We start from the raw sequence: 56,974 nt of genomic DNA on the forward strand, positions 1-56,974 counted from the left end.
AACCGGCGGGCGGACTCCACGTCGATGTCGATGTCGGGCAGGACGCGCCGGCGCTTGGACAGGAAGCGCTCCATCAGCAGGCCGTGCGCGACGGGGTCGGCGTGTGCGATGCCGAGCAGGTGGTTGACGAGGGAGCCGGCGCCGGAGCCGCGGGCGGCCACACGGATGCCCATCGCCCGTACGTCGTCCACCACTTGAGCGACCGTCAGGAAGTACGAGGCGTAGCCGTGGTGGGCGATGATGTCGAGCTCGTGGTGCATCCGCTCCCAGTACGCGGGGTCGTCGGCGTAACCGCGCAGCACCATGCCCGCCGAGGCGCGGGAGGCGAGGACCCGCTGGGCGCTGCGGTGGGCCGCGCCGACGAGGCGGGCCTCGGGGAAGTGCACGGATCCCATGCCGAGGTCGTCCTCGGGGTCCACCGCGCAGGCCTCGGCGGTACGCCGGGTCTCCGCGAGGAGGCGCCGCGCGTCGGCGGGGCGCAGGCCGGCGGCCCGGGCGATCCGGTCGGCGGCCTCGGCCATGGCGGCGGGGCCCTTGAGCCAGCGTTCGCCGCTGTCGAGGGAGGCGCGGGGGTCGATGGGGACCAGGCGGCGGGCCGCGTCGAGGATATCGGCGACCGGGCCCTGGCCGGGGTCGGCGTAGCGGACGGCGTTGGTCAGCACGGCCGGGACGCCCTGCTCGGCGGCGAAGCCGACGGTACGGGCGGCCAGCCGGAGCGAACCGGGCCCGGTGCCGGTGCGGCCGTGGTGGACGGCCTCCAGACGCAGGGAGTCGCCGAAGACCTCCCGCCAGGGCGCGAGCAGCCGGGCGGCCCGGTCGGGGCGGCCCGCGGCGAGCGCCCGCCCCGTCTCGGAGCCGGGCCCGAGCAGCACGAGGACGCCCTCGCCGCGCAGGGCGCTCCAGGGCAGCACCGGCTGCCGTCCCGCGTCCCCGTCCCCCGCATGGGCGGCGGTGACCATCCGGCACAGCTCGGCCCATCCGGCGGCCCCGTCGCGGGCGAGGAACACCGCGCGCGGAGCGGACTCGTCGATGAAGGCCCCGCCCTTGACGGGGTTGCGCCGCCGGTACGAGGCCTCGGTGGGCCCCGTCGGGCCCGCCGGCCCCGCCGCCCGGGACCCGGCCGGGCCCCCCGACCCGGCCGAGCCCGCGGCAGGGGGCCCGGCGAGCGACACGGCAGGGGAAACGGCCAGGTCCACCCCGAACAGCGGCCGGATGCCGGCCTTCACGGACGCCTTCGCGAACCGGACCGCGCCCGCCAGGGTGTCGCGGTCGGTCAGGGCGAGGGCGTCCATGCCCCGCTCGGCGGCACGCTCCGCCAGTCGTTCCGGGTGCGAGCCTCCGTAGCGCATGGAGAACCCCGAAACGGTGTGCAGATGCGTAAAACCAGGCACCCGCGGCCTCCTGCTTCGCTCGATGAACCTCCCCCCGTCTTCCACCATAGAGCAATTCGAATATCCGTGCGAAACACTTGTTCGATCAGCCGAGCCGACTGTCCGCGACTGTCCGCGACACCTGTCCGAGACGTCTGCCCGTGGCGTCCGTCCTGGTCATCCGCCTGGTCATCCATTCGGCCCACCCCTGCTGCGTCCCGCCCCCGGTACGCCGAGCGTGTGAGACATGACCCAGCCCACCCAGAGCACCGACCCAGGCCCGTCCGGCGGTTTCCTCGCCGAGCTCAAGGACGCCGTGACCACCCGGGCGGCGTTGCTGGTCCTGGGGGTGCTGGCGCTCCAGCTCGCCTTCATCACCTCGTACATCGGCGCCTTCCACCACCCGAAGCCCAGCGAGATCCCGATCGCCGTGACCGCCCCCCTCGCCCAGGTCGCCGAACGGTCCGCGGAGCAGCTCGCCGCCCTGCCCGGCAAGCCGCTCGACCCCCGTACGGCCGAGGACGAGGCCGCCGCGGTCCGTCTGATCAGGAACCGGGACGTGGACGGCGCGCTGATCATCGACCCGGCCGGCCGGACCGACCGGCTGCTGGTCGCCTCCGGCGCCGGGGCCTCCCTCTCGCAGGCCCTCGAAGCAGTGGTCGGCGCGGTCGAGAAGGCCCAGGGGCGGACCGTCCAGGTCACCGACGTGGCCCCGGCCCACGAGGGCGACAGCCGCGGCCTGAGCGCCTTCTACCTGGTCGTCGGCTGGTGCGTGGGCGGCTACCTGTGCGCCGCGATCCTCGCGATCAGCGCCGGCGCCCGGCCCGCGAACTCCGCCCGCGCCGTCATCCGGCTCGGCGCGCTGCTCGTGTACGCGATCGTCGCCGGACTGCTCGGCGCGGTCATCGCCGGCCCGGTCCTGGACGCGCTGCCCGGCTCCCTCATGGGCCTGTGGGGGCTGGGGACCCTGGTCGTCTTCGCGGTCGGTGCGATCACGCTGGCCTTCCAGGGGCTGGCGGGCGTGGTCGGCATCGGTCTCGCGATCCTGCTGGTCGTGGTGCTCGGCAATCCGAGCGCGGGCGGCGCCTACCCGTACCCGCTGCTGCCGCCGTTCTGGAGGGCCATCGGCCCGGCCCTGCCGCCGGGCGCCGGTACGTACGCCGCGCGCTCCATCACGTACTTCAGCGGCAACGGCGCGGGCGGCCCGATGCTGGTGCTGGCCGGCTGGGCGGTACTCGGTTCCGCGGTCACAGTGGCCTGCGCCGTCTTCCGCAGGGGCCGCCCGGGCGCCGCCGTGGGCAGCGGACTGCCGGACGACGCGCCCTCCGTACCCCGCTTCGCGGGCGAGAGCACGGACGCCCGGTGAACACCCCGGCCCCCGAAGACCACGCCCGCGAGCCGGGCATCTTTCAGCCCCGCCGGCGTTCTAGGCGTGGGGTCTGGGGCGGAGCCCAGGTCCTTGAGCCACGCCGACACAGCGCGGGGTCCGGGGGCGGAGCCCCAGGTCCTTGAGCCGCGCCGACGCAGCGCGGGGTCCGGGGGCGGAGCCCCAGGTCCTTGAGCCGCGCCGACGCAGCGCGGGGTCCGGGGGCGGAGCCCCAGGTCTTTCGGCCCCGCCGGCGCTTGAGGCGTGGGGCAGGGCCGCGCCCGGTGAGGCTTCGCGCAGCGGTCAGGCGCGGTGAACGACCTCGCCCGCCACCACCACCGTTTCGGCGACCGTGCCCGGGATCTGGGCCGGCGGCACGGAGAGGATGTCCCGGGACAGGACCACGAAGTCCGCCGCCTTGCCCACCGTGAGGGAACCCCGCTCCGCCTCCAGGAAGTTGGCGCGCGCCGAGCCCATCGTGTAGCCGTGCACCGCCGTCCGCACGTCCACCGTCTCGTCCGGCTGCCACGGCTCTCCCCCGCCCAGCGGGCGCCGCGTCACCGCCGTGTAGATGCCGATCATCGGATCCATCTCGGCCACGTTCCAGTCGCTGGAGAACGCCAGCACGGCCCCCGCCCCGTGCAGGCTCCGCATCGGCCACGCCTTGTGCCAGCGGTCCTCGCCCACGTTGCGCGCCCAGTCCTGGCCGGGGCCCGCGATCTCCGGCGCGCAGTGCCTCGGCTGCATGCAGGCGACCACGCCCAGCTCCGCGAAGCGCGGTACGTCCGCCGGATCCAGGCACTCCACGTGCACCACCTGGTGCCGGGCGTCGCGCGGGCCGTTCACCGCCCGCGCGCGCTCCACCGCGTCCAGGACGGTCCGGATGCCCCGGTCGCCCGTGGCGTGCACGAAGCACTGGAAGCCCCGCGCGTCCAGCTCCGTGAGCAGTTCCGCGAACTCCTCGGGCGGGTAGAAGGTCTCGCCCCGATGCGCCCCGCACCCCGCGTACGGCTCCAGCAGCGCGGCCGTCCGCGGTTCCACCACGTCGTCGATGTACAGCTTGAGCGGGCCCACCCGCAGCCGGTCCCCCGCGTACCTCCGGGCGGCTTCGGCGAACGCGTCCAGGTCGGCCCCGCTCGTGCCGCGCGGGTGGAACAGCGCCGCGACGATCCGCGAGCGCAGCCGCCCCTCCGCCCGGGCCCGTTCGTAGAGCTCCAGGTCGTCGAGGGAGTTCTGCGGCTCCACCACCGTGGTGATGCCGAAGCCGATCGCGTCGTCGAGGCTCTTCGCGAGCCGTCCGTACTGCCGGTCCGGCGAGGCCCACGGCACGCCCAGCTCGCGCAGGGCCCGGTGGCCGTCCCGCGAGAGCCCCTTGACCGCGAAGTCCTTGACGAATCCGGTGGGTTCGCCGGTCCGCGGGTCCACCGCCGCCGTGCCGAAGGGCAGGTCCGTACGGTCCCGGGTGACACCGAGGCGCCGCATGGCCGCCGTGTTCAGCCAGGCCGTGTGGACGTCGTACGAGAGCACGAGGGCGGGGATGTCCCCGGTGACCGGGTCCAGGTCGGCGGCGTCCGGCATCCGTCCGCCGGGGATGGCGGAGTAGTCGAAGGCCTCGGCCTCGATCCACTCGGCGTCCGGGTGGGCCTCCCTCCAGGCCAGGATCCGCGCGTGGATGCCCTCCAGGCTGCGCACCCCGGCGAGTTGCACGCAGGCGTCGTCGGAACCGAGCCGGACGTGGTTGTGCGCGTCGATGAAGCCGGGCAGCACCAGCTTCCCACCCGCGTCGATCCGCTCGGTGTCCGGTCCGGCCCAGGCGGCGGCGTCGCGGTCCTGGCCGACCCAGACGATCACCCCGTCGTGGACGGCGAGGGCTTCGGCCTCGGGCAGCCGCGGGTCCACGGTGTGGATCCGGGCTCCGGTGAGCAGCAGGTCGGCGGGGAAGGGGCGTGCCATGTGAGGGTGCTCCGTTGCGTAGGGCGTGTGCGTGGGCGTTCGCGTGGGCATCGGCGTTGTGTTCAGGCGGCGGCCGGGACGTGCGCCGGGACGCGGCGTACGAGGGCCCAGTACGTGAGCGCGGAGACGGCCGAGCCGAGCAGGGTGAGGTCGGCGCCGCCGAGCGGCGCCACCAGCGGCCCGGTCCACAGCTCGGAGTCGCAGGTGAGGGCCGCGAAGACGATGCCGGCGAGCAGCGCGGCCACCCCGGCCGGGTGGTAGCCGGCGCGGTACCAGTACGCGCCCTCGCGCCCGGTGTGCAGCGCGTCGGCGTCGTAGCGGCAGCGGCGCAGCAGCATGTCGGCGAGGAACACCCCGCCCCAGGGCGCGAACACGATGATCAGGAGGGAGAGGAAGGAGAGCAGGGAGGTGGTGAAGTCGGTGAGGAACAGGGCGGCCAGCGAGCCCGCGGCGGTGACGGCGGCGCTGATCACGATGGCCCGGGCGCGGCTCCAGGGGATGCCGAGGACCTGGAGGTTCAGGCTGGAGGAGTAGAGGGTGATGATCGAGTTGGTGACCGAGCCGCCGAGTACGAGGGCCAGGAACAGCGGCTGGAACCAGCCGGGCAGCAGGCTCTCGGCCCCGGCGACCGCGTCGGTCATGTCGGTCTGCGTGGCGGCGGCCACGCCCGCGACGCCGAGGGCCACGGAGGAGACGAATCCGCCGAGGGCACCCATCCAGGTGATCGACCTGAGCGAGGTGGTCCGGGGCAGGTAGCGGGTGTAGTCGGCGGGCATCGGCAGGTACGAGAACGGCCCGGCGAGCATGACGACGAACGCCAGGCTCCAGCCGGACAGCCCGGGGGCGGCGGCCGGGGCGGCGGTGTCGGCGCCGGGCAGGACGAAGACCAGCAGCACGCCGAAGCCGGCGGCGAGGACGTAGGCCATCCAGCGTTCGGCGAACTGCACGGTGGCGTGGCCCCACATCGCGACGGCGAAGGTCAACGCGAGGGTGATGCCGAGTGCGAGGCCGCGTACCGCCCGCCCCCCGCCCAGGCCGACTTCGGCGAAGAAGACCTCCAGAGCGAGGGTGCCGACCACGGTGTTGACGATGGTGTAGCCGATGCTCACCACCCAGTTGAGGACGCCGGCCGGGAAGTTGCCGCGGTGGCCGAAGGCGGCGCGGGAGATGACCAGGGTGGCGGTGCCGGTGCGGATGCCGCCGAGTCCGGCGGCGCTGACGGCGAAGAAGGACAGTCCGCTGATCACGACCACGGCGGTGGCCTGCCAGAAGGAGAGTCCGAATGCGACGGCGAGGGCGCCGTTGATCACGTAGGTGAAGGTGAGGTTGGAGCCGAACCAGAGCCAGAAGAGGTCCTTGGCGCTGCCGTGGCGTTCGGCGTCGGGGATGGGGTCGATCCCGTGGGTCTCGACCCGGAACACCTCGTCGACGTCGACTGTCTCCTGCTGCGTCATACGCACCCCTGATCTTGAACGCCGTTCTAGGTTCTTGAATGGCATTCAAGATGAGGGCCACACCCCGCCCGCGTCAAGACCCTGCCCGGGATAAGGTCGGGCCAGGTGAGACGGAGGGCGGGACCGGTGGCGGGAGCGGGAGCGGTGGCGGGAGCCGGAGCTGGAGCCGGAGCTGGAGCTGGAGCCGGAGCTGGAGCCGGAGCTGGAGCCGGAGCTGGAGCTGGAGCGGCCCGGCGGCGCGACGGGCGGATCGCCCAGGAGCGGATGCTCGAAGAGGCCATGGCGGCGATCGCCGAGGACGGGCTGGCCGCGCTCACCATGTCCGCGCTGGCCGAGCGGCTCGGCACCAGCGGCGGCCACATCCTGTACTACTTCGGCAGCAAGGACCGGCTCCTCCTGGCGGCCCTGCGCTGGAGCGAGGACCTGCTCACCGGCGAGCGCCGGGCCCTGCTCGGCCGCCGGGTGACGGCCGCCCGCAAGCTCGACCTGTTCCTGGAGCTCTACCTCCCCCAGGGCCCGCGCGACCCGCGCTGGACGCTGTGGATCGAGCTGTGGGCCCGTACCGCCTCGAACGAGCCGCTCAAGGCGGCCCAGGAGGAGATCGACGAGGGCTGGCAGCGGGACCTGGAAGCACTGCTGGCCAAGGGCGTGGAGCAGGGCCGCTTCGCGGCCGTGGACGTGCCCGCCCGGGCCTCGGAGCTGCTCGCCCTGCTGGACGGGCTGAGCACCCGGGTGGTGCTGGGCCAGCGCGGCGCGGACCGCGCCCACGCCCTGGAGCGGGCCCGCTCGGCGGCGGCCCTGCTCGTCCCCCGTACGTAGCGCGCGAGCCCGCCCCGGCCCGAACGGCACGAGACCGGGACACCCAGGGTCGGCCACTTCGCGGCGCAGTGCGCGTCGACGTACGCCCTGGAGTGCTTCGCGACCGCGACGCGTCCTCGTTCCACCAAAAATGAGCCCCCGCCCGGCAGTTCGGGCAGGGGCTCACGATCGTGCCGCGGGCCTGGCGGACGTCCTGCCCGCCGGCCGGGTCAGTACACGCTGACCCCGTAGGCGTTGAGGGCCTCGACCACGGGCTGGAAGTACGTGGTCCCGCCCGACGAGCAGTTGCCGCTGCCGCCGGAGGTGAGGCCGACCGCGCGGGTGCCCGAGTAGAGGGGGCCGCCGCTGTCGCCGGGTTCGGCGCAGACGTTGGTCTTGATCATGCCGTAGACGATGTCGCCGCCGCCGTAGTTGACGGTGGCGTTGAGGCCGGTCACCGTGCCGCTGTGGGTGCCGGTGGTGGAGCCGCGCCGGGTCACGGACATGCCGTTCGTGGCGTTGACGGCGCTGGTGATGTCCTGGCTGCCGACGGTGCCGGGGTGGGCGAGCGAGGTGTTGTCGTAGCGGATGAGGCCGTAGTCGTTGGTGGGGAAGCTGGAGCCCACGGTCGCGCCGATCGTGGTGGTGTGGGAGGAGTTGGTCCACCAGGTGCCCGCGCCGTCGGTACAGTGCCCGGCGGTGAGGATGTAGTAGGTGCTTCCGCTGCGCACGTTGAAGCCGAGCGAGCAGCGCCAGCTCGACGCGTAGATCGCGTCACCGCCGGAGATCAGCTTGGTCAGCTTGCCCGGGGTGCGCTCGATGCGCAGGGCCCCGGCGTCGGCTCCGGCCTCGCGCTTGATTCTCGCGAGGTCGGCGGCGGAGACGGTGGAGTCGGCGGTGACCACGAGTGTTCCGGTGGCGGGGTCGGTGTGCCAGGCGGTGCCCGCGACGTCGGCGCGCAGGACGGAGGCGCCGGCCGAGGCCAGCCGGGCGGGGCTGTACCCGCCGTCCTGTGGGTCCGCGTTCGCCACGGTGGGGGCGGCGAGCGCTGCGACGGCGGCCAGGCCGGTGGCCACCGCGAGCAGCCTGGTACGGGTGATGCTCTTGATCCTCACTTCTCGTCCTCCGAGAGGGTCGGGGGCCCGGCGTTCGTGGGGTTGCCGGAGCCCGTGAGGCGCAGTCGGGGCACGGGGGAGTGCACGCTTTTGCGCCGTGTCCCTGACAAGCACTGTCGGGAGTGTGGGGGCGTCAGTTACCGGTCGCAAGGGCGCCTTTCAGCCGCCGCTCGCCCGCCGCCACTGCGAAGGGCGGCGTGTTCCCGGGGGGCGGGAAGGGGCAGATGAAGCGGTCGGCGAAGGCGCGGGGCGGCAGCACGGCGCGGTCGAGGCCGACCGTGGCCGAGCCCGCGTGCCCGCCCGTCAGCGAGGCGAGTGCCGCGTCACCGGTGGAGGGCTCGCCGTCGGGGCGGACGGAGTCCTCCGCGGCGGCGCTCTCCACCACCCCGGCGCCGCCCGCGCGCCGACTACCCGGAACGGCCGGAATTCGCCCTTCCGGGTGGTCGGCCGGCCCGGCGGAGTCCGGGGGGAGGGCGCCGGTCAGCGCGAGGGGTCCGTAGGGGGCGGACACGGCGGCCGCCCGGCGCTCTTGCCGTTTCCGCCGGTCGGCGGGCGGATCGTCTGCGTCATCGCTCATCCCGCTCAACCCTTCCACACCGGTCCGGACGGGAATCGCGGCGTACTCCGTCCGGACCTGTGGAATCTGAAGCTGTGGAATCTGAAGGTGACTCAGCAGTCGCAGCCGCAGCAGTCGCAGGAGCCACAGCAGCCGTCGCCCCCGCCACCGCCACCGCTCCCACCGCCGCTTCCGCCGGAGTTGCTCGGGCAGCAGTTGCAGCATTCGCAGGCGTCGCACCACGGGTCCCGCTTCTTGCGGGACCAGGGCCCTTCGTGCTCGGTGCAGCACAGCTGGCAGGTGCAGAACAGTCCCAGGGCCACCGCGCAGCCGGCGAGCAGCCCTCGGCGGGGCTTCTGCGGGGGCGGCGCGCCACCGAACCCGCCCGGGCCCATGGGCGGCGGCATCCCGGGGCCGCCGGGGCCACCCGCTCCGCCGCCGTAGGGAGCCCCGCCGTACGGAGCGCCGCCGTAGGGGTTCTGCCCGTACGGCGTCCCGCCCTGGCCGGTGTACGGCCCGCCCGCGTAGGGGTTGCCGCCCTGACCGGCGGAAGCGGTCGCCGTGTGCCCGCAGCTGCTGGTCCCGAAGGCCCGGTCCACCGAGGTGCGCAGCTCGTGCACGAGCAGCTGGTGGGCGAGTCCCGCGTCGGCGAACTCGACCTCGCGCAGCGCCAGCCGGATGCCGTGCAGGGCGTCGTCGCAGAGCCGCCGGGCCTCGGTGAGCGAGGTCCCGGTCGCGGTGAGCGGGTTCCAGGCGCCGGCCGCGGCGTCCGCGCTCCGATCCTCCACCGCGTCCAGCAGGTGCGCGAGCCGGCCGAAGTACCGGCCCGCCTCGGCGAGCGCCGGCGCGTTGCCTGGCCGTCCGGCCAGCTGCGCGGTATGGGCGAAGGCGGCGGCCGTCGCGGTCTCCGTCGGCTCGGTCACCACGAGTACGGGCGTGCCGAGGCCGGCCAGCGTCTCGATGCCCGCCTGCCGGTCCACGGCGTCGACGAGGACCGCCGTGTCGAAGCCGAGCGAGGCCCCGGTACGGGCGCCGGCCCGGTCCCAGCCGCGGGCCACCTTGCGGGCGGCCGCGGCGATGGGGGCGCGGGCCAACAGCCCGTCGCGGTCGGCCACGTGGTCCCGTACCTTCGCGGAGGCCAGCACGAGCGAGACGGCGGCGGCGAGCCGCGCGCCCTCGCCGTTGGCGACCGGGGCGGTACGCATCCCGCGCAGGGGGCAGGGCCCGGCGGTGCGCCGGGCACCGGGTGCCGGACCGGACTGAGCCTCCGTCAGAACGGAGACGAGCAGCCCGTCGTAGTTGGTGACGATCCGGGCGAACTGGCCGTGGTCACCCCGAAGTGCCAGGCAGAGCCCGCACAGATGAGCCATCCACTCCGCTTTGAACCGCTCCCCCAGCCGGTGCGTGCAAGGTCTGACGATGCCGAACAACTGCTTCCCCCGTGTGTCGTACGCGTGCCTGCGGGGCATCGTATCGAGCCGGATTCTTCACCCGTACGTCCCCGTCGCTCACCCGTACGGAGGCGGCAGTCGTATTTTCACTCAGTCAGCAGCGGTAGCCGTCTGGATCCTTGACCGTGCAACGCATGTTCTGCACCAGTACCGTCACGAAACCCGTGCGCGGCGACTATCCACTTGGCGCGTTGTCAGCATCATGGACGACCATAGGGGCAGCGGAGAGAAAGACAGACTGACCGCGGTGAAAGGAGGCGTCCATGGGTTCGGTGCGCAAGGCGAGTGCCTGGCTGGGTCTCGTGGAGGACAGCGACGACGAGCGTTACTACGACGACGACTACGCGGAGGCCCCCCAGGGTGGCTCGGTGTCCGGGCCCGGCGACCAGTGGGTCACCGACCCCCGGGTCAGGGTGGCGTCGGAGTCGGCCGTCGAGCAGGGCCGTCGGATCGCGACGGTCACCCCGGACGGCTTCCGTGACGCGCGGGGGATCGGCGAGCTGTTCCGCGAGGGCGTCCCGGTGATCGTCAACCTGTCGTCGATGGACCCGGGCGACGCGAAGCGCGTCGTCGACTTCGCGGCCGGACTGACCTTCGGGCTGCGCGGTTCCATCGAGCGGGTGGCGACCAGGGTCTTCCTGCTGACCCCGGCCGACACCCAGATCGTGAGCGGCGAGCCCGGCGGCCGCTCGCGCGATTTCTTCAACCAGAGCTAGGCAGGGCCCTCACCGGAAGGCGTCGAGCCCGGTGAGCGCCTTGCCCAGCACCAGTTGGTGCATCTCGACGGTGCCCTCGTAGGTGAGGACCGATTCGAGGTTGGTGGCGTGCCGCATGACGGGGTATTCGAGGGAGATCCCGTTGGCACCGAGGATGGTCCGCGCGGTGCGACAGATCTCGATGGCCTCGCGGACGTTGTTGAGTTTGCCGAAGCTGATCTGCTCCGGCCGCAGGGTGCCCGCATCCATCCGCCGGCCCAGGTGGTGGGCGAGCAGGATGCCCTTGTGGAGTTCGAGGGCCATGTCCGCGAGTTTGGCCTGGGTGAGCTGGAAGCCGCCGATCGGCTTGCCGAACTGCTCCCGCGTCTTCGCGTAACCGAGCGCGGACTCGAAACTGGCGCGTGCCGCGCCCATGGACCCCCAGATGATCCCGTACCGCGCGTGGCTGAGGCAGCCGAGCGGCCCCTTGAGTCCGGTGACCTCCGGCAGCACCGCGTCGGCCGGCAGCCGCACGTCGTCCATGACGAGCTCGCTGGTGACGCTGGCCCGCAGCGACCACTTGTGCTTGATCTCCGGCGCGGAGAATCCGGCGCTGTCCGTCGGGACGGCGAACCCGCGGATGCCCTCGTCGGTCTGCGCCCACACCACGGCGACGGAGGCCACCGACCCGTTGGTGATCCACATCTTGCGCCCGTTCAGCACCCAGTCGGCGCCGTCGCGCTTGGCGTAGGTCCGCATCGCGGCGGGGTCCGATCCGACGTCGGGCTCGGTCAGCCCGAAGCAGCCGATCAGCTCACCGGCCGCCATGCCGGGCAGCCAGCGCTGCTTCTGCTCCTCGGAGCCGTACTTCCAGATCGCGTACATGGCGAGCGAGCCCTGTACGGAGACCAGCGAGCGGATACCGGAGTCGGCGGCCTCCAGTTCGAGGCAGGCGAGACCGTACTGCACGGCGCTGGCGCCGGCGCACCCGTACCCGGTGAGGGACATCCCGAGCGCCCCGATCGCCCCGAGCTCGCGGGCCAGCTCCCGGATCCCGGGCAGCTCGCCGCTCTCGTACCACTCGGCGATGTGCGGCAGCACCCGGTCGGCGGCCCAGCCGCGGACGGTGTCGCGGATCGCGAGGTCCTCGGGCCCGAGGAGCTCGTCGAGCCCGAGCGGATCAAGGGGCAGGAACGCGGACACGGGGCCTCCCGAAGGCCTGAGTACAGAACCTAGCAGCGCAAGTTTTACGCTCAGCCGACGCTATTCGCCTCCGGCGGTCAAATCCAGCCCCACCTCCGCCGGGCCTACCCAGCCCCGCCCCCGCTGACAGCTCCGCCGGGCACATCCAGCCCGTCCGGCGCTTGAGCCGCAGGCCCGGGGCGGAACCCCGACCTTCCAGCCCCGCCGGCGCTTGAGCCTCGGGGCCCGGGGCCGAGCCCCGATCCTTCAGCCCCGCCGGCGTTTGAGGCGCGGGGCCCGGGGCAGCGCCCCGGCAATGGCGCCGCACCCGCGCACCGACCGTACGGTCACGGTCAGCCCGCCTGCTCCACACGAGCAGGCCGCGGCTCCCCGCTGGCCTGCGCCGGCAACCGCACGACCGCCGGCTCCACCTCGGCCTCGCAGACGGCCTCGGCCCCGCACTCCATCACCCGCGGCAGCCTCAACGCCATCGCCGCCCCCGCCAGCAGCAGCCCCGCGCTCACCACCAGCGTCACGTGCAGCCCGTGCACGAACGAGTGCCGGGCAGCGGCGTACAGCGCCGCCCCCGCCGGCCCGCCCAGGTGCGCGGCGATCTGGTAGGCCTCGCCCAGAGAGTGCGCGGCACCCGCCGACTCGGCCGCCGACACCCCCGGCACCCCCGCGAGCCCCGGCGCGTACGCGGCGTTCATCACGCTGCCCAGCAGCGCGATGCCCATGCCCGCGCCCAACTGGTACGAGGTCTCGCCGATCGAGGCCGCGCCGCCCGCGGTGTCCGCCGGGGCTTCGCTCAGCATGGACTCGTACGCGGCGAACAGCGTGGTCTGGAGCCCGAAGCCGAGCAGGATGAAGCCGACGGTGAGCAGTACGGGCCGGTCGTGCTGCCCCATGAAGGTCAGCAGCAGCACGGCGAAGGCGGTGAGCACGAAGCCCAGCGAGACCATCGTCCGCGGCCCGATCCGGGCCAGCGTGTACGAGCCGGTGGCGCCCGCGGCCATGGCGGCGAAGGTGAGCGGCAGCAGCCGCAGGCCGGTCTCCAGCGGGCTGAGGTGCAGCACCAGCTGGAGGTACTGGACGGCGATCAGCTCCAGGCCGACCAGGGCCAGCATGGCGAGCACGATGCAGCCGACGGAGGTCGAGAAGGCGGCGCGGGAGAACATCCGCATGTCGATCAGCGGGTGCGTACGCCGCTTCTGCCGCCGTACGAAGAGGACGAGCAGCGCCACGCCGAGCAGCAGCGGCACCAGCGCCTGCGCGTCGAGGAGCTCCCGCTCGGCGCCGAGCCGCTTGATCCCGAGCACCGAGCCGAGCACACCGGCGGCGGCCATCAGCGCGCCGGTCACGTCCCACGGCCCGTCGGAGGAGCCCTTCGACTCGGGCAGCAGCCAGCGCCCCAGCGGCAGGATCAGTGCCATCAGCGGAATGTTGATGAGGAAGACGGAGCCCCACCAGTAGTGCTGGACGAGGAAGCCGCCGAGTACGGGTCCGCTGGCGGCGCCGATCGCGGCGACCGCGGTCCAGATGCCGATGGCGAGGGCCCGCTCGCGCCGGTCGGGGAAGACCTGGCGCAGGATCGACAGGGTGGCGGGCATGATCATCGCGCCGCCGACGCCGAGCAGGGCGCGCGCGGCGATGAGGACCTGGGCGTTGTCGGCGAGGGCGGCGATGGCGGAGGCGACGCCGAAGAGCCCGTAGCCGAGGAGGAGGACGCGGCGGCGGCCGACCCGGTCTCCGAGGGTGCCGAAGAGGATCAGCAGCGCGGCGCAGACCAGCGGGTAGGCGTCGACTATCCAGAGGAGTTCGATCGAGCCGGGGCGCAGGTCCTCGGTGACGGAGGGAACGGCGACGTGCAGGATCGTCGCGTCGAGCGCGACGAGGACCAGGCTGACGCACAGCACCGCCAGGACGACCCAGCGGTTGGCCCCGTCGGAGGCCGCGCGGAGCCGCTGCCAGGGGGAAGGGGTCCTGGCCCCGGCCGCGTTCGTCCCCGACATGCATGTACCTCCCAGGTGATCCCTCGCGCTCGGCGGACCAGCGTCTTGCGGAGCCACGGGGGGTGGTGCGCTGTGCGGCGTCCAACGGGGTCCGGCATCGACACGCGAGTGAACGGTCAGCGTACGCGAGTTCGCCTGCCCGACACGTGGTCAAGCTCTCATCCCGGCGGCGGCCTCCCTGTGGTGTACGCCACTCCCCGCGCCCCGCCCCTCCCCCGCGTACACGCGTGCTCACGGCCCGTGGTTCTCGGTGCCGCCGGCCGGCGGCACCGATAATCATGCCCGTGAAAGATCTTGGATTCCGCCGGGCCGCTCCCGCACTCGCCGTCTTCGCGGCGGTCCGCCTGCTCGGGCTGGCCGTGCTCGCGGTGTGGGGCGCGGCGGCCGGAAGCAGCCCGCACACGTTGCTGTCGGCGCGCTGGGACTCGCTCTGGTACGCCCGCATCGCCGCGGAGGGGTACGGGTACGAGGTGCTCCTCCCGAACGGGGACGTCCACTCGAACCTCGCCTTCTTCCCGCTGCTGCCCTGGCTGGAGCGGCTGGTGTCGGCGGCGACGGGGCTCTCCCACGGCTCCGCGGGCCTGGTGGTCTCGGCTGTGGCGGGGCTCGCCGCGGCCTGGGGGATCTTCGCGGTGGCGGACCTGCTGCACGGCCGCCGGGCCGGGGTGCTCGCCGTCGCCGTGTGGGCGGCGCTGCCCGTCGGGATCGTGCAGTCGATGTCCTACAGCGAGTCGCTGTTCACCGCGCTGGCCGCCTGGGCGCTGTACGGGGCCCTGCGCGGCCGGTGGCTGACGGCGGGCCTGCTCGCGGCCGGGGCGGGGCTGACCCGCCCGGTCGGCGCCGCGGTGGTCGCGGGGGTGTGGGTGGCCGCCGTACTGGCCTGGCGGCGCGGGGAGCGGTCGTGGCGGATGGCGGCCGGTGCGCTGCTGGCTCCGATGGGGGCGGCCGCGTACGTGCTGTGGGTCGGCGCGTACACCGGGGGCGGCCTGTTCGGATACCTGGACGTGCAGGGCGGCTGGGGCAACGGCTTCGACGGCGGCTGGGCCTTCGCCCGGTTCATCGGGGCGAAGTTGGCCTCCTCCGCCGTCGCGGCCGGGCTCGGGCTGATCGCGGGCGTCGTGCTGGTGCTCTGGCTGTACGGGCGGTGCGTGCGGCAGCGGCAGCCGGTGCCGCTCCTCGTGTACGGCGGGATCGTCGTGGCACTGGCGCTCTGCGCGTCGGGGTACTTCGGCTCCAAGCCCCGGCTGCTGCTTCCGGCGTTCCCGCTGGTGCTGCCCATCGCGGTGGCGCTGGCCCGGTGGCGGACCCGCAGGGCGGCCCTGGTGCTGGGCGCGGCGGCCCTGGCCTCGGCGGTCTACGGAGCGTTCTGGCTGAACGGCTCGGGCCCTCCGTAACGGAATGGATCATTCCGATCCATCATTCGGCAAAGGAAAGGAGCGGCGGCGATAAAGTCCGGGTAAGTATGCGAAATAATTGCCGGGGCAGTGGATCGAGACCGCTCCAACCATTGCTGAAATATAGGGAATTAAGTCCCGCGTGAGACCAACTCCACATCACATGGTCATCACAAAGCCGGTGATTCGCCCGGGCTGCCCATCCGCGCGCGGTAACGTCGATTGAGTGCGTACCGACCAAATCCTGACCCGTCTGGAGCGGGTGTTCGCCCGGCTGGACCGGGAACCAGAGCGACCGGCTCATCTGCAAACCCCGCAGATGAGCCGGCATCGCGTCGTTCTCCTGGGATCGACCCTCGCCTTCTATCTCGCGATCGTGGTGGCCGTACTGACCACGTCCTGGCTCGTCCGCCTGGACTGGCAGATCATGTTCTTCCGGCCCTACGAGCAGTGGCCGCAGCTGCACGCCTTCCTCGACTACCTCGTCGTGCTCGGCCAGCGCGGTCCCACCGCGGTCATGGTCGCCGCCTGGCTCGGCTGGCGCTCCTGGCGGCAGCACACCCTCCGCCCGCTGATCACCCTCGGCGTGGCGCTGCTGCTGCTCAACATCACCGTCGGGTCCGTCAAGCTCGGCCTCGGCCGGCTCGGCCCGCACTACGCCACCGAGATCGGATCGGCCGAACTCTTCGCGGGCGGCGATATATTCCCTTCCGGCCACACCGCCAACGCCGTCGTGACCTGGGGCATCCTGGCGTACCTGGCCTCCACCGTGGTCACCCGGCGGGTGCTGTCCGTGGTGTCCGCGGTCGTCTCGCTGAGCGTCGGCGCCACCACCGTCTACCTCGGCACCCACTGGGTCAGCGACGTCCTGCTCGGCTGGTCCGCGGGTCTGCTGATCCTGCTGGCGCTGCCCTGGTTCGAGCCGCTCATCGCCCGGGCCGAGGCCTACGTCTTCGAGTGGCGCGAGCTGCTGCGGCGCCGCGCTGAGACCGGCCGGATGCCCGCGCCGGTCGCGTCCGCGCTCACCCCGCTGCTCTCCGCGGGCGGGAAGTGGCAGCTGGTCCGTGTCGTCGAACCCGCCGGGGAGCCGGTCCCGGCGCCCGCCGCCGCGGCCGCGCAGGCCGCCGTACCCGTCGGGCACACCCCGGCGCCGCGGCCCGCGGCCGTGCTCTCCGGCCGGCCGCACGTCATCCGGTCCGAGCGGACCCCGGTCACCCCGGTCGGCAGCCGCCGCCCGGTGCACACCGAACGGGCCGCGGCCCGGGGGGCCGCACCCCGCCCGGTCGCCGGCGGCTGAACCAACCCGTCGCGGGACGGTACGCACCACCTCACCGCACGGCACGAAGGCGGGCCGGGTCACTGCCCCGGCCCGCCTTCGTCGTTCGCCGTCCGTCAGCGCCACGCCAGGACGTTCGTCCGTCCCGGGTCACGCTTGTGTCACAGAATATCGACAGTCGCCAATTGTTTTCCGGCCCGCGACACGCCCGCCGCACAGCCTCTTTGGAATTTCCACCGGAGCCCTTGGGCGCAACCGGCGAATTTCTCCCGGACATTGCCACGAGCCCATTGGACCGCGGGCCCGTTGGACCGGACCAGCTGAATCCCCCTCAGTTCCGCTACATTTCCTTCACCGGCGCCGGCTCCACGGCCCGCCCCAGCAGATCCCTGGCGGCCCTGATCCGGTCCGTCAGCTCAGGCGGCTCGACCACTTCGAACTCACAGCCGAGCAGCATGATGTGAATCACCAGGACGTCCAGGCTCACCGCCCCGGTGCGCAGCAGGCAACTCTGCCCGTCGAGGGGTTCCAGGGCGCCTTCGCTCGGCCCGACCGTCCGTGCCGCCTCCTCCGCCGAAACCTTCAGCCGCACCACCGCGCGGGCCGCGTACGCGCGCTGACCCACGCCCTGGGAGACGTACGCGGCGAGGTCCTCGGCGGGCGGCCGGCGCGGGGTGAAACGCGGCCCGTGGGGCGGTCTGGGCTCGATCCGGTCGGCCCGGAAGGTGCGCCAGTCCTCCCGGTCCAGGTCCCAGGCGACCAGGTACCAGCGCCGCTCGGTGCACACCAGCCGGTGCGGCTCGACGGCGCGGCGGGTCACGTTGCCCTCGTGGTCCCGGTAGCCGAAGCGCAGCCGCTCGCCGTCCCGGCAGACGGCGGCCAGTTCGGTCAGCACCGAGGGGTCCACGGTGGACCGCTGCGGCCCGCGCAGCATCGGCACGGTGAACTCGTTGAGCGCGGAGACCCGGCGCCGCAGCCGCGACGGCAGTACCTGCTCCAGCTTCGCGAGGGCCCGCACGGAGGCCTCCCCGATCCCCTCGACCCCGTTCCCGGCGGCGGTCCGCAGCCCGACGGCGACGGCCACGGCCTCGTCGTCGTCCAGCAGCAGCGGCGGCAGCTCGGCCCCCGCCCCCAGCTGGTATCCGCCGCCGGTCCCGGGACTGGCGTTCACCGGATACCCCAGCTCCCGCAGCCGGTCCACGTCCCGCCGGACGGTCCGCGCGGTCACCCCGAGCCGCTCGGCGAGATCGGCCCCGGTCCATTCGCGGTGAGCCTGCAACAAGGACAACAGGCGCAGCAGTCGCGCGGAGGTATCGAGCATGGCCGAAGTCTGCCAGCGGCTCCCGGGCCCCTCAGGGCCGGTACGGCAGCGGAGGCACGTCGAAACAATTGCCGGTCATGTCCCCGGAGGCTTCGGAGGAGGAGTCGGGGCAGGCGTCGCCCCGACCGGAACCGCCGGAACCGCCGGGACGACCGGGACCACCGGAACCGCCGGGACGACCGGGGCCACCGGAGGGGCGGGCTTCGGCTCCGGAATGACCAGCAGCATGCCCACGGCGAGCGCCTCGGGCCGCGCCCCGACCACCTCCCGGTTCGCCTCGTACAGCTCCCGCCATCCACCCGGCACCCGGTGCTTCCGCGCGATCGAGACCAGCGTGTCCCCGCCCCGCACCACGTGCATCCGCCCCGCCAGCCCGTACCGCTTCGAGCACACCGGCCAGGCGTCCCAGCCCTGTCGGTCGATCACGTCCTCCGCGACCCGGATCTGCTGCGCCCGGCTCGCCAGGTCCGCCCGCGGCGCGTGAGCCAGTCCCCCGTACTCCACCCACGTCCGCTGCCAGAACTGCAGCCCGCCGTAGAAGCCGTTGCCGGTGTTGACCGCCCAGCGCCCGCTGCTCTCGCAGTCGGCGACGCAGTCCCAGGGCCACATCCCGCCCGGCCCGCAGTCCCCAGGCCCGCTTCCGATCAGGCCCGGCGAGCCGGGGTGGGCCGCCCCCGCCGGACCGGGCGCGGGCGGCGGCGGTGCCGCTCCGGCCGCCGCCGCACCGGAAGGGAGTACGAGAACCAGTACGGCGACGACGGCAGCGGCACCGGCGGCCCGCCGGATCCGGAGGTTGGGCATCGCGTCACGCTACGCAGCCCCCGCCGCCCCTCCGCCCCGGCGCACCGGGCGCGCCTCGCGGCCCACCCGGTCGGCCGACCGGCCCCCCTCCCCCAAGCGGCCATCCTCGGCCACCAACTGCACACAAACACAAAACAGTTGGCACGAAAAAGAAGCTCCGGTCGGACGGTTCACCCTTCCGGGGGCCTGGTTCGATTCCGTTCCCTCCAATGGCGTGACCCCGGCCGCCGCTTCCCCGTTGATCCCGGCGAGCCGGGAACCGCCCGGCCCCCGCACCTATGCCGAGGAGCCACCCCGTGCCGCGCATGCTCGACGTCAGTGATGAGGTACGTGCCGAGATCGGTGACGAAGAAGCCGACAGGCTGCTCGTCGGCGAGGACGCGCCGCGCAGTTACGACTGCACCTCCTGCCGTACCCCCGGCGACCCCGAGAACGACCGCACCAGCACGGTGCTGTTCGTCGGCGAGGAGACCGCCGTCCTCGCCTTCGCCCACGCGACCTGCATCCCCTCGCAGGTCGTCTCCGTATCCGAGGAGCAGCTCCAGGGCGCCGTCGCCAGCATCACCGGCGACAGCCCGGCGCCGGGCGCGCCCGCGGCCGCCGGGGGCCCGCAGAACGTGCCCGGCGGCCAGGCCGTCCTGGGCATCACCAGCGGCCTGATCCTCATCGGCGGCGAGCTCCACCCGGCCCTCGTCGTCGAGCCCACCGCGCCGATCGCCCGCCCCGGCAGCGACGGCCCCGGCGACGACTTCCTTCCGCTCCTCATCGAGCAGGGCTTCATCCCGGTCACGGACACGGCCGAGCTCCCCACCGCCCTGAACGGCTGGTCGGTCCTGCTCGCCGGCGGCCAGCTGCACGCCGTCCTCCAGCCGGGCACCGAGGGCGGCCGCCCGGTCGCCTGGTGGCAGGCGCACCAGGCGCTGTCGGTCACCGACGGCTGGCGGGCCGCCGTCAACAAGACCCAGCGCGTGCTCGTCTACGCCGCCCCGGTCGGCTCCATCGGCCAGCAGCCCCGTGAGGACCTGCTGCGCGACGCGCTGGACAAGGCGGCCGCCGCGGGCAAGCTCGTGGCCGCCTCGATGCCCCTGGCGGGGACGCCGGGCGCCTGATCCACAGCTCTCCACAGCCGGTACCGGACCGGCCGCCCGGCCCCCCGCCGAGGGGGCCGGGCGGCGTGCGCCGGGGGTGCGCGGTCCGTCCCGCGCACCCCCGGCGATCTGCGTTTTCCGGCCCGTCACCCCGCATCCGCAGAGCCCTGGTTTCGTTGGCTGATACGTGCATTCATACGACTCCTCCCGCGCCCCGTCCCGTACGAGCACCGTCTCGCACACCCCGATCTACGACACCCTGTACTCGGAGTACCTGCGCGCCTTCCGGGCGCTGCCGGGCGACCGTACGGGCGAGGAGGATCTCGGGTTCACGGCCTTCTCGTACGGGGGCGGGTACACCGGCACGGGCAGCTCGTACGGCAGCAGCTCGTACTCCGGCGGCTCCTACGGAGGCGGCTGGAACGGTCCGTCGTGGCAGCAGACCGACGGCCGGCCGGGCGCGTACGTCCCTCAGCCGCAGCCCCAGCCCGTGTACTCGTACGCGGGCGGCTCCGGATACGCCGACGGGCGGCAGCGCCAGACCGGGATGACACACGTCCCGGCGGCCCTGCCGCCCGCTCCGCGCCGGGGCTACTGACCCCCAGCCGCGTACGCGTCCTGCTACTTCTTCTTCTTGTACTGGGCGCCGCGCTTCTCCCGCACCCGCACCGAGATGTGGATCGGGGTGCCCTCGAAGCCGAACTCCTCGCGCAGCCGGCGCTCGATGAAGCGCCGGTAGCCGTGCTCCAGGAAGCCCGAGGCGAAGAGGACGAACCGCGGCGGCTTGCTGCCCGCCTGGGTACCGAACAGGATGCGGGGCTGCTTGCCGCCGCGGATCGGGTGCGGGTGGGCGGCGACGACCTCGCCGAGGAAGGCGTTCAGGCGGCCGGTGGGGATGCGCGTCTCCCAGCCCGCGAGGGCGGTCTCGATCGCCGGGACCAGCTTCTCCATGTGCCGGCCGGTCAGCGCCGAGACGTTGACGCGCGGGGCCCAGGCGACCTGCTGCATCTCGGTCTCGATCTCGCGCTCGAGGTAGTAGCGGCGCTCCTCGTCGAGCTCGTCCCACTTGTTGTACGCGATCACGATCGCGCGGCCCGCCTCGACGGCCATGGTGATGATGCGCTGGTCCTGGACGCTGATCGTCTCGGTGGTGTCGATCAGGATGACCGCGACCTCCGCCTTCTCGACAGCGGCGGCCGTGCGCAGGGAGGCGTAGTAGTCGGCGCCCTGCTGGAGGTGGACCTTCTTGCGGATGCCGGCGGTGTCGACGAACTTCCAGGTGATGCCGCCGAGTTCGATCAGCTCGTCGACCGGGTCGCGGGTGGTGCCGGCCAGCTCGTTGACGACGACACGGTCCTCCTTCGCGACCTTGTTGAGCAGCGAGGACTTGCCGACGTTCGGGCGGCCGATCAGCGCGATGCGGCGCGGGCCGCCGGGGGCGGCGCCGCCGAAGGTCTGCTCGGGGGCTTCCGGCAGGGCTTCGAGCACCGCGTCCAGCATGTCGCCGGTGCCGCGGCCGTGCAGCGAGGAGACCGGGTGCGGCATGCCGAGGCCGAGGGACCACAGGGAGGCCGCGTCGGACTCGCCGCTCTGCCCGTCGACCTTGTTGGCGCACAGCACGACGGGCTTCTTGGCCTTGCGCAGCAGGCGGACGACGGCCTCGTCGGTGTCGGTGGCGCCGACCTTGGCGTCGACGACGAAGACGACCGCGTCGGCGGCCTCGATGGCGTACTCGGCCTGGGCGGCGACGGAGGCGTCGATGCCGAGGACGTCCTGCTCCCAGCCGCCGGTGTCGACGACCTTGAAGCGGCGGCCGGCCCACTCGGCCTCGTACGTGACGCGGTCACGGGTGACGCCCGGCTTGTCCTCGACGACCGCCTCGCGGCGGCCGATGATGCGGTTCACCAGGGTCGACTTGCCGACATTGGGCCGGCCTACGACGGCGAGGACGGGGAGGGGGCCGGCAGCGGCCGCCTCGATCGCGCCTTCGACGTCCTCGATGTCGAAGCCCTCTTCCGCGGCGAGCTCCATGAACTCCGCGTACTCGGCGTCGCCAAGTGCTCCGTGGTCGTGCTGGTCGTTCATGAAGTCCGTTCCTCGTCGATCGTGGTGGTCGGTGGTACCCGCGCAGCGCGGTTCCACTACTAGGTCAAGTCTCGCTCAGCGCCCGGTCAGGCGCTTGGCGTCGGCCAGGTGGGCGGTCAGCCGGTCCTGGATGCGTACGGTGGCCTCGTCCAGCGCGGTACGGGTACGTCGGCCAGTGCCGTCCCCGGCGTCGAAGGCCGACCCGAACACGACGTCGACCCGGCTCTTCAGGGCGGGCAGCCCCTTGACGAGCCGCCCCGGGGTGTCGCCGCTGCCCAGCACGGCCACCGGCACGATGGGCGCGCCGCTGCGGACCGCGAAGTACGCGAGGCCCGCGCGCAGCGAGGCGAAGTCGCCCTCGCCCCGGGTTCCCTCGGGAAAGATCCCCAGGGCCCCTCCATTGTCGAGCACGCCGAGGGCGCGGCCTATCGCCGTCCGGTCGGCTCCGCCGCGGTCGACCTTGACCTGCCCGATCCCTTCGAGGAAGGGGCCGAGCGGGCCGACGTACGCTTCCTTCTTGATCAGGAAGTGCAGGGGCCGCGGGGCCGTGCCCATCACCATCGGGCCGTCGATGTTGTGCGAGTGGTTCACGGCAAGGATGACAGGGCCGGAGACGGGCACCTTCCAGGCGCCGAGCACGCGGGGCTTCCACAGCCCGTACATGAGCCCGATGCCGATGCGCCTGCCGACCGCCGCACCCTTGAGGGAGGGCGATTCGCTCACTTGCGGCCCGCCCGCTTCTCTTCCACCAGGGTCACGACGCACTCGATGACCTGGTCGAGCGTGAGCTCGGTGGTGTCCACCTCGACGGCGTCGCCGGCCTTGGCCAGCGGGGAGGTCTTGCGGCCGGAGTCGGCCGCGTCGCGCTTGATGAGCGCCGCCTGGGTGGCCGCGAGGTCGGCGGCCTCCTTGCCGCGGAGCTCACCGCTGCGCCGGGCGGCGCGCGCCTCGGGGGAGGCGGTCAGGAAGATCTTGACGTCGGCGTCGGGCAGGACGGTGGTGCCGATGTCCCGGCCCTCGACGACGATGCCCTCGGCCTCCTCGGCCGCCCGGGCGGCGATGGAGCGCTGGAGCTCGGTGATCAGGGTGCGCACCTCGGGGACGGCACTGACGGCGCTGACCTTGGAGGTGACCTCCTGGGTCCGGATCGGGCCGGCGGCGTCCAGCCCGTCGACGCTGATCGTGGGCGCGGCCGGATCCGTACCCGACACGATGGCGGGCTTGCCGGCGGCGACGGCGATGGCCTGCGGGTCGTCGGTGTCGACGCCGTTGGTGATCATCCACCAGGTGATGGCCCGGTACTGCGCACCGGTGTCCAGGTAGCGCAGCCCGAGCTTGGCGGCCACGGCCTTGGAGGTGCTGGACTTGCCCGTGCCGGAGGGACCGTCGATGGCGACGATCACGGCTGCCGGAGCTGCGGTTTCCACGGTGCGGGCACCTTCCTGGTTGCGCGTACGTGTCCGGGCGCGCCAAAGCGCCCCTCCCCAAGGTTACCGGCCCCGGGAACCCCCCGATCCCGACCCGCGTTTTCAAGCCGTACCGGCCCCGCCGGGCTCAACCAGTCCGGCAAGGCTCAACCCGGCCCCGCCGGGCCGCCGCGGCTACTGCTGCCGCAGCGCCCAGCCCCGCTCGCGCAGCTCGGCCGTCAGGCCGGCCGCCGCCCGCGGCTCCACCATCAGCTGGACCAGACCGGCCTGCTGCCCCGTCGCGTGCTCGATCCGCACGTCCTCGATGTTGACCCCGGCCCGCCCCGCATCGGCGAAGATCCGCGCCAGCTCGCCCGGCTGGTCACTGATGAGCACCGCCACCGTCTCGTAGACGGTCGGCGCCGCGCCGTGCTTGCCCGGCACCCGGACCCGGCCCGCGTTCCCGCGCCGCAGCACGTCCTCGATGCCCGCCGCACCCCCGCGCCGCTTCTCCACGTCGGCCGACTGGAGCCCGCGCAGCGCGTCCACGGTCTCCTCCAGGTCGGCAGCGATCCCGGCCAGGACGTCGGCCACCGGGCCCGGGTTCGCCGAGAGGATCTCCACCCACATCCGAGGATCGGAGGCGGCGATGCGGGTGACGTCGCGGATGCCCTGCCCGCACAGCCGGACCGCCGTCTCGTCGGCATCCTCCAGCCGCGCGGCCACCATGCTCGACACGAGCTGCGGGGTGTGCGAGACGAGCGCCACGGCCCGGTCGTGCGCGTCCGCGTCCATCACCACGGGCACGGCCCGGCACAGCGACACCAGTTCCAGGGCGAGGTTCAGCACCTCGTGGTCCGTGTCCCGGGTGGGGGTCAGCACCCACGGGCGGCCCTCGAAGAGGTCCGCGGTGGCGGCCAGCGGCCCGGACCGCTCCTTGCCCGCCATCGGGTGCGTACCGATGTACGCGGTGACGTCCACCCCGAGCGCCGCCAGCTCCCGCCGCGGTCCGCCCTTGACGCTGGCCACGTCCACGTACGCCCGCGCCACCCCGCGGCCGATCGCGTCGGCCAGCGTCGCGGCCACGTGGGCCGGGGGTACGGCGACGATCGCGAGGTCGACCATGCCCTCCTGGGGCTCGTCCGTACCGGCGCCGAGGGCGGCCGCCGTATGGGCCTGGGCCGGGTCGTGGTCGACGAGGTGCACGGTGATACCGCGGGCGGTCAGGGCGAGCGCCGCGGAGGTGCCGATCAGTCCGGTTCCGATGACGACGGCGGTTCTCACGGGGACTCCAGGGTTGCGTACGGCACGGTCACGGGTCTGCCCGGCCAGAGTAGCCAGCCGCGACAGCGCGAAGGCCCGGCGGCCCGTCCGGTGGGACGGGCCGCCGGGCCCCGGAGCGCTCGGGGCTCAGAGGTTCTGCTGCTTGATGATGTCCTCCAGGGAGCCGGCCGGCACCTCTCCGTCGGGGGTCAGCTTGTCGACGGCCTGCGGCAGCACCTGCGCGATGTGGTCGGCGGCCTGCTCGGGGCTGACCCCCGCCCCTGCCGCGACCTTCCGCAGCGTCTCGTCGGGCAGCGCCTCGGCGATCTGCGCACCGGTGACGGGCTTGTTCTCACCGGTGCCGACCCAGGACTGCGCCTGATCGACGAGGCCGGACCGAGGTCGTTACCCGCCATGGTCGTGCCTTTCGAAGAGGGACCGGGTCGCGCGGGCAGCGGCGCACCCGGCTTCGAGACACGGACAATGTCACTCATGGCGAACACCGCTGCCACCCCGCGCACGCGCCGCCCCCGGCCGCTGCGGTAGAACGATCGGCATGATCTTCCACCTCGTCCCGCTCGCAGACTGGACCGCCGCGCCCGAGCTGCCGTACGCCCCGCCCTCGCTCGACTCGGAGGGTTTCGTGCACTGTTCGGCGGACCGCCCCACGGCGCTCGCGATCGCCGACACGCACTACCGCGGGGTGGCGGGGACCCTGCTCGCGGTGGAACTCGACGAGGACGCGCTGACCGCCGAGGTCCGCCGCGAGGGTGAATCCGGCGGCCTGTACCCGCACGTCCACGGCCCGTTGAACCGGGACGCCGTGATCCGCGTGTGGAAGGTCGTACGCACACCCGGCAGTCCAGCCTCACTGGCCCCATGGCAGCCGGGCCACTGAAACGGCGCGGCAGGCTTCTCCTGGGGCCCGCCGCAGGCCAGGATGCTGCTCGGTACCCGGCCACCCAGCTGAGGAGAAACACGCATGAGCGACCCCACGAACACGGCCCGGCGCACGGTACTCACGGCCGGCGCGGCCGCCCTGGCAGGGGGCGCGCTCACCGCCTGCGGCGGTGACGGCGAGAAGAAGCCCGCGAACGAGTCGGGAGCCGCGCCCACCGTGTCCGCGCCGCCGGCCCAGCCGACCGCGTCCCAGCCCGCGGGAGCCGGGAAGGCCATCGCCAAGACGGCGGACGTGCCGGTCGGCGGCGGCACCGTGCTGAAGGAGGAGAAGCTGGTCGTCACCCAGCCCACCGCCGGGTCCTACCGCTGCTTCAGCGCGGTCTGCACCCATCAGGGCTGCCTGGTGAACAAGGTGGCGGACGGCACCATCGACTGCCCCTGCCACGGCAGCAGGTTCGCGGTCGCGGACGGCGCCGTGACCAAGGGACCGGCCACCCGCCCGCTCCCGGAGAAGAAGATCGCGGTCGCGGCGGACGGCAGTATCTCGCTCGCATAGCGGCAGGCCAGGAGCCTAGGCTCCACGGATGGACGAACTGACGCTGGTACGGGACCACACGGTCTACCAGTGCGTGATGGGCTCCCGGGCGTTCGGGCTGGCGACGGAGGCGAGCGACACCGACCGGCGCGGTGTCTACCTCGCCCCGACGCCGCTCTTCTGGCGGTTCGGGAAGCCCCCCACGCATGTGGAGGGCCCTCGGGACGAGGAGTTCTCCTGGGAGCTGGAACGCTTCTGCGAACTCGCCCTGCGCGCCAACCCGAACATCCTGGAGTGCCTGCACTCCCCCCTGGTGGAACGGCTGACCCCGGTCGGCGAGGAGCTGCTCTCCCTCCGCGGGGCGTTCCTCTCCCGCCGGGCCCACACCAGCTTCAGCCGGTACGCGGCCTCCCAGCGCGGCAAACTCCTCGCGGACGTCCGCAACCACGGCGCCCCGCGCTGGAAGCACGCCATGCACCTGCTGCGCCTGCTCCTGTCCTGCCGCGACCTCCTGCGCACGGGCCGCCTGACCATCGAGGCGGGCCCGTACCGCGACCGCCTCCTCGCGGTCCGGCGCGGCGAACTCGCCTGGGACGAGGTCGACGCCTGGATGTCCCGCCTCGTGGCGGAGACCGACTCGGCCCTCACCGCCACCCCCCTCCCCGCGGACCCCGACCACGCCCGCGTCGAGGACTTCCTGGTCCGCACCCGCCGCGCCGCGGTCGGTTAGGTCCTGTCCGACCGCCGCCGTACGACGAACTCGTCGAGCACGTCGTACGCCGACGCGTACTCCGGCAGCGCGGAGGCCTCCTGCGCCGCGTCCAGCACCCCGTGCAGCGCCTCGAACTCCTCCCGTACCCGGTCGACGGCCGGTCCCTCGTACGCCCCGTGCTCGGCGGCCACCTTGGCCTCGATCAGCTCGCCGAGACGGCCGGGCGCCTCCGGCACCTCGGCCAGCAGTGTCGGCAGATGCGCCTGTACCTCGGCCGACCGCATCAGATGGATGCCGGTCAGCAGGGCCCGGAAGGCGTAGAGCAGCGGCTTGAGTTCGCCGTCCTTCTCGAAGAGCCGCCACTGGGTGTTGGAGAAGCCCCGGTAGTGGTGGGCGTGGTGGGAGGTCAGGACGCCCGGGGCCAGGGTGATCAGTTCCGCGTGCGCGGGCGTCGTGTGGACCACCAGCGGCGACAGCAGCTGCTCCAGGACGTAGCCGTTGCGGTTGAGCATCAGGCGGACGAACTTGCGCAGGTCGTGCGTGACGAGGTCCATCTCCACCTCGTCCCGGTCCCACATGCGGGTGCGGGTCTCCTCCGGCTCGCGCAGGCCCAGGAGGGCCTGCGCCGGGAGCAGGTGGGCGCCGCGCAGATCGATGTCCGAGTCCCGGGACGGGAATCCGTACAGGTGGGCACCCGACACCGTGGCGAAGAGCAGCGGGTCGGGCTGTTCCGCCACGACGGGGGTCAGGTCGAGACTCAGTGCGTCCAACATGGATCAAGCATCCCAGAGGGTGCCGAAGGCCAGGAGTTCGGCTCGGTACTCGATGCGGCCCTCCCAGTCGCGGGGCCAGACGTCCGCGCCGAGGTGGGCGCCCGCGAAGGCGCCCGCGAGGCAGGCGATCGAGTCGGAGTCGCCCTTCGTGCAGGCCGCGCGGCGCAGGGCCAGGAGGGGTTCCTCCGGGAAGAGCAGGAAGCACTGCAGGGCCGTGGCGAGGGCCTCCTCCGCGATCCAGCCGTCGCCCGTGGTCAGGCAGGGATCCGTCTCCGGGGACGGGGTCCGCAGGGCGGCCGCCAGCCGGTCCAGGGCCGCCAGGCAGTCGTCCCAGCCCCGCGCGATGAAGGACTCCGCGGTGGCGTCGGAGGCCGTCCGCATCCAGAGGTCGCCGAGCCAGCGCTCGTGGTAGCGGGTGCGGTTCTCCAGGGCGTACGAGCGCAGCCGCCCGACCAGGCCCGTCACCTCGGTGCCCGCCGCCAGCAGGTACACCGCCCGGGCCGTCAGGTCGGAGGCGGCCAGGGCCGTCGGGTGGCCGTGGGTGAGGGCCGACTGGAGCTGGGCGGCGCCGGCCCGCTCCTCCTCGGTCCAGCCGGGGACCAGCCCCACCGGGACCACCCGCATGTTCGCGCCGCAGCCCTTGGAGCCGGTCTGGCTGGCGTCGCGCCAGTCCCGCTCGGGGTGGTCCAGCAGCTCGCAGGCGGTCAGACAGGTGTTGCCCGGCGCCCGGTTGTTCTCCGGGGAGTGGTACCAGTCGACGTACTCCTCCCGGACCGGCCGGGCGAGGCGCAGCGGGCCGATCGGGCCCCGGTCCATTGCCGTACGGATACCGCGCGCGAGGGCGAGGGTCATCTGGGTGTCGTCCGTGACGATCGCCGGGCGGGGCAGCCCCATCTCGCGCCACGGGCCCGTCTTGGCGAGGATCGACGGCACGTCGTTGAACTCCGTCGGGAAGCCGAGGGCGTCGCCCAGCGCCAGGCCGATCAGGGCGCCCGTCGCCGCGCGCTTCGTGCTCGTTGTCGTCGTCAGCATCATCGTGGCTGTCCTTCCGAGGGGCGGAGCAGGGGCGGGTGCAGGGAGGTCGCCGGTCCGGGCCGGTACAGTGCGGCCGGCTTGCCGCGCCCGCCGGTCAGCCGGGCGGCGCCCGGTACGGCCTCGACGAAGCCGGGTGTGGCCAGGACCTTGCGGCGGAAGTTGGGGCGGTCCAGGGCGGTGTCCCAGACGGTCTCGTAGACGGCTTGGAGCTCCCCGAGGGTGAACTCGGGCGGGCAGAAGGCGGTGGCCAGGCAGGTGTACTCCAGCTTCGAGCCGACCCGCTCCCGCGCGTCCGCAAGGATCACCGCGTGGTCGAAGGCCAGGCCGGCGGCCTCCCCCACCGGCACCCAGCGGGCGTGGGCCGCGTCGCCGCCGCCCTCCGCCGCCGGCTCCGGCATGTCCGGGACCAGCGCCGTGAAGGCCACCGAGACCACCCGCATCCGGGGATCGCGGTCCGGCTCGCTGTACGTGCGCAGCTGCTCCAGGTGCAGTCCGGCCACCAGGGCCGCCGACAGGCCGGTCTCCTCGGCCAGTTCGCGGCGGGCGGCGGTCTCCGCGGATTCCCGGGGCAGGACGAAGCCGCCGGGCAGCGCCCAGTCCCCCGCGTACGGCTCCTGCCCCCGCCGGATCAGCATCACGTGCAGCCGGCCGCCCCGTACGGTGAACACCGCGAGGTCGACGGTCACCGCGAACGGTTCGAAGGCGTGCCGGTCGTAGCCCGCGGGCAGCGCCCCGCTCATCGGGTCTCCGGCAGCGGATCGGCGAAGTACCAGCCCTCGGCGAGCAGTTCGTCGACCGCCGCCACGGCCGCCGCCAGCCGCTCCTCGCGGTCGCCCCGTACGAGGAGGAAACGCCTGCCGGTGTGCTCCAGTTCCTCCCGGAACCGCCCGGTCATCCAGGGCCGCAGGTGGGGTCCGTCCCGCAGTCCGTCGTCCTCGAAGGGCACGTCGGCGTGGTCCGTCAGCAGGTAGAGGTCCCGCCGGGTGAGGGAGGCGGTCTTCTCGACCTCCTCGCTGCGGCCGCCCGTGTAGCGCTCGTGCCAGATGCCGGTGGCGAAGGAATCGGTGTCGCAGAACAGCACCGGGGAGCCCAGCCGGGCCGCCCGCTCCTCGTCCGCGTCCTGGCGCCGCGCGATGACCGGGAACTCCTCCGAGGTGAAGGAGATGTCCGCCCAGGTGGCCGTCGGGTCGGCCGCGCGGGCCGCCGCCAGCTTCTCCTCGCTGTACCGGCGCCCGTACTCGGCGACCCAGCCCGTCGCGGTCCACACCCCGCCGCGTCGCCGGTAGTGCGCGGCCAGCGCCCGCGACAGCGTCGTCGTCCCGGTGGACTCGGCGCCGAGTACGACGACCCGCCGGGTCAGGGAGGCCCGTACGGCCGGCCCCAGGAAGTCCCAGCAGCCGACCGGGTCCGCCCGTACCGCCGTACCGGAGACCGGGAACAGCGTCCGCGCCGGGTCCACGCGGACCTCCTCGGCGCCGAACCGCCGTGCGAGCTCGGTCCCGTACTCCTCCGAGGTGAAGACGGCGTCCACCGGCCCGGCCACGGCGGCCCGGAAGATCGCCATGTGCGCCTCCCAGACGGCCGGGTCGTGCAGGTCGACCGGGACGTCGTCGACCGCGCCGACGACCTCCGCGCCCGGGTGCTCCTCGCGCATCCAGGCGACCCGGTCGGCGAGCGGGACGGACTCCACGGAGGCCGCGCAGACCAGCACGGTCAGCCGTTCGCACTGGTCCTGCGCGGTGCGCACCAGGTGGTGGTGGCCGGCGTGCGGCGGATAGAACTTGCCGAGGACCAGGCCGTGCCCGTAGCGCCTCATGCCCGCGCCTCCAGGGCCGTACCGGCGCCCGGGGCCACGAGCGTCCGCCGCCAGCCGAGCAGGCCGACGACGCACAGCCCGAGGAAGCCGACGTAGAGGACGGAGGTGAGGTAGAGCTCCTTGTAGGCGTAGAGCGGGATGTAGACGAGGTCGGCGGCGATCCACAGCCACCAGGACTCGACGAGCTTGCGGCACTGGCCGTAGGTGGCCGCGAGCGAGAGCCCGGTCGTGAGGGCGTCCCAGAACGGGACGGTGGAGTCGGTGACCTCTCCCAGCAGCAGGGTCAGGCCGAGCACCCCCACCGCCCCCGCCGCGGCCAGCCAGGCCCATTCGGTGCGCGTGGTGCGGCGCACCGGCAGGGCCTCGGCGGTTCCTGGTCCACCCCCGTGGGTCCAGGACCACCAGCCGTACGCGGCGAGGGCGATGAAGACGATCTGCAGCCCGGCGTCGGCGTAGAGGCCGGCCCGGGCGAAGAGCACGATGAAGAAGATGTTGTTGGCGATGCCGATCGGCCAGTTGGCGATGTGCTGCCGGGCCACGAGCCAGACGCACAGGGCACCAGTGGCGAATCCGAGTACCTCGGTCCAGCTCATGCTCATGACGACCCCCCTTTAATAGTCAGGTTGACTATAAACAGGGGAGGGGGTGCCGGGCAAGCGAAAAGCCCGCAGTGCCTGGGGGCACTGCGGGCTTTTCGACCCGGGATCGGGCGGTCCTTACAGACCGACCTCGCGCATCAGCATGCCGACCTCGGTGTTGGTCAGGCGGCGCAGCCAGCCGGACTTCTGGTCGCCCAGCTCGATCGGACCGAAGGAGGTCCGGACGAGCTTCTCGACCGGGAAGCCGGCCTCCGCCATCATGCGGCGGACGATGTGCTTGCGGCCCTCGTGGAGGGTGACCTCGACCAGGTAGTTCTTGCCGACCTGGTCGACGACGCGGAAGTGGTCGGCGCGGGCGTACCCGTCCTCCAGCTCGATGCCGTCCTTGAGGCGCTTGCCGATCTCGCGCGGCAGCGGGCCGGTGATCGCGGCGACGTAGGTCTTCTTCACGCCGTACTTCGGGTGCGTGAGGCGGTGGGCCAGCTCACCGTGGTTGGTGAGCAGGATGATGCCCTCGGTCTCGGTGTCGAGCCGGCCGACGTGGAAGAGACGCGTCTCACGGTTGGTGACGTAGTCGCCCAGGCACTGGCGGCCGTCGGGGTCCTCCATGGTGGAGACGACGCCGGCGGGCTTGTTCAGCGCGAAGAAGAGGTACGACTGGGTGGCGACGGTCAGGCCGTCCACCTTGATCTCGTCCTTCGGCAGGACGCGCTTGCCCTGCTCCAGCACGATCTCGCCGTTGACCTCGACACGGGCCTGCTCGATCAGCTCCTCGCAGGCTCGGCGCGAACCCATGCCGGCGCGGGCGAGCACCTTCTGCAGACGCTCACCCTCCTCCTCGGCACCCGGGAAGGTCTTGGGGGTCTTGATGACCGGCTTGTCCGCGTACCGGTCGCGCACGCGCTCCTCGATCCGCGCGTCCAGCTCGCGCGGGCGGGACTGGCCGCTACGGCTGCCCGGGCCGCGGCGCGGGCCGCCGGCCCCGCCGATGCCGGGGGTCTTGGAGGTCTTGGGGCCGCCCTTGGCGCCGCCGCGCGCTGCCGCGCCACGGGCACCGGAGCCTCCGCGGCCGCCGTCGGCCGCGCCGCGGGCACCGCCGCCGCCCGCCTTCGCGCCACTGCGGCCGCTGCGCTCGCCCTCGGGGCCCACGTCGTAGCGGCGCTCCTCGGGGCGCGGGTTGCGGATGCGGGGCGCCGGCTGGTCGCGGTCACGCGAGTCGGAGCCACCGCCCTGGTAGCCGCCGCCGGAGGAAGAGCCACCGCGGTAGCCACCGCCGCCGGAGGAAGAACCACCGCGGTAGCCACCGCCACCGGATCCGCTCCCACCGGAGGAGCTGCCGCCACGGTAGCCACCGCCGCCGGAGGAGCTGCCACCGCGGGAGCCACCACCGCCGCTGGAGCTGCCGCCGCGGTAACCGCCGCCGCCGCCGGAGGAGCTGCCGCCGCGGGAGTTACCGCGTGCGCCACCACCCCCGCCGCCGCTGTTCCTGTTGCCGCCGCCGTTGCCGTTGCTTCGCATCAAATGTCCGTCGTCTTGTCGTCGTCTTCATCGGTGTCCGGTGCGTCCGGATCGAACGACGGCACACCTTCTTGCGTCTCGGCTTCGATCGCGTCCGCCTCGGGGAGGAAGGGCGCGAGCTCCGGGAGCTCGTCCAGGCCTCGTAGGCCCATCCGCTCCAAAAAGTGGTTCGTCGTCCTGTACAGGATCGCACCTGTTTCGGGTTCCGTCCCCGCCTCCTCCACCAGACCCCGCTGGAGGAGGGTCCGCATGACCCCGTCGCAGTTGACTCCGCGGACCGCCGAGACCCGCGAGCGGCTCACCGGCTGGCGGTACGCGACGACCGCCAGGGTCTCCAGCGCCGCCTGGGTGAGACGGGCCTGCTGACCGTCCAGTACGAAGCCCTCGACGGCCGGGGCGTACTCCGCCCGGGTGTAGAACCGCCAGCCGCCGGCGACCGGGCGCAGCTCGAAGCCGCGGCCCTGGAGGGTGTACTCGTCGGCGAGCTCGCGCAGCGCGTCCGCCACCTCGCGCGGAGTGCGTTCCAGCACCTTGGCGAGGTGCGCCTCGGTCGCGGGCTCGTCCACGACCATGAGGACGGCCTCCAGGGCGGGCTTCAGCTCCAGCGCGGCCACCGCGCTCGCCGGGCTCGTGTCGCTGCTCAATCCTTCGCCTCCACGATCTGGTCGAACTCGTCGGTCACGGTCGGCATGCCGTCGCCGTCCCCGCCGCTCCAGCGCACGGTCAGGGTCTGCAGGGCCTCCGCCTGGTCCAGGACCACCGCCTTCTCGCGGTAGAGCTCCAGGAGCGCCAGGAAGCGCGCGACGACGGTGAGGGTGTCCCCGGCGTCCTCGGTGAGCTCCTGGAAGGTGACCTCGCCGCGGGCCTTCAGCATCCGTACGACGAGCCCGGCCTGCTCGCGCACGCTGACGAGCGGCGCGTGGATGTGGTCCACGTAGACCTGGGGCTTGGCCTTGGGCTGCATGGCTTTGACGGCGAGGCGGGCGAAGCCCTCCGGGCCGATGCTGATGACGACCTCGGGCAGCAGGTCGGCGTGGTGCGGCTCCAGCCCCACGGTGCGCGGGTACCGCTTGCCCTCGGCCTCCGCCCGCCGCTCGAAGATCTCGGCGATCTGCTTGTACGCCCGGTACTGGAGCAGCCGCGCGAAGAGCAGGTCGCGGGCCTCCAGCAGGGCGAGGTCGGCCTCGTCCTCGACCTCGGCGGCCGGCAGCAGCCGGGCCGCCTTCAGGTCGAGCAGGGTGGCGGCGACGACGAGGAACTCGGTGGTCTGGTCGAGGTCCCAGTCGGGCCCCATGGCCCGGATGTGGGCCATGAACTCGTCGGTGACCTTCGACAGCGCCACCTCGGTGACGTCGAGCTTGTGCCGCGAGATCAGCTGGAGCAGCAGATCGAAGGGCCCCTCGAAGTTGGCGAGCCGCAAGGTGAACCGCCCGTCGCCTCCGGCGGGGCCTGCGGCGTGCGAAGCCTCGGCCGGGCCACCGCCCTCCGCGCCGCCTCCGGCGGGGGTCGCGGTGCCGGGGATCCCGGCCGCGCCTTCGGCCGCCGTATCGCCTCCGGCGGGGCTCACGGTGTGAGGGACCTCGACCAGGTCGCCGCCCGCCGCCGGTGCGGGTGCCTCGCCGTCGAGCTCCGTACGGACCGCAGGGAACGCCGGGGCCCCGCCCTGCGTGGCGTCGGCGGCGGTGTCCGGCGCTTCGTCGATTCCGGCCGGGCCCGCGTGGGGCGCGGCGGCGTCACCGGCATCGGCCGGGGCGGGGAGCCCGTCGCGGGCCTCAAGGGCCCCGTCAGCGGGCCCGCGGCCTTCCCGGGGCTCCGGCCCGCCGTCGGGCCGTCCTCGTCGCGCAGCGGGCGGCTCAGGGGCGTCCTCCGGCGCACCGGGCCCGCGGCCCAGGAGTCGCCGGGTCGGTCGGCCGGGTTCGGCTGGGAGGGGCATCGCGGTCCAGGTGGTGCGGAAGGGGCGGCGTACGGGCCGGCGGAGCGACCCGCGGCCACGAGCAGCCTAGGTCCTGTCCGGCCGAGCGGGCCGCAGGCCGGTCAGCGGCCGCGGAGGCGGCGGACCAGGATGCTCGCGTCCCCGCGGGACTCCAGGTCGGCGAGGACGACCGCCACCGCCTCGCGGACGATGCGGCCGCGGTCGACCGCCAGGCCGTGCTCCCCGCGAAGCACCAGCCGCGCGTGCTCCAGGTCCATGAGCTCCTCGGCGGAGACGTAGACCGTGATCTTCTCGTCGTGCCGCTCGCGCCCGCTGGGGCGCCGGTTGGCGCCCCGGCCCTGCCCCTTGCCCCGCCGGTCCGGCTGGGCGGCTCCGTTGACAGCGCCGCCGGAGCTGACAGAACCTTCCTGCGGCCGCCGGGGTGCGCCCACCACGGGCTCCGGGCCGGCCTCGGCCTCCCGGCTGCGGCCCTCTCCCGCCGTGCCCTCGGCCGGGCCGGCCGAGTGCTCGGCGGGCGCCTCCTCGGCGCCCCGCCTCGGCGAGGAGGACTGCAGGGCCATCCCACCGGTCGTACGGAACAGTTCGTCGGCTCCGGGCAGACTCACTCGGCGTGACACCGGGCGAGCACCTCCCTGGCCAGCTGGCGATAGGCGGCGGCGCCGACGGAGTTGGAGGCGTACGTCGTGATCGGCTCACCGGCGACCGTGGTCTCCGGGAAGCGCACCGTGCGGCCGATGACCGTGTGGTAGACGTGGTCGTCGAAGGCCTCGACGACGCGCGCCAGCACCTCACGGCTGTGCACCGTACGGGAGTCGTACATCGTGGCGAGGATGCCGTCGAGCTCCAGCTCGGGGTTGAGCCGCTCCTGCACCTTCTCGATGGTCTCGGTCAGCAGCGCCACGCCGCGCAGCGCGAAGAACTCGCACTCCAGCGGGACGATGACCTTGTGAGCCGCCGTCAGGGCGTTCACGGTCAGCAGACCGAGCGAGGGCTGACAGTCGATCACGATGTAGTCGTAGTCGGCCATCAGGGGCTTCAGGGCCCGCTGCAGGGTGGACTCGCGCGCGACCTCGCTGACCAACTGCACTTCGGCAGCGGACAGGTCGATGTTGCTCGGCAGCAGGTCCATGTTGGGGACCGCGGTCTTGAGCAGCACCTCGTCGGCCGACATGCCCCGCTCCATGAGCAGGTTGTAGACCGTCAGGTCGAGTTCCATCGGGTTCACGCCGAGACCCACGGACAGCGCGCCCTGCGGGTCGAAGTCGACGAGCAGCACGCGGCGCCCGTACTCGGCGAGAGCGGCACCCAGGTTGATGGTCGAGGTGGTCTTGCCCACGCCGCCCTTCTGGTTGCACATCGCGATGATCTTCGCGGGACCGTGGTCGGTCAGCGGACCCGGGATGGGGAAGTACGGGAGCGGGCGTCCGGTCGGGCCGATCCGCTCACGACGCTGACGGGCAGCGTCGGGGGCGAGGGTGGCCGCGTACTCGGGGTCCGGTTCGTACTCCGCGTCGGGGTCGTAGAAGTGCCCTTCGGGCACATTGTCGTAGTCGGCGAAACCAGTGGGCTTTTCGCCGCTCAGGTCGCCGGCCCTGGAGTTCACGTCTAGGCCGTCCATGCTCTTTCGGGGCGTCGTCATGTGCTGGTGGTTTGCGAAGGTGCGGACTGCGACGGAGCCGACAGCCTCGAGCCCGGCGGGGCTCTGGCCCCGCTCCGGCGTCCCTGCTCGACCACCCCCAGGAGCAAATGTCGACTCATTCACAAGTCGTCTTACCTCCTCGGACGTGACCAGGACACTTATCGATAGGTCAGCGTGGCACCATGCCGACGGTTGGCGACTCTATGGCGTGTCACCACTCAGCGGCAACACAATCCGCCGGACCCGGCACGATGTGTCGGCAACCGAACACCGCTCTGTCAAGGGCGCACGACCCGTCGCCGCGAAGTTTCGCGGGTGTGCGAAAGGGTTAAAGGGTTACGTTCGAGGCGAGTTGAGCGGCTCCGCCACGACCCCCGCGAACGCGTCCGGCCGGACCTTGCGGGCAAGGTCCGGCCGGATACGTGAGATTGACGTCAGTCGTTGACGTTTCAGCCGAGCAGCGTGCTCAGCTCAAGGGTCTGCAGGCCGTGGGCCTCGGCGACCGGACCGTAAACGACCTGGCCGTCATGGGTGTTGAGGCCCAGCGCGAGCGCGGGGTCACGACGCAGCGCCTCGACCCAGCCGAGGTTCGCGAGCTGCACGATGTAGGGCAGCGTGGCGTTCGTCAGCGCGTAGGTGGAGGTGTTCGGCACCGCGCCCGGCATGTTGGCGACGCAGTAGAAGACCGAGTTGTGGACCTTGAAGGTCGGCTCGGCGTGGGTGGTCGGACGGGAGTCCTCGAAGCAGCCGCCCTGGTCGATCGCAATGTCGACAAGGACACTTCCGGGCTTCATCTTGGCGACGAGCTCGTTGGTGACCAGCTTCGGGGCCTTCGCACCCGGGATCAGCACCGCGCCGATGACGAGGTCGGCCTCGATGACGGCCTTCTCCAGCTCGTAGGCGTTGGAGACGATCGTCTTGATCTTCGTGCCGAAGATCTTGTCGGCCTCGCGGAGCTTGTTGATGTCGCGGTCCAGCAGGGTCACGTGGAAGCCCATGCCGATGGCGATCTGCGCGGCGTTCCAGCCGGAGACGCCGCCGCCGATGACCACGCACTCACCGGCGTGGGTGCCGGGAACGCCGCCCGGGAGCACGCCGCGGCCGCCGGCCGAGCGCATCAGGTGGTAGGCGCCGACCTGCGGGGCCAGGCGGCCCGCGACCTCGGACATCGGGGCGAGCAGCGGCAGCGCGCGGTTGGCGAGCTCGACCGTCTCGTACGCGATGGCGGTGGTGCCGGACTCCAGCAGGGCGTCCGTGCACTCGCGGGAGGCCGCCAGGTGCAGGTAGGTGAAGAGGGTCTGGTCCTTGCGGAGGCGGTGGTACTCCTCCGCGATGGGCTCCTTGACCTTCAGCAGCAGGTCGGCGGTCGCCCAGACCTCGTCGGCGGTGCCGAGGATCTCGGCTCCGGCGGCGACGTACTCGGCGTCCGTGATCGAGGAGCCGACACCGGCGTTCTGCTCGATGAAGACCTGGTGGCCGTTGCGGACCAGCTCATGCACGCCGGCGGGCGTGATGGCGACCCGGAACTCGTTGTTCTTGACCTCGCGGGGGATGCCGACCTTCATCGTCGATCACGGTCCTTGACTCAGGGGGATTTAACGGGGCACTTCCATACATACCCGCCCACAAGAACGCGCAACGGGATGCACCACGAGATGACGTGGTGAAGCCAGTTTAATGAAGGATGAACTCGTGTCTAGCCTTGCAAACAAATAATCTTAGTCGGAATCACTACGGATTTCGCAGGCTGCGGGGTCGTCTCCCAGCAGTCTGTCGGCTGCGGAGCGGTGCAGCCGGGCGGCCGCGGGGTCCCCCAGCCTGTCGAGCGTGTCGGCCAGCCGGACCTGCAGCGCGGCCTGCAGCCGCTGGTCCCCGGCACGGCGCGCCAGCTCCACCGCCTCCCGGCAGGTGTGCAGTGATTCCTCGGGGCGGCCGGCGTACTCCTGGACCCGTGCCATCTCGCTCAACGCCTTTGCCTGACCCGGCACATCGGCCAGTCGCCGGTAGCCCGCGGCGGCGGCCCGCCAACTGCGCAGCGCGTCCCCGTACCGGCCCGCGTACGTGTGCACGTTTCCGAGCCGCCCGTACAGCCGGGCCTCGTCCGGGCGCTCCCCCCGCGCGAGGGCCTGGGCCAGCGCCCGGCCGAACCAGTCGGCGGCCCGGTGCCAGTCCGCCAGCTCCTGGTACGCGCCGCCTACGGATTCCATCGCGCGGCCTGTCGCGTACGGGTCATTCGCGGCCCGTCCGGCCCGCAGCGCGGCCCGGTAGCGGTCGAGGGCCTCCTGGGTCCGGCCGGTCTCGGCGTCCAGGTCGGCCAGGTTCAGCAGTGCGGCGGCCTGCTCCCGGTGCAGGCCGCGGCGCTCGGCCACGTCCAGGACCAGCCGGTGCAGTCCGTACAGCTCGGGGGCGGCCTCGGCGGTGCCGCGGTGCTCCGCGAGGGCCCGTACGAGGGCGGCGATCAGCCGGCGGGCCAGGGTGTCCAGCTCACCGTCGGCCACGGCCAGGGAGGCCGCCGCCGAGAGCGCGGGCAGCCGGGTGTCCAGCCAGGTGGCGGCGGCCCGCCGGTCGGGGAAGCGCAGGGCGCGCGGCAGCCCCTCCAGCTTCTCCCGTACGTCCACACCATCGTCCTCGCCCTCGGCCATGGCCCGGCAGGAGTGCAGCAGCCGTACGGTGCGCTCCAGCATCCGGGCCCGCGCGAGCTGGACCTCGGCGGGGCGTTCCTTGGTCTCCAGCAGGGCCTGGAGCTGGGGCGTGAGGCAGCCGGGCAGCAGGAACAGGCCGTCGGGGGCGTGGCGCAGCAGGCCCAGCCCGGCGAAGTCGTCGAGCGTGGACTGGGCCGCGGCCACGGAGCAGCCGGCGAGGGCGGAGGCGGTGTGCGAGTCGACGATGCCGGCGGGGGCCAGCGGCAGCAGCCGCAGGGTCCGCTGGGCGGGCTGCGGCAGCGACTCGTAGACGAGGCGGAAGCCCCGGACGAGCGGGCCGCCCGTGCCGACGGGCATGTCGTGGAGCTGCTTGGCCACGTCGGCGACGGAGGCCTTGGGGTGGGCGGCGAGCCAGCCGCCGACCAGGGCCAGCGCGGCGGGCTGGCCGCCGCACTCCTCGGCGAGGGCCTCGGCGGCGCGCGGGTCGGCGGTGACGCGGGTGTCGCCGATGCGCTGGGCAAGCATCTCCACGGCGGAGGGGGTGTCCAGTCCGCCGAGGGTGCACGGGCGGACGTCCGGGATCCCGGTGAGGGGCCCCTCCGCGGTGACCACGACGAGGCACTCGGGGGTGTCCGGCAGCAGGGCGTCGACCTGGTGCGGGTCGGCGGCGTCGTCGACGAGGATGACCACCCGGCGTCCGTCGAGCGCGGCGCGCAGGGCTGAGCTGAGCTCGTCCTCGCCGGCCCCGGGCGGGGTGGGCTCCCCCAGCCCCTCCAGCAGGCTCCTGACGGCCCGCTCGGTGGCCACGGTCTCCCCGCCGGGCGCGGTGAGGCTGGTCCGGAGCACCCCGTCGGGGTACTGATCGGCGACCTCGCTCACGAACGCCTCGGCGAGGGCGGTCCGCCCGGACCCCGGCCGCCCGGCGACCAGCAGCACGCGGGCGCGGGGTGCCTTGGCCTTGCGGCCCGAGAGGGTGTCGAGCCCGGTCCGTGCGATGTCCTCGCGCAGCTCCTTGAGCTCACGCCGCCGCCCGACGAAATCCGTCACGGATCCGCTCCTCTCCCTGCCTTCGGATTGCGAGCGTAGTTCACGCAGAGCGACGACCAGGGTGGAGCGCGGCGGACAAATCCCCCAATCGGATCAGCCGATGGTCCTCTTTTTCACGCGCCGCGCGCGACCAGGCCCTGCCGGGCGGGCCCGGAGCCGGCCGTGACAGGGGTCTGGCCGCTGCCTGCGGGCCTGCCGCTGCGCGGAGCCGTCCCCTACCCGCCCTTCCACCGTTCCCCGGGACTCCGCCCCAGACCCCGTCACCCCGACGGCGCTCCGCGCCCGCGCCTCAAACGCCGGCGGGGCTGGGTTGGCGGGGCGGACGGCGGCTACGCCTCGTACGGGCGGGCCGGCCACGGGGCCAGGGCGGGGCGCAGCGACTCCACCCCGCCGGAGGCAAGGGCGGCGGAAAGGGCCAGCACCCCGGACACCAGGCCTGGGTTGGCGAGCCGCCCCGCCAGGACCCCGGCGACCAGGTCCGCCAGGGGGACCCGCGCGAGCTCCATGTCCGCCTCCTCCTCGGAGACCTCGTACCGCGCGCCCTCGGCCTCCGAGAGGTCCCGCGCGAGGAAGACCCGGATCGCCTCGTCGGACCCCCCGGGCGAGGCGAAGAAGTCGACGAGGACCCGCCAGTCCTCCGCCTTGACGTGCGCCTCCTCGTACAGCTCCCGCTCGGCGGCGTGCAGCGGGTTCTCGCCCGGCACGTCCAGCAGCCCCGCCGGCAGCTCCCACAACCGGTGCCGCACCGGGTGACGGAACTGCTTGATCACCAGCACCCGCTGCTCCTCGTCGAGGGCGAGCACGCACACCGACCCCGGGTGCGCCTGGTAGTCGCGGCGCACCACCGACCGGTCCGGCATCCGCACCTGGTCGGATTTGACCGCGGTCTTCGCGCCCTGGAACGGGGTCCGCGAGGCGATGACCTCCCACGACTCCGGTGTGTCCACGATGTCGTTGCCCATGGCCATGGCCAGTACCTTCCCGAGAACGCGACAGCCGGGGCACGATCCGTGCCCCGGCTGTCTACGTTATGCGGTCAGGCGCTCACTTCGCGGACTGCTGCCGCTCCACGGCCGCCTTGACCAGGCCCGCGAACAGCGGGTGCGGGCGCGTCGGGCGCGAGCGCAGCTCCGGGTGGGCCTGGGTGGCCACCAGGTAGGGGTGCACCTCGCGCGGGTACTCGACGTACTCGACCAGCTTGTTGTCCGGGGAGGTGCCGGAGAAGACGATGCCCGCCTTCTTCTCCAGCTCGCCGCGGTAGGCGTTGTTGACCTCGTAGCGGTGCCGGTGGCGCTCGTCCACGTACGCCTGGTCTCCGTAGACCTCGCGCACGATGGAGCCCTCGGCGAGCTTCGCCGGGTACATGCCCAGGCGCATGGTGCCGCCCAGGTCGCCCGCGCCCTCGACGAAGGCCAGCTGCTCCTCCATGGTCGAGATGACCGGGTGGGGGGTGGAGGCGTCGAACTCGGTGGAGTTCGCGTCCTCGATGCCCGCCAGGTTGCGCGCGGCCTCGATGACCACGCACTGCAGGCCCAGGCAGAGACCGAGCAGCGGGATCTTGTTCTCGCGGGCGTAGGTGATCGCGCCGACCTTGCCGTTGACGCCGCGGTCGCCGAAGCCGCCGGGCACGCAGATCGCGTCCACGTCGGCCAGCTGCGCCTCGGCGCCGGCCGGGGTCCGGCAGTCGTCGGAGGTGACCCACTTGATCTGGACCCGGGCCTTGTTGGCGAACCCGCCGGCGCGCAGCGCCTCGGTCACCGACAGGTAGGCGTCGGGCAGGTCGATGTACTTGCCGACGAGCGCGACCTTGACCTCGTGGTCGGGGTTGTGGACCCGGTCGAGCAGGTCCTCCCACACCGTCCAGTCCACGTCGCGGAACGGCAGGTCGAGCTTGCGCACGACATAGGCGTCCAGGCCCTCGGTGTGCAGCACCTTGGGGATGTCGTAGATCGACTTGGCGTCGATCGCCGCGACCACGGCCGCCTCGTCGACGTCGCACATCAGCGAGATCTTGCGCTTGATCGAGGTCGGGACCTCGCGGTCGGCGCGCAGCACGATCGCGTCGGGCTGGATGCCGATGTTGCGCAGTGCCGCGACCGAGTGCTGGGTCGGCTTGGTCTTCAGCTCGCCGGAGGGGCCGATGTAGGGCAGCAGCGAGATGTGCACGACGAAGACGTTGTCGCGGCCGACCTCGTGGCGGACCTGGCGGACGGTCTCCAGGAACGGCAGGGACTCGATGTCGCCGACCGTGCCGCCGACCTCGGTGATGACGACGTCGACGTCCTCGGTCGCCATCCGCCGGATGCGGTGCTTGATCTCGTTGGTGATGTGCGGGATGACCTGCACGGTGTCACCGAGGTACTCGCCGCGCCGCTCCTTGGCGATGACCTGCGAGTAGACCTGGCCGGTGGTGACGTTGGCCGAGCCGTCGAGGTCGACGTCGAGGAAGCGCTCGTAGTGGCCGATGTCCAGGTCGGTCTCGGCGCCGTCGTTGGTGACGAACACCTCGCCGTGCTGGAACGGGTTCATCGTGCCGGGGTCGACGTTCAGGTACGGGTCGAGCTTCTGCATCGTGACCCGCAGGCCGCGCGCCTTCAGCAGCGCACCCAGGCTGGAGGCCGTCAGGCCCTTGCCGAGGGACGAAGCGACACCCCCGGTGACGAAGATGTGCTTGGTCGTCATGGATTTGGGCGGCATCGCCAAGAGGGGGCTCCCGTGGTCGCGAGGTGAGGTGCGTCCGGCGCCGGCCACCGTCGATCCGGAAGGGTCTCAGGGGGCGCCGAAGCTGCGGTTTCGGGGCTCCTGATTCGCACAGGCAGACCACCGGTCCACGGGGTACCAGCCTATCAGCGCCCGGGCCCGTCCGCCTCCGGCCACGCTGCGCGCGGGTTCCGTCCGAGGGCGCCGCGGGGGGCGCCGGGCGGCATCCCCGCTGCTCACCCGTTTGGGGGAGCCGCATTCTTCCGGGGCTTAAGGGGATCACTAGGGTGCCGTCATATCCTGCTCGGATATTGCACACATCGCCGCCGAGCAGCCGTCGAACGGCTCCCACCGGGCCAACATACGGAATCATGGGCTCAACGCGGAGATCCCTACACACAGGAGACCGCGCAACCAGCGCAATGCAAGCGCCCTTCGGGGTGGACGTGACCGTTCGACTGGAGATGCAACGTGTCCGGGCGCATCGAGGATTACGCACTGATCGGGGACATGCAGACCGCCGCGTTGGTCTGCCGGGACGGGGCCGTGGACTGGTTGTGTCTGCCCCGTTTCGACTCCCATGCCGTGTTCGCGAGCATTCTCGGCACCGAGGATCACGGGTTCTGGCGGATCGGCCCGGCGTTCGCGGCCGGCTCCGAGGCCCCGCGCGCCGCCCGCCGCCGCTACCGCGGCGACTCGCTGGTGCTGGAATCGGAGTGGGACACCCCGCGCGGGACGGTCCGCGTGATCGACTTCATGCCGCCCCGCGAGGACCACGCGCCGCAGCTCATCCGCATCGTCGAGGGCGTCAGCGGGCGCGTGAAGATGCGCTCCGCGCTGCGCATGCGGTTCAGCTACGGGCGGGTCGTGCCCTGGGTGCACAAGGTCGACGGGCGCACGGTCGCCGTCGCCGGCCCCGACTCCGTGTGGCTGGACACCGATGCGCAGACGTACGGCAAGGACCTGACCACGTACTCCGACTTCACCGTCGGGCCGGGCGACCGGATGGCCTTCAGCATCAGCTGGCAGCGCTCGCACCGGGGCGCGCCCGAGGCCCCCGACGCCGAGGCGGCCCTGGACTCGACCACCGAGTTCTGGCGCGAGTGGGTCGAACAGTGCACGTACCACGGGCCCTACCGGGAGGCCGTGGTCCGCTCCCTGATCACTCTCAAGGCCCTCACGTACGGCCCCACGGGCGGGATCGTCGCCGCGCCGACCACCTCCCTGCCGGAGGAGATCGGCGGCGTCCGCAACTGGGACTACCGCTACACGTGGCTGCGCGACGCCGCCATCACCCTGTCCTCGCTGCTGCGCACCGGCTACCGCGAGGAGGCCCGCGCCTGGCGCGAGTGGCTGCTGCGCGCGGTGGCCGGCGACCCGGAGAACCTGCAGATCATGTACGGGATCGCGGGCGAGCGTGAGCTCGGCGAGACCGAGCTGGACTGGCTGCCCGGTTACGAGAACTCCCGCCCGGTCCGCGTCGGCAACGGCGCCGCCGGGCAGCTCCAGCTCGACGTGTACGGGGAGGTCACCGAGGCCCTGCACCTGGGCCACATGACCGGCCTGGCTCGCAGCGACTACGCCTCGCTGCTCCAGCTCAAGCTGATCCGCTACCTGGAGACCCACTGGGACCAGCCGGACGAGGGCATCTGGGAGGTGCGCGGCCCGCGGCGCCACTTCGTGCACTCGAAGGTGATGGCCTGGGTGGCCGTGGACCGCACGATCAAGCTGATCGAGAGCGGGGACGCGGACGGCCCGCTGGAACGGTGGCGCGAGCTGCGCGACGAGATCCACCAGGACGTGTGCGAGAAGGGCTACGACAAGGAGCGCAACACCTTCACCCAGTCGTACGGGTCGCAGGAGCTGGACGCCTCCCTGCTGCTGATCCCGCAGATGGGCTTCCTGCCGCCGGACGACAAGCGGGTCATCGGCACCATCGAGGCGATCCAGCGCGAGCTGTCCACGCCCGACGGTTTCATCCTGCGCTACCCGACGACGGGCGCGGAGGCGGGCGTGGACGGTCTGGAGGGCGACGAGGGTGCCTTCCTCGCCTGCTCGTTCTGGATGGCCGACGACCTGGCGATGATCGGGCGGGTGGACGAGGCGCGGCGGCTGTTCGAGAGGCTGCTGTCGCTCCGCAACGACCTCGGGCTGCTGGCCGAGGAGTGGGACCCGCGGCTCCAGCGCCAGGTCGGGAACTTCCCGCAGGCCTTCAGCCACGTTCCGCTGATCGACACCGCGCTGCGGCTCACCGCGAGCGGGGCGTACGGGGGATAGCGCCGGATCCGGGGCACGGGCACGGATGCCCTCCGCCGTGCCCCGGTGATCTCCTCCGCCTACGCTGGAAGGGTTCTATGCCCTTCTCGGAAGGGGGAGGCCATGTCGCCCCTCTCGAAGGCGGGCACGGCGCTCGCCGCGCTCCGCGATGATCTGGCCGGTGACGTCTTCGCCCCGGACGATCCGGGGTACGACGAGGCCCGGACGGTCTTCAACGCGATGATCGACCGCAGGCCCGCCGTCATCGCCCGGTGCGAGAACGCGGAGGACGTGGTCACCGCCGTACGGTTCGCCAGGGACCTGGACCTGAAGGTCTCGGTGCGCGGCGGCGGGCACAGCGTCGCCGGGATGTCCCTCAACGACGGCGGCCTGGTCGTGGACCTGCGGCGGATGCACGAGGTGACGGTCCATCCGGCGGCCAGGGCGGCCCGCATCGGGGGCGGGGCCACGATGAGCCACCTGGACCGGGCCTGCGAGCCGTACGCGCTGGCGACCACCGGCGGCCGGGCCTCCACGACGGGTGTCGGCGGCTTCGTCCTCGGCGGCGGTTCCGGCTGGCTTGACCGGAAGTTCGGCCTGGCCGTGGACAATCTGCTGGGCGTGGACCTGGTGACCGCGGACGGCGAGCTGCTCCAGGTGACCGCGGAGGACCACCCCGACCTGTTCTGGGGGCTGCACGGCGGCGGCGGGAACTTCGGCGTCGCCACCTCTTTGACCCTGCGGCTGCACGAACTGCCCGCCATGTCGATCGCGTTCGTGCTGTACCTGCCGGAGCGCGGGCCCGAGGCGCTCCGTACGTACCGGGACGTCATCGAGGCGGGACCGCCCGAGGCGAGCGGCGCCGCCATCTACCTGACCGGCCCGCCCGAGGAGTTCGTCCCGCCACATCTGGTCGGGCTGCTGCTGGCCGGCGTACTGCTGACGTACGCGGGTCCCGAGGAGGAGATGCGGAAGCTCGCCGCACCGCTGCTGACGATCCCGCACGAGGCCGAGATCGTCACGGCCATCCCGTACGCCGACCTCCAGTGCATGATCGACGACCCGCCCGGGATGCGGAACTACTGGTCGGCGGAGTACCTCACCGGTGTGCCGGACGAGTTCGTGGACGTGTTCTGCGCCCGCGCCGACTCGATGCCGGTGCCCACCGGCACCCAGCACGCGGTCTGGCCGCAGGGCGGCGCGATCGCCTCGGCCCCCGGCGACTACCCGGTGCCGTACCGCGACGCGGCCTGGGCGGTGCACCCCTTCGGCATGTGGGAGGACCCGGCCGACGACGAGCGGGTGCGGCAGTGGGTCAAGGACGTCCGCGCCGACGTCCAGCCGTGGAGCACCGGCGCGGTCTACCTCAACTTCACCGGGGACGAGGGCCACGACCGGGTGGTCGCGGGCCTCGGCGCCGAGAACATGCGGCGGCTGGGCGAGCTGAAGCGGCGGTACGACCCGGACAACGTCTTCCGCTTCAACCACAACATCAGGCCGACCTGACCGGGGTCACCCCGGTCACACGGGTCAGACCAGGGCGGCGATCACCTCGCGCGCCGCGCGCTCCCCCTCGGTGGCGCCGCCCTCCATGAAGCCCTGGAAGTCGTAGCTGCAGTGCTCGCCGCCGATGTGGATGTTGCCCTGCGCGGTGCCCTCGTACTTGGCGTAGCGGTGCAGATAACCGGTGGGCCAGTACGAGTAGGCGCCCAGGGAGTACGGGTTGCGGTGCCACGCGGAGAGCTGGGCCCGCCCGTTCCAGACCGCCTTGGTGCCCGGGAAGAAGGAGTCGACGCCGGTCAGCACGCGGCTCGCGAGGTCGCGCACGTACGGATCGGTCTCGGTGGCGAAGGGGGTCGCGGGGGTGAGCGCCCCGGCCAGGGTGCCGCCGCCGTACTGGAGCAGGATCCCGCCGTTGCCGGGCTGCACCTTGGTGGTGTCCCAGGTCTGCTGGACGGCGGAGTCCGTGAAGCAGTCGCCCGCGGAGACGCCCGGCCAGGGTCCCGTGCCGCGCCAGGGGCGGGCGGTGAACTGCATGTTGAGCTTGGTGCAGTAGCCCATCCTGGCGTCCCTGAGCAGGTTGCGCATGAGCGGGTCGAAGCCGGCCCCGGAGGTGTCGATGCGCTGGAGGATCGGCAGCGGCAGACACAGGACGGTGTGGTCGGCGACGACGGTCCGGGTCGCGCCGGAGTCGTTGAAGGTGAGGGTCTGGGTGCCGTCGGCGTTGGCGCGTACGGCGACCAGTTCGCGGCCCGTCACCAGGGTGCCGGCCGGCAGCGCGGCGGCGATGGCGTTCGGCAGCCGGTCGTTGCCGCCGGTGATGTGGTAGCGCTCGTTGGACAGGCCCCAGACGTTGAAGTTGCCGGGATTGGGCTGATAGCCCATCAGGAGGACCAGGGCGAGGGCGGACTGCTGGGCGGTGTCGGCTCCGTACTCGACGTTGTAGGCCACGTCGATGAAGCGGCCGAGCTGCGAGCCGTGGCCGCCGGGGACGCGGGTCTCGATCCACTCGTACAGGGTCATGTTGTCGAGGGCCGTGCCGGCGGGGGTGGTGGTGTTCCAGGAGACCTCGCCGGCCTCCTGGAGGTCGCGGCGCAGTGCCTGGTAGACGGCCTTGAAGTCCTCGTCGGCCTGGGTGCGGGAGTAGTACTCCCCGTCGAACCAGAGGACCTCCTCCGCCCCGTTGGGGCCGCCGCCGAGAAAGTCCTCGGTGGGCAGGCCGAAGCGGCGGCAAAGCTCCAGGATCTTCTTGTGGCTGGTGTCGATCAGCTCGCCGCCGATCTCGGAGGTCTGGCCGTACGCCCAGTGGTCGCGCTGGGTCCACATCCGCCCGCCGACGCGGCCGGGGTTGGCCTCGTACAGGGTGCAGGGGACCCCGGCGTCCTTGAGGGTGAGGGCGGCGGTCAGGCCGGAGATGCCCGCGCCGACCACGGCGACGCGGGCGGGGCCGACGGGCTTCTTGGCGGGCGCGGACTCGGCGGCGTACGCGGTCGCGGAGGAGGCGAGGGCGGTACCGAGGCCGAGGGCGGCGGCCCGGCCGAGGAGTTCGCGGCGGGTGGAGCCGCGGACCTCCTCGGCGGGCAGGTCGAGGCGCCGGGCGGCGGCGTGCTCGGCGGCGAGCCGCCGCAGGGCGTGCATCACGGGCGTACGGGCCATGGCGGGGCTCCTCAGACGTTCGCGGCGGCGGTGGACGGGGACGGGGCGACGGGGCGTTCGGCGGCGTCCTCCAGGACGATCCGGCCGATGATCTCGTAGCGGGCGGGGGCCTTCGCCTTGAGCCAGAGGCCGAGACCGAGGCCGCCGAGGAAGACGGCGCCGACGATCCACGGGATGAGCTTGAAGAACAGCGAGCCGGCCGCGGCGCCGGCGGCGGTCTCCATGTTGAGCACCAGCAGCACCACGACGGCGGTCATGCCGATCCCGCCGAGCAGCGGCGCGGTCATGGTCCTGAACCAGTGCCGGTCCTCCGGGTGGTTCTTGCGGAAGTACCCGATGACGGCGAAGGAGCACAGCGTCTGGACGATCAGGATCGCCATGGTGCCGAGGATCGCGAGCAGCGTGTACAGGTGCAGGTACGGGTCCTGCCCGGTGAGCCAGAAGCCGGCGACGAGGGCGGTGGCGATGGCCGTCTGCACGAGGGAGGCGATGTAGGGCGAGCCGTGCCCCGGGTGGGTGCGGCCGAGCTTCGGGGAGAGGAAGCCCTCGCGGCCGATGGCGTAGAGGTAGCGGGCGGCGCACTGGTGGAAGGCCATGCCGCAGGCGAACGAGCCGGTGAGCAGCAGCCATTGGAAGGCGTCGACCGCCCAGGCGCCGATGAAGGTCTGGGTGGGGGCGAAGAACAGGTCGAGGGGGCTCGCGGAGGCGGACAGTTCCACGGACTCGGCCAGGCCGTTGCCCGCGATGGTCATCCAGGAGACGTAGATGTAGAAGAGGCCGACGCCGACCACGGAGATGAGGGTGGCCTTGGGGATGACCCGCTTGGGGTCGCGCGACTCCTCCCCGTACATGGCGGTGGACTCGAAGCCGACCCAGGACCAGAAGGCGAAGAAGAGCCCGAGTCCGGCGGAGGTGCCGGTGAAGGCGTTCTTCGGGTTGACGGGCTCGAGCGGGATCCCGTCCGGACCGCCGCCGGCGACCAGGACGGCGGTGGCGACGGCGAACAGCACGGCGATCTCGGCGACCAGCATGACGCCGAGGGCCTTGGCGGTGAGGTTGATGTCGAAGTGGGCGAGGGCGGCGGTGACGGCGAGCATCCCGGCCGCGTACAGCACCCACGGCAGGTCGACACCGAGCTGGTCGTCGACGGTGGTCTTGGCGAAGTACGAGAAGACGCCGACGATCGAGGCCTCGAAGACGATGTAGGCGAGGACGGCGAGCATCCCCGACGCCATCCCGGCGATGCGGCCGAGGCCGTGCGAGATGTACCCGTAGAAGGCGCCGGCGGCGGTGATCCGCTTGGCCATCGCCACGTAGCCCACCGCGAAGACGGTGAGCACGACCGTCGCGAAGAGATAGCCGGCCGGGGCTCCGACGCCGTTTCCGAACCCGACCGCGATGGGGAGGTTTCCGGTCATGGCCGTGATCGGCGCGGCGGTGGCGACGGCCATGAACACGACTCCCACCAGCCCCACCGAGTTGGCCTTCAGCCGCTGGACCTGCGGGGCCGCGGGTGTCTGCGGCGACCCGCCCGTGATGTCTCTGCTCATCGCGTCCTCTTCCGTGTGGAGGGCGCCCACTCTCTCCCCGCGTGACGCACACCACAATCGGCACGTGGTCCGATAATCTCCTTGCCGGGGCGACGAGTTGTCGGGCCGGATGGGCGCACATGGCCGTCCGTAACCGGGAGGTGATGTGCGCGGAACAGGCCTGCCGGTAGCGTCCCGCGATATGGACAACCAGGGCGGAATCACGGTTCAGCAGGCACTGGAGCTGCCGGGGCTGCGCAGCGGGCTGCCGGAGGTGGTGGCCTGCGCCGACCGCCTGGGCCGGACCGTCCGCTGGGTGCACGCGGGCGAGGTCCCGAACATCGCCTCGCTGCTCAAGGGCGGCGAGTTGCTGCTGACCACGGGTCTCGGCCTCGGCACCCGGCCCGCCGAGCAGCGTGCCTTCGTACGCCGCCTCGCGGACCGGGGGATCGCCGCGCTGGTGGTCGAGCTGGGCCCGCGCTTCACCCGGCTGCCGGCGACGATCGTGGAGACCGCGCGCACCGCGGGCCTGCCGCTGGTCCAGCTCCACCGGGAGGTCCCCTTCGTCACCGTCACGGAGGAGGTCCACACCGAGATCGTCAACCACCACTACGCGCTGCTCCAGCGGGCGGAGGAGGTCCACCGGCGATGTACGGAGGCCCTGTTGGGCGGCGGCGGCATCCCGCAGGTGCTGCGGATCCTCGCCGACTTCACGGGCAACCCGGTCTTCCTGGAGACCCCCGACGGGCAGTTGCTGTACGCGGCCGGCAGCTCGGGCGGGGACGCGGGCGCCGACCCGCTCCAGGTGTGGGAGGGCCTGCGGGGCCAGCGCGAGGCCGAGCCGTCGGCGAACACCGTGGTGGTCGACGTACCGGGCGGGGGGCACGGCACGGGCTCGGTCCGGGCCCGGGTCGTGCTGGTCGGGGTCTCGGCACCGCTGCTCCCGGTGCACCGGATGGCGGCCGAACGTACCGCGGGCGTGCTGGCCGTCGTCCTGATGCAGGCGCGGCAGGAGGAGGAACTGGCGGCGCGCGGCCGCGGTGACTTCCTGACGGACCTCGCCGAGGGCCGCATCTCGGCGGAGGACGCCCCGGCGCAGGCCCGCGTCCTGGGCTTCAAGCCGGGCGGCGGTCCACTGCTGCCGGTGGTCATGCGGCTCTCCTCGGACCTCGGGCCGTCCGGCAACTGGGCCGTCCTGGCCCGGGCGGTCCTGGAGGAACTGTCGTCCGTCGGGGTCCCTGTCCTGCTGGGCGTCCGCCCGGTGGAGGGCCGCGTCCCCCTCCTCGTGTCGCTGCGCGCCGAGTCGGAGCGCACGGCGGTGGCGGACCGGGTCGCGGCCGCGCTGCGGGCGGGCGTGGAGCGGGCCGGGCTGGACCGCGCCTCCGCCCCGCCGGCCGTGGTCGTCGGGGTGGCGGGTGGCTGGGCGGCCGCCTCCGCGGGCCTGCGGCACGCGGCGGAGACGGCCACGGCGGCCCACGGCCTGCCGGCCCTGCCCTGGTACGACGCCCGCCGCCTCGACATCGACCTGCTGCTGTGGCGGCTGCGCGAACACCCCGACCTGGCCGCGTTCGTGGACCGCGCGATCGGCGCGCTCCGCACCCACGACACGACCTCGCGGCCGCCGCTCCTCCCCACCCTGGAGACGTACCTGGCCCACGCGGGCCGCAAGGCGGAGACGGCCCGCGAACTCCACCTGAACCGGCAGACCCTGTACAACCGCCTGGCCCGCATCTCGGAACTCCTGGGCACGGACCTGGACGACCCGGAAACGGTCCTCTCCCTGAGCCTGGCCCTCCGCGCCCGCCGCCACGTTCCTTCCTGACGCGCCGCTCGCACCGCTGCGCCCTGGCGGACCTCCCGGCTTCGCACCGCTGCGCCGGACTCCGTCCGTCGGCCCTGGGCGCGGTTTCCGCCACCGCCGCCGGTCGCCGTGTGGGGGGCGGGTGCGGGTAGGTGGCCCTGCGGGGCGTGTCCCCCACCCGCCCTTCCACCGTTCCCTGGGACTCCGCCCCAGACCCCTTACCCCTACGGCGCTCCGCGCCCGCGCCTCAAACGCCGGCGGGGCTGGAATTGCGCTCCGCGCACGTCAGTGCCACCACCAGGCACATCCAGCCCCGCCAGACACAACCCAGCCCCGCCGGCGTTCGAGGCGCGGGGTCCGGGGCGGAGCCCCGGGTTCTTTCAGCCCCGCCGGCGTTTGAGGCGCGGGGTCCGGGGCGGAGCCCCGATCTTTGAGCCGCACCGGCCCACCGAGCCGCACCACATCCAGCCCCGCCGGCGCTACAGGCGCGGAGGCTGGGCCCCGGCAGTGGCGGCGGCACCGGCACGGCTACCGGCGGCGTTCCATCAGCTCGTCGTAGACGGACAGGACCTGCGCGACCGTGTCGTCCTCGGACGGCCACGTCGCGGCCTGGGCCCGCCCCGCGGCGGCCAGCGCGGCCCGCCGGTCGGGATCCGCCAGCAGGCCGGCCACGGCGGAGCCAAGGGCCCTCGCGTCCCCGTCGGGGACGAGCGCCGCACCCTCCCCCACCAGCTCCGGAACGCCCCCCACCGCCGTCGCCACCAGCGGAACTCCCACCCGCAGCGCCTCCTGCGCCAGCAGGGCCCGCTCCTCCCACCGGCTCGGCAGCACGGCCACGTCCGCCGCCGCCAGCAGCTGCGCCGCGTCCCGGCGCCGCCCCAGCAGCCGTACCGGGAGACCCTCGGCCTCGATCCGCCGGGACAGTTCGGCCCGCAGCGGTCCCTCCCCCGCGATCACCAGCAGCGGCAGCGGCTCCAGCGTCCGCCACTCCCGCGCCGCGTCGAGCAGTACGGAGTACCCGCGGTGCGGCACCAGGCTCCCGACCGCGATCAGCAACGGCCGTTCCACCGCCCCGAGTTCCGCCCGCACCTTGCCGGCATCGGCATCCGTCCCGGCCGCCGGTACGGCCACCGGCGCCAGCCTCGCGTCCCGCGCGCCCCGCAGCCGCGCCAGGTCCACCTGGTCCGAGGAGGCCCCGAGCACCACCGCCGCGGCCCGCGCCACCTGCCGTTCCAGGATCCGGCTCAGCCGCCCGAGCGCACCGGCGGCCGCCGGGCCGTCGCCGTGCCAGCTCACCACCAGCGGCACCCGGTGCCCCCGCAGGGCCAGCGCGGCCCGCATCCCGGCCCGTACCCCGTGCGCGTGCACGACGTCGGCCCCGGCGCAGGCGGCCCGCAGCGCGCTCACCGCGTCGGGCGCGAACTGCGCGCCCGCGCCGGTGAAGTCGTACTCCCCCTCCGCCTCGACGGACGCGCACACCGTGACCCGTACCCCGCGCGCGGCGAGCCCGGTCGTGAGCGACCGCACGTGCGCACTGCTGCCCGCCGCCGCGCCGCCGCCGCCGAGCACTTGGACGGTACGCAGGGGCGGCCGCCCGTAGGGCTGTGCCGGGACGGACGCGGAGACCGGGGAGCTGCTCACGGGCCGAAGCTCCAGGGTGAGGGAGAGTCAGAGACGTCGCCCAGGATGCCAGTCCGCACGCGCGTTCCGGGCCCATACGGGTGCGGATCCCGTGAGAGATACCGCAGGACGCCCCCAAGCCTCACCCACACGGGCTACCGCGGCCTCACCTTGACGCGTCCGCGCGCGCCGCGGCGAGGAGTTCCTCGGCGTGCGCCCGCGCCGACGCCGAGTCCTCGTGACCCGCCAGCATGCGCGACAGCTCGCGGATCCGGTCCTCGCCCTCCAGGACGGTGACCCCACTGCGCGTGACGGAGCCGTCGTTGGTCTTCTCGACGAGCAGCTGCCGGTCCGCGAAGGCGGCCACCTGCGGCAGGTGGGTGACGACGACCACCTGCGCCGACTTGGCGAGCTTCGCGAGCCGCCGGCCCACCTCGACCGCCGCCTTGCCGCCGACGCCCGCGTCGACCTCGTCGAAGAGGTACGTGGGCACCGGGTCGGAGCCCGCGAAGACGACCTCCACGGCCAGCATCACCCGGGACAGCTCACCACCCGAGGCGCCCTTGGCGATCGGCCGCGGCTGGGCCCCGGGGTGCGGGGCGAGCAGCAGTTCGACCTCGTCCGCGCCCGAGGGGCCGTAGGCGACCGCGCGGCCGTCCACGTCCACCCCGTCGGGGTCCTCGGCCTGCCGGATGTCGATGGTCACCCGTGCGTGCGGCATCGCCAGCGAGGCCAGCTCCTCCGTCACGGCCGAGGCGAACCGGGTCGCCGCCTCCACCCGCGCGTCCGTCAGGGCCTGCGCCAGCGCCGACAGTTCGGAGCGCAGTCCGTCCCGCTCGGCGGTCAGCTCGGTGATCCGCTCGTCGTCGCCGTCCAGTTCCAGCAGCCGCGCCGAGCCCCGCTCGGCCCACTCCAGCACCGAGTCCACGGTGCCTTCGGTGCCGTACTTGCGCGTCAGCTGGGTCAGGGCCGCCCGCCGCTCCTCCACCGCGGCCAGCCGCAGCGGGTCGGCGTCGAGGTCGTCGGCGTAGCCCGCCAGCTCCCCGGCCACGTCACCCAGCAGGATGCCCAGCTCGCCGATGCGCTCGGCGAGCGCGCCGAGCGCCGGGTCGTGCGAGCGTACGGACTCCAGGGCCCGGTGGGCGCCCGCGACGAGGGTGTTGGCGTCGATGCCCTCCGGGTCCTCGGGATTGCCGGCGAGCGCGGCGTGTGCCACCTGCGCCGCCGAGGCCAGCGACTCGGCGTGCCCGAGCCGCTCCGCCTCCGCCGCCAGTTCGATGTCCTCGCCGGCCACCGGTTCCACGGCCGCGATCTCGTCCAGCCCGAAGCGCAGCAGGTCGGCCTCCTGAGCCCGTTCCCGGGCCCTGGTGGTGATCTCCTCCAGCTCGACGGCGACCGCGCGGAGCCTGCGGTAGGCCGACCCGTACTTCTCCAGCGGGACGGCGACGGCGTCCCCGGCGTACCGGTCGAGCGCCTGCCGCTGCCGGGCCGGCCGCAGCAGCCCCTGCTGGTCGGTCTGCCCGTGTACGGCGACCAGGTCGTCCGCGAGTTCGCCGAGCAGGCCGACGGGCACGGAGCGGCCGCCGACGTGGGCGCGCGAGCGTCCCTCGGCGGACACGGTCCGGCTGATCAGCAGGGCGCCGTCGTCGAGCTCGGCTCCCGCCTCCTCGGCGCGTACGGCGGCGGGGGCGTCGGGGCGCATGACGATGCGGCCCTCGACGACCGCGGCCTTGGCCCCGATCCGTACCAGGGCCGGGTCGGCGCGCCCGCCGAGCAGCAGCCCGAGGCTGGTGACGACCATCGTCTTGCCCGCGCCGGTCTCGCCGGTCACCGCGGTGAAACCGGGCGACAGCTCGACCACCGCGTCGTCGATGACCCCGAGCGACCGTATCCGCATCTCCTCAAGCACGGGACGACGATACCGAGGTTTCACGGGTGCCATGTGACGTCACCCGCCCGGACTTCTCCGAACGGACGTGCTATTTGCGCACAAGGGGACATCTCTCAGTGCGGCGCTCCACGCCATCCGGACACCGGCAGCGCGAACTTCGCGACGAGCCGGTCCGTGAAGGACGCGTGGTGCAGCCGGGCGAGCCGCACGGGCACCGCCCCGCGCCGGACCTCCACCCGGGCCCCGGACGGCAGCTCCAGCATGCGCCGGCCGTCGCACCACAGCACCCCGTGCGGGGTCCCGGTCTGCACCTCCACCGCCAGCACCGAGTCCGGCGAGGTCACCAGCGGCTTCGCGAACAGCGCGTGCGCGCTGATCGGCACCATCAGCAGCGCCTCCACCTCCGGCCAGACGACCGGCCCGCCCGCGGAGAAGGCGTACGCCGTCGAGCCCGTCGGGGTCGCGCAGACGATCCCGTCACAGCCGAAGCCGGACACCGGGCGCCCGTCGATCTCCAGGACCACCTCCAGCATCCGCTCCGGGGACACCTTCTGGACCGCGGCCTCGTTCAGCGCCCAGTCCTGGTGGACCACGTCGCCGTTCGTGCGCACGATCACATCGAGGGTCATCCGCTCCTCGACCTCGTACTCGCGCGTCACCACCCGGTCCACGACCTTGTCCAGGTCGTCGCGCTCGGCCTCGGCGAGGAACCCCACGCGTCCCAGGTTGACGCCCAGCATGGGCACCCCCGAGGCTCGCGCGAACTCCGCGCCCCGCAGCAGGGTCCCGTCGCCGCCCAGCACGATCAGCAGCTCACAGCCGTCGAGCACCCCCGGGCTGGACTCGGTGACCAGCTCCACCTCGGGTGGCAGCGGCAGGTCGGCCGCCTCGTGCGCGAAGACCCGCACGCCCAGCCCGCACCGCAGCAGGCCCTTCACGACCAGCTCCGCACTGCGGATGGCGGCGGGCCGCCCGGTGTGCGCGAGCAGAAAGACGGTACGTGCCACGGCCGGCCCCCCTGAGCCGGCCGAATCCGCTGAACCCTCTGAACCCTCTGAACCCGATGTAGCTGATGAATCTGTCACTGCGGCCCCTCCGCCACTGCACGGTCAACATCCGCCGGGTCGAGTGCCGGTGCCCCCGCCCGCAGCCACAGAAAGTACTCGACATTTCCCGACGGCCCCGGCAGCGGACTCGCGGTTACACCGAGAACGCCTAGACCCAGCCTCGCGGCCTGCGCCGCGACCTCGCGCACGGCCTCCGCCCGCAGCTCCGGACTGCGCACCACACCGCCGCTCCCCAGCCTGTCCTTGCCGACCTCGAACTGCGGCTTGACCATCAGCACCAGGTCCGCGTCCGGCGCCGTGCACCGCACCAGCGCGGGCAGCACGAGGCCGATCGAGATGAAGGACAGGTCGCCGACGACGAGGTCGGCCGGAATGCCGTCGATCTGCTCGACCGTCAGCTCGCGGACGTTCGTACGGTCCTTCACGGTGACCCGGTCGTCGCTCTGCAGCGACCAGGCGAGCTGCCCGTAGCCGACGTCGACGGCCACCACATGGGCCACGCCCGCGCGCAGCAGCACATCGGTGAACCCACCGGTCGAGGCCCCCGCGTCCAGCGCCCGACGGCCCTCGACGACCAGCCCCTGCGGCTGGAACGCGGCGAGCGCTCCGGCCAGCTTGTGGCCGCCCCGCGAGACGTAATCGGGATCACTGTCGTCCTTGAGGACCACCAGAGCCGCGCTGGTCTCGACCTGGGTGGCGGCCTTGGTCGCGGTGGTGCCGCCCACGGTCACCCGGCCCGCGGCGATCAGCTGCGCGGCGTGCTCGCGCGAGCGGGCCATGCTGCGGCGTACCAGTTCGGCGTCCAGGCGGCGGCGTGCCACTCCTGCCACGTTCGGTTCAGCTCCTGTTTTCGTACGGACCGGGGACGGGCGGTGCGTCCAGCGCCGTCAGCGCGTCACGCAGCCCCCTGTGGACATCCTCGTACACCTCGAGGTGTCCGTCCGCCGTGAGGTGGTCGGCGTCCGCCAGCCGCGCCAGGTGCGCGTCCACGCCGGCGTGACCGGTGGGCGTGCGGACGACGCCCAGTGCCGCGGGCCCGGCGGGCCCGGCGGCGGCTTCGCCCATGGCTTCGGCAGCTTCGTCGCTCATGCCCCGACGCTACCCCGAAGCGCCCTTCGGCCACGTACGGCTCTGCGGTACGGTCGTGATCACGATGGCTACGATCGAGGAGTGCCGCGAAGCACTCGACCAACTCTCCGGCAATCTGGCGCGGGCCGAA

General features: G+C 73.0%; 49 protein-coding genes and 1 pseudogene (2 of these 50 cut by a window edge). 14 read left to right on the forward strand and 36 right to left on the reverse strand.

All coding sequences use genetic code 11. The features are described 5' to 3' along the window. A protein-coding gene (locus ACGFYQ_RS15430; RefSeq protein ID WP_393743921.1) for a DNA polymerase III subunit alpha crosses the window boundary here: on the reverse strand, nt 1–1,391 show its start. Its footprint begins 2,134 nt before the window's first position; only the first 1,391 of its 3,525 coding nucleotides appear in the window; it begins with the start codon at nt 1,389–1,391; its stop codon lies beyond the left edge, outside the window. 226 nt (nt 1,392–1,617) lie between these two features. Here ACGFYQ_RS15430 and ACGFYQ_RS15435 point away from each other — a divergent pair, with 226 nt between their 5' ends. Then, a complete protein-coding gene (locus ACGFYQ_RS15435; RefSeq protein WP_393743923.1) occupies nt 1,618–2,736 on the forward strand; it encodes a DUF3533 domain-containing protein in 1,119 nt (372 codons plus the stop codon). 303 nt (nt 2,737–3,039) lie between these two features. Here the strand turns inward: ACGFYQ_RS15435 and ACGFYQ_RS15440 are convergent, their stop codons facing one another. Together ACGFYQ_RS15440 and ACGFYQ_RS15445 are read right to left on the reverse strand one after the other, a co-directional pair. Continuing rightward, complete coding sequence (locus tag ACGFYQ_RS15440; protein ID WP_393743925.1) at nt 3,040–4,689, reverse strand: amidohydrolase; 1,650 nt, start codon at nt 4,687–4,689, stop codon at nt 3,040–3,042. 62 nt (nt 4,690–4,751) lie between these two features. After that, entirely contained in the window at nt 4,752–6,143 is a 1,392-nt protein-coding gene (locus ACGFYQ_RS15445) for a purine-cytosine permease family protein (RefSeq protein WP_393743927.1), read from the reverse strand. 264 nt (nt 6,144–6,407) lie between these two features. On the opposite strand from ACGFYQ_RS15445, the gene ACGFYQ_RS15450 reads away from it, so the two are divergent. Then, nucleotides 6,408–6,962, forward strand: coding sequence for a TetR/AcrR family transcriptional regulator (locus ACGFYQ_RS15450; RefSeq protein WP_393743929.1), 555 nt, complete (start codon nt 6,408–6,410; stop codon nt 6,960–6,962). A 209-nt stretch (nt 6,963–7,171) separates the two neighbouring features. On the opposite strand, the gene ACGFYQ_RS15455 is transcribed toward ACGFYQ_RS15450, so the two are convergent. From ACGFYQ_RS15455 to ACGFYQ_RS15465, 3 genes are all read right to left on the reverse strand, one after another. Continuing rightward, nucleotides 7,172–8,056, reverse strand: coding sequence for a S1 family peptidase (locus ACGFYQ_RS15455; protein ID WP_393743931.1), 885 nt, complete (start codon nt 8,054–8,056; stop codon nt 7,172–7,174). Nucleotides 8,057–8,189: 133 nt separating this feature from the next. Continuing rightward, nucleotides 8,190–8,633: a DUF1684 domain-containing protein gene (locus tag ACGFYQ_RS15460; RefSeq protein ID WP_393743933.1), complete on the reverse strand. Its 444-nt coding sequence runs from the start codon at nt 8,631–8,633 to the stop codon at nt 8,190–8,192. Between the two features lie 92 nt (nt 8,634–8,725). Beyond that, the gene (locus ACGFYQ_RS15465; protein ID WP_393744065.1) at nt 8,726–10,042 is read right to left on the reverse strand and encodes a DUF5685 family protein; all 1,317 of its coding nucleotides are present in this window, start codon (nt 10,040–10,042) and stop codon (nt 8,726–8,728) included. Between the two features lie 284 nt (nt 10,043–10,326). Between ACGFYQ_RS15465 and ACGFYQ_RS15470 the strand changes: the two genes are divergently transcribed. Beyond that, nucleotides 10,327–10,779 carry a cell division protein SepF gene (locus ACGFYQ_RS15470; RefSeq protein ID WP_393743935.1) on the forward strand — a complete coding sequence of 151 codons (453 nt, stop codon included), beginning with the start codon at nt 10,327–10,329 and terminating at the stop codon, nt 10,777–10,779. A gap of 9 nt (nt 10,780–10,788) precedes the next feature. On the opposite strand, the gene ACGFYQ_RS15475 is transcribed toward ACGFYQ_RS15470, so the two are convergent. After that, nucleotides 10,789–11,961 (reverse strand): acyl-CoA dehydrogenase family protein, encoded by a 1,173-nt coding sequence (locus tag ACGFYQ_RS15475; RefSeq protein WP_393743937.1) that lies wholly within the window; start codon nt 11,959–11,961, stop codon nt 10,789–10,791. Between the two features lie 332 nt (nt 11,962–12,293). Then, nucleotides 12,294–13,952 carry an MFS transporter gene (locus ACGFYQ_RS15480; protein WP_393743939.1) on the reverse strand — a complete coding sequence of 553 codons (1,659 nt, stop codon included), beginning with the start codon at nt 13,950–13,952 and terminating at the stop codon, nt 12,294–12,296. A 278-nt stretch (nt 13,953–14,230) separates the two neighbouring features. Between ACGFYQ_RS15480 and ACGFYQ_RS15485 the strand changes: the two genes are divergently transcribed. Together ACGFYQ_RS15485 and ACGFYQ_RS15490 are read left to right on the forward strand one after the other, a co-directional pair. After that, the gene (locus ACGFYQ_RS15485) at nt 14,231–15,346 is read left to right on the forward strand and encodes a hypothetical protein (RefSeq protein ID WP_393743941.1); all 1,116 of its coding nucleotides are present in this window, start codon (nt 14,231–14,233) and stop codon (nt 15,344–15,346) included. A gap of 226 nt (nt 15,347–15,572) precedes the next feature. Then, a complete protein-coding gene (locus ACGFYQ_RS15490; protein WP_393743943.1) occupies nt 15,573–16,643 on the forward strand; it encodes a phosphatase PAP2 family protein in 1,071 nt (356 codons plus the stop codon). Nucleotides 16,644–16,962: 319 nt separating this feature from the next. Here the strand turns inward: ACGFYQ_RS15490 and ACGFYQ_RS15495 are convergent, their stop codons facing one another. Beyond that, entirely contained in the window at nt 16,963–17,943 is a 981-nt protein-coding gene (locus ACGFYQ_RS15495; protein ID WP_393743945.1) for a helix-turn-helix transcriptional regulator, read from the reverse strand. A 75-nt stretch (nt 17,944–18,018) separates the two neighbouring features. Beyond that, nucleotides 18,019–18,744, reverse strand: a complete 726-nt coding sequence (locus ACGFYQ_RS15500; RefSeq protein ID WP_393743947.1) for a transglycosylase family protein — start codon at nt 18,742–18,744, stop codon at nt 18,019–18,021. Nucleotides 18,745–19,040: 296 nt separating this feature from the next. Here ACGFYQ_RS15500 and ACGFYQ_RS15505 point away from each other — a divergent pair, with 296 nt between their 5' ends. Both ACGFYQ_RS15505 and ACGFYQ_RS15510 read left to right on the forward strand, forming a co-directional pair. Beyond that, on the forward strand, nt 19,041–19,853 hold the full coding sequence (locus ACGFYQ_RS15505; RefSeq protein ID WP_393743949.1) for a hypothetical protein: 813 nt from the start codon (nt 19,041–19,043) through the stop codon (nt 19,851–19,853). A 166-nt stretch (nt 19,854–20,019) separates the two neighbouring features. Then, a complete protein-coding gene (locus ACGFYQ_RS15510; RefSeq protein WP_393743951.1) occupies nt 20,020–20,430 on the forward strand; it encodes a hypothetical protein in 411 nt (136 codons plus the stop codon). A 23-nt stretch (nt 20,431–20,453) separates the two neighbouring features. Here the strand turns inward: ACGFYQ_RS15510 and der are convergent, their stop codons facing one another. From der to ACGFYQ_RS15535, 5 genes and pseudogenes are all read right to left on the reverse strand, one after another. After that, a complete protein-coding gene (gene der, locus ACGFYQ_RS15515) occupies nt 20,454–21,917 on the reverse strand; it encodes a ribosome biogenesis GTPase Der (protein ID WP_393743953.1) in 1,464 nt (487 codons plus the stop codon). Between the two features lie 75 nt (nt 21,918–21,992). Further along, a complete protein-coding gene (locus ACGFYQ_RS15520; protein ID WP_393743956.1) occupies nt 21,993–22,682 on the reverse strand; it encodes a lysophospholipid acyltransferase family protein in 690 nt (229 codons plus the stop codon). Beyond that, a complete protein-coding gene (gene cmk, locus ACGFYQ_RS15525; protein WP_393743958.1) occupies nt 22,637–23,344 on the reverse strand; it encodes a (d)CMP kinase in 708 nt (235 codons plus the stop codon). The genes ACGFYQ_RS15520 and cmk overlap by 46 nt, the downstream gene beginning before the upstream one ends. 174 nt (nt 23,345–23,518) lie before the next feature. Continuing rightward, nucleotides 23,519–24,607, reverse strand: coding sequence for a prephenate dehydrogenase (locus ACGFYQ_RS15530; protein ID WP_393743960.1), 1,089 nt, complete (start codon nt 24,605–24,607; stop codon nt 23,519–23,521). 126 nt (nt 24,608–24,733) lie between these two features. Next, nucleotides 24,734–24,970: pseudogene (locus ACGFYQ_RS15535) on the reverse strand (YidB family protein); the annotation flags it as partial. Between the two features lie 172 nt (nt 24,971–25,142). Between ACGFYQ_RS15535 and ACGFYQ_RS15540 the strand changes: the two are divergent. The 3 genes from ACGFYQ_RS15540 (at nt 25,143) to ACGFYQ_RS15550 (ending at nt 26,751) form a co-directional block, all read left to right on the forward strand. Continuing rightward, entirely contained in the window at nt 25,143–25,484 is a 342-nt protein-coding gene (locus tag ACGFYQ_RS15540; RefSeq protein ID WP_393743962.1) for a DUF952 domain-containing protein, read from the forward strand. A gap of 84 nt (nt 25,485–25,568) precedes the next feature. Then, the gene (locus tag ACGFYQ_RS15545; protein ID WP_393743964.1) at nt 25,569–26,042 is read left to right on the forward strand and encodes a Rieske (2Fe-2S) protein; all 474 of its coding nucleotides are present in this window, start codon (nt 25,569–25,571) and stop codon (nt 26,040–26,042) included. A gap of 28 nt (nt 26,043–26,070) precedes the next feature. Further along, nucleotides 26,071–26,751 (forward strand): DNA polymerase beta superfamily protein, encoded by a 681-nt coding sequence (locus tag ACGFYQ_RS15550; RefSeq protein WP_393743966.1) that lies wholly within the window; start codon nt 26,071–26,073, stop codon nt 26,749–26,751. Here ACGFYQ_RS15550 and ACGFYQ_RS15555 read toward each other — a convergent pair. The 14 genes from ACGFYQ_RS15555 to ACGFYQ_RS15620 all read right to left on the reverse strand — a co-directional run bounded on the left by ACGFYQ_RS15555 (nt 26,748) and on the right by ACGFYQ_RS15620 (nt 42,432). Further along, nucleotides 26,748–27,506, reverse strand: coding sequence for a DNA polymerase beta superfamily protein (locus tag ACGFYQ_RS15555; protein WP_393743968.1), 759 nt, complete (start codon nt 27,504–27,506; stop codon nt 26,748–26,750). The genes ACGFYQ_RS15550 and ACGFYQ_RS15555 overlap by 4 nt on opposite strands. 3 nt (nt 27,507–27,509) lie before the next feature. Beyond that, the gene (locus ACGFYQ_RS15560) at nt 27,510–28,541 is read right to left on the reverse strand and encodes an ADP-ribosylglycohydrolase family protein (protein WP_393743970.1); all 1,032 of its coding nucleotides are present in this window, start codon (nt 28,539–28,541) and stop codon (nt 27,510–27,512) included. Continuing rightward, the gene (locus ACGFYQ_RS15565; RefSeq protein WP_393743972.1) at nt 28,538–29,281 is read right to left on the reverse strand and encodes an NUDIX domain-containing protein; all 744 of its coding nucleotides are present in this window, start codon (nt 29,279–29,281) and stop codon (nt 28,538–28,540) included. The genes ACGFYQ_RS15560 and ACGFYQ_RS15565 overlap by 4 nt, the downstream gene beginning before the upstream one ends. Next, entirely contained in the window at nt 29,278–30,357 is a 1,080-nt protein-coding gene (locus ACGFYQ_RS15570) for an AAA family ATPase (protein ID WP_393743974.1), read from the reverse strand. Before ACGFYQ_RS15570 ends, ACGFYQ_RS15565 begins: the two co-directional genes overlap by 4 nt. After that, the gene (pnuC, locus tag ACGFYQ_RS15575) at nt 30,354–30,956 is read right to left on the reverse strand and encodes a nicotinamide riboside transporter PnuC (protein WP_393743976.1); all 603 of its coding nucleotides are present in this window, start codon (nt 30,954–30,956) and stop codon (nt 30,354–30,356) included. Before pnuC ends, ACGFYQ_RS15570 begins: the two co-directional genes overlap by 4 nt. A 117-nt stretch (nt 30,957–31,073) precedes the next feature. Then, complete coding sequence (locus tag ACGFYQ_RS15580; protein WP_393743978.1) at nt 31,074–32,474, reverse strand: pseudouridine synthase; 1,401 nt, start codon at nt 32,472–32,474, stop codon at nt 31,074–31,076. Beyond that, nucleotides 32,474–33,118, reverse strand: coding sequence for an SMC-Scp complex subunit ScpB (gene scpB, locus ACGFYQ_RS15585; RefSeq protein ID WP_393743980.1), 645 nt, complete (start codon nt 33,116–33,118; stop codon nt 32,474–32,476). Before scpB ends, ACGFYQ_RS15580 begins: the two co-directional genes overlap by 1 nt. Further along, complete coding sequence (locus tag ACGFYQ_RS15590; RefSeq protein ID WP_393743982.1) at nt 33,115–34,407, reverse strand: segregation and condensation protein A; 1,293 nt, start codon at nt 34,405–34,407, stop codon at nt 33,115–33,117. The genes scpB and ACGFYQ_RS15590 overlap by 4 nt, the downstream gene beginning before the upstream one ends. A gap of 101 nt (nt 34,408–34,508) precedes the next feature. Further along, a complete protein-coding gene (locus ACGFYQ_RS15595; protein WP_393743984.1) occupies nt 34,509–35,024 on the reverse strand; it encodes a hypothetical protein in 516 nt (171 codons plus the stop codon). After that, entirely contained in the window at nt 35,009–36,169 is a 1,161-nt protein-coding gene (locus tag ACGFYQ_RS15600; RefSeq protein ID WP_393743986.1) for a ParA family protein, read from the reverse strand. Before ACGFYQ_RS15600 ends, ACGFYQ_RS15595 begins: the two co-directional genes overlap by 16 nt. Nucleotides 36,170–36,495: 326 nt before the next feature. Next, complete coding sequence (ald, locus tag ACGFYQ_RS15605) at nt 36,496–37,611, reverse strand: alanine dehydrogenase (RefSeq protein ID WP_393743988.1); 1,116 nt, start codon at nt 37,609–37,611, stop codon at nt 36,496–36,498. A 153-nt stretch (nt 37,612–37,764) separates the two neighbouring features. Beyond that, nucleotides 37,765–39,735 (reverse strand): tetratricopeptide repeat protein, encoded by a 1,971-nt coding sequence (locus tag ACGFYQ_RS15610; protein WP_393743990.1) that lies wholly within the window; start codon nt 39,733–39,735, stop codon nt 37,765–37,767. 329 nt (nt 39,736–40,064) lie between these two features. Beyond that, nucleotides 40,065–40,697, reverse strand: a complete 633-nt coding sequence (locus ACGFYQ_RS15615) for an NUDIX domain-containing protein (RefSeq protein WP_393744067.1) — start codon at nt 40,695–40,697, stop codon at nt 40,065–40,067. Between the two features lie 82 nt (nt 40,698–40,779). Beyond that, nucleotides 40,780–42,432: a CTP synthase gene (locus ACGFYQ_RS15620; protein ID WP_393743992.1), complete on the reverse strand. Its 1,653-nt coding sequence runs from the start codon at nt 42,430–42,432 to the stop codon at nt 40,780–40,782. Between the two features lie 474 nt (nt 42,433–42,906). Here ACGFYQ_RS15620 and ACGFYQ_RS15625 point away from each other — a divergent pair, with 474 nt between their 5' ends. Then, nucleotides 42,907–44,712: a glycoside hydrolase family 15 protein gene (locus ACGFYQ_RS15625; protein ID WP_393743994.1), complete on the forward strand. Its 1,806-nt coding sequence runs from the start codon at nt 42,907–42,909 to the stop codon at nt 44,710–44,712. Nucleotides 44,713–44,814: 102 nt separating this feature from the next. After that, complete coding sequence (locus tag ACGFYQ_RS15630; protein WP_393743996.1) at nt 44,815–46,197, forward strand: FAD-binding oxidoreductase; 1,383 nt, start codon at nt 44,815–44,817, stop codon at nt 46,195–46,197. 24 nt (nt 46,198–46,221) lie between these two features. Here ACGFYQ_RS15630 and ACGFYQ_RS15635 read toward each other — a convergent pair whose 3' ends face one another. Together ACGFYQ_RS15635 and ACGFYQ_RS15640 are read right to left on the reverse strand one after the other, a co-directional pair. Then, the gene (locus tag ACGFYQ_RS15635; protein ID WP_393743998.1) at nt 46,222–47,847 is read right to left on the reverse strand and encodes a flavin monoamine oxidase family protein; all 1,626 of its coding nucleotides are present in this window, start codon (nt 47,845–47,847) and stop codon (nt 46,222–46,224) included. Nucleotides 47,848–47,858: 11 nt separating this feature from the next. Next, entirely contained in the window at nt 47,859–49,397 is a 1,539-nt protein-coding gene (locus ACGFYQ_RS15640) for an APC family permease (protein ID WP_393744000.1), read from the reverse strand. Nucleotides 49,398–49,578: 181 nt separating this feature from the next. On the opposite strand from ACGFYQ_RS15640, the gene ACGFYQ_RS15645 reads away from it, so the two are divergent. After that, nucleotides 49,579–51,198 (forward strand): PucR family transcriptional regulator, encoded by a 1,620-nt coding sequence (locus tag ACGFYQ_RS15645; RefSeq protein ID WP_393744002.1) that lies wholly within the window; start codon nt 49,579–49,581, stop codon nt 51,196–51,198. 507 nt (nt 51,199–51,705) lie between these two features. Here the strand turns inward: ACGFYQ_RS15645 and ACGFYQ_RS15650 are convergent. From ACGFYQ_RS15650 to ACGFYQ_RS15670, 5 genes are all read right to left on the reverse strand, one after another. Next, entirely contained in the window at nt 51,706–52,818 is a 1,113-nt protein-coding gene (locus tag ACGFYQ_RS15650) for a glycosyltransferase family 4 protein (RefSeq protein WP_393744004.1), read from the reverse strand. A gap of 145 nt (nt 52,819–52,963) precedes the next feature. Then, nucleotides 52,964–54,694 carry a DNA repair protein RecN gene (recN, locus tag ACGFYQ_RS15655; protein ID WP_393744069.1) on the reverse strand — a complete coding sequence of 577 codons (1,731 nt, stop codon included), beginning with the start codon at nt 54,692–54,694 and terminating at the stop codon, nt 52,964–52,966. A 107-nt stretch (nt 54,695–54,801) separates the two neighbouring features. Then, complete coding sequence (locus tag ACGFYQ_RS15660) at nt 54,802–55,695, reverse strand: NAD kinase (RefSeq protein ID WP_393744006.1); 894 nt, start codon at nt 55,693–55,695, stop codon at nt 54,802–54,804. 74 nt (nt 55,696–55,769) lie between these two features. Further along, nucleotides 55,770–56,585, reverse strand: coding sequence for a TlyA family RNA methyltransferase (locus tag ACGFYQ_RS15665; RefSeq protein WP_393744008.1), 816 nt, complete (start codon nt 56,583–56,585; stop codon nt 55,770–55,772). Between the two features lie 7 nt (nt 56,586–56,592). Further along, entirely contained in the window at nt 56,593–56,844 is a 252-nt protein-coding gene (locus ACGFYQ_RS15670; protein WP_393744010.1) for a hypothetical protein, read from the reverse strand. Between the two features lie 64 nt (nt 56,845–56,908). Here ACGFYQ_RS15670 and ACGFYQ_RS15675 point away from each other — a divergent pair, with 64 nt between their 5' ends. Next, a protein-coding gene (locus ACGFYQ_RS15675; protein WP_393744071.1) for an SCP2 sterol-binding domain-containing protein crosses the window boundary here: on the forward strand, nt 56,909–56,974 show its 5' end (the start). 282 nt of this gene lie beyond the right edge of the window; only the first 66 of its 348 coding nucleotides appear in the window; the start codon lies at nt 56,909–56,911; its stop codon lies off the right edge, out of view.

This window comes from Streptomyces sp. NPDC048258, from assembly GCF_043201995.1.
In the GTDB taxonomy this organism is placed as follows: Bacteria; Actinomycetota; Actinomycetes; order Streptomycetales; family Streptomycetaceae; genus Streptomyces.

Excerpts from the sequence above, each read along its gene's own strand:
- ACGFYQ_RS15435 (WP_393743923.1), top strand. The coding sequence starts at position 1,618 with ATGACCCAGCCCACCCAGAGCACCGACCCAGGCCCGTCCGGCGGTTTC.
- ACGFYQ_RS15440 (WP_393743925.1), bottom strand. The coding sequence starts at position 4,689 with ATGGCACGCCCCTTCCCCGCCGACCTGCTGCTCACCGGAGCCCGGATC.
- ACGFYQ_RS15445 (WP_393743927.1), bottom strand. The coding sequence starts at position 6,143 with ATGACGCAGCAGGAGACAGTCGACGTCGACGAGGTGTTCCGGGTCGAG.
- ACGFYQ_RS15450 (WP_393743929.1), top strand. The coding sequence starts at position 6,408 with ATGCTCGAAGAGGCCATGGCGGCGATCGCCGAGGACGGGCTGGCCGCG.
- ACGFYQ_RS15460 (WP_393743933.1), bottom strand. The coding sequence starts at position 8,633 with ATGAGCGATGACGCAGACGATCCGCCCGCCGACCGGCGGAAACGGCAA.
- ACGFYQ_RS15470 (WP_393743935.1), top strand. The coding sequence starts at position 10,327 with ATGGGTTCGGTGCGCAAGGCGAGTGCCTGGCTGGGTCTCGTGGAGGAC.
- ACGFYQ_RS15480 (WP_393743939.1), bottom strand. The coding sequence starts at position 13,952 with ATGTCGGGGACGAACGCGGCCGGGGCCAGGACCCCTTCCCCCTGGCAG.
- ACGFYQ_RS15485 (WP_393743941.1), top strand. The coding sequence starts at position 14,231 with ATGCCCGTGAAAGATCTTGGATTCCGCCGGGCCGCTCCCGCACTCGCC.
- ACGFYQ_RS15495 (WP_393743945.1), bottom strand. The coding sequence starts at position 17,943 with ATGCTCGATACCTCCGCGCGACTGCTGCGCCTGTTGTCCTTGTTGCAG.
- ACGFYQ_RS15500 (WP_393743947.1), bottom strand. The coding sequence starts at position 18,744 with ATGCCCAACCTCCGGATCCGGCGGGCCGCCGGTGCCGCTGCCGTCGTC.
- der (WP_393743953.1), bottom strand. The coding sequence starts at position 21,917 with ATGAACGACCAGCACGACCACGGAGCACTTGGCGACGCCGAGTACGCG.
- ACGFYQ_RS15540 (WP_393743962.1), top strand. The coding sequence starts at position 25,143 with ATGATCTTCCACCTCGTCCCGCTCGCAGACTGGACCGCCGCGCCCGAG.
- ACGFYQ_RS15545 (WP_393743964.1), top strand. The coding sequence starts at position 25,569 with ATGAGCGACCCCACGAACACGGCCCGGCGCACGGTACTCACGGCCGGC.
- ACGFYQ_RS15550 (WP_393743966.1), top strand. The coding sequence starts at position 26,071 with ATGGACGAACTGACGCTGGTACGGGACCACACGGTCTACCAGTGCGTG.
- ACGFYQ_RS15555 (WP_393743968.1), bottom strand. The coding sequence starts at position 27,506 with ATGTTGGACGCACTGAGTCTCGACCTGACCCCCGTCGTGGCGGAACAG.
- ACGFYQ_RS15560 (WP_393743970.1), bottom strand. The coding sequence starts at position 28,541 with ATGATGCTGACGACGACAACGAGCACGAAGCGCGCGGCGACGGGCGCC.
- ACGFYQ_RS15565 (WP_393743972.1), bottom strand. The coding sequence starts at position 29,281 with ATGAGCGGGGCGCTGCCCGCGGGCTACGACCGGCACGCCTTCGAACCG.
- ACGFYQ_RS15570 (WP_393743974.1), bottom strand. The coding sequence starts at position 30,357 with ATGAGGCGCTACGGGCACGGCCTGGTCCTCGGCAAGTTCTATCCGCCG.
- pnuC (WP_393743976.1), bottom strand. The coding sequence starts at position 30,956 with ATGAGCATGAGCTGGACCGAGGTACTCGGATTCGCCACTGGTGCCCTG.
- ACGFYQ_RS15580 (WP_393743978.1), bottom strand. The coding sequence starts at position 32,474 with ATGCGAAGCAACGGCAACGGCGGCGGCAACAGGAACAGCGGCGGCGGG.
- ACGFYQ_RS15590 (WP_393743982.1), bottom strand. The coding sequence starts at position 34,407 with ATGCCCCTCCCAGCCGAACCCGGCCGACCGACCCGGCGACTCCTGGGC.
- ald (WP_393743988.1), bottom strand. The coding sequence starts at position 37,611 with ATGAAGGTCGGCATCCCCCGCGAGGTCAAGAACAACGAGTTCCGGGTC.
- ACGFYQ_RS15615 (WP_393744067.1), bottom strand. The coding sequence starts at position 40,697 with ATGGGCAACGACATCGTGGACACACCGGAGTCGTGGGAGGTCATCGCC.
- ACGFYQ_RS15620 (WP_393743992.1), bottom strand. The coding sequence starts at position 42,432 with ATGCCGCCCAAATCCATGACGACCAAGCACATCTTCGTCACCGGGGGT.
- ACGFYQ_RS15630 (WP_393743996.1), top strand. The coding sequence starts at position 44,815 with ATGTCGCCCCTCTCGAAGGCGGGCACGGCGCTCGCCGCGCTCCGCGAT.
- ACGFYQ_RS15635 (WP_393743998.1), bottom strand. The coding sequence starts at position 47,847 with ATGGCCCGTACGCCCGTGATGCACGCCCTGCGGCGGCTCGCCGCCGAG.
- ACGFYQ_RS15640 (WP_393744000.1), bottom strand. The coding sequence starts at position 49,397 with ATGAGCAGAGACATCACGGGCGGGTCGCCGCAGACACCCGCGGCCCCG.
- ACGFYQ_RS15645 (WP_393744002.1), top strand. The coding sequence starts at position 49,579 with ATGGACAACCAGGGCGGAATCACGGTTCAGCAGGCACTGGAGCTGCCG.
- recN (WP_393744069.1), bottom strand. The coding sequence starts at position 54,694 with ATGCGGATACGGTCGCTCGGGGTCATCGACGACGCGGTGGTCGAGCTG.
- ACGFYQ_RS15670 (WP_393744010.1), bottom strand. The coding sequence starts at position 56,844 with ATGAGCGACGAAGCTGCCGAAGCCATGGGCGAAGCCGCCGCCGGGCCC.